The organism is Actinosynnema sp. NPDC020468 (assembly GCF_040642015.1).
In the GTDB taxonomy this organism is placed as follows: Bacteria; Actinomycetota; Actinomycetes; order Mycobacteriales; family Pseudonocardiaceae; genus Actinosynnema.
The window spans coordinates 14380-72050 of sequence record NZ_JBFAEO010000022.1; the positions used below are offsets into that span (position 1 = coordinate 14380).

Consider the following 57671-nt stretch of genomic DNA (forward strand, 5'->3'; position numbering starts at 1 on the left):
CGCGGCTCCCGCGGGGCGCGCGCCGCCTCGCCGCCTCCGCCCTCCTAGTGCGGGTTCCCTCATCCCACCCCGCGGCCCCGCCGCCCCCCCCCCCCCACGACCCCTTTCCCGCGCGCGTGCCGACGCCCGGCGCCGCGAATCGGTTCAGGCAGAAACTCTTCCTCGGTTCTGCGGACGTTCCCGCGTGCGCTTCCGCGTGGTCGCCCAACCACCCCCGCCCTAGCTTTGGGGCGTGGCCGAAAGGCGACATCGCGAGCCCACCGGACCACCGCGGCGAACGCGGACCACCGCGCCCCCAACCGAGGAGAACCCATGACGAACGACCGGCACACCCCGATCCCGGACGACGCGGAGACCGCCACCGTCACGGAGATCGATGACGCCGACCTGGACACCCTCGCGGGCGGTTCCGGCGAGTACGGCAACGGCCGCCGCCTGCCGGTGATGTAGCCGACCGGACCCCGCCGGGCGCGCCGGAACCCCCGGCGCGTTCGGCGCCGTCGACCCGAACCAGGTCGATGTCGTCACCCTGCTTCGTCCGACGGGATCGCGTCGACGTCGGCCGGAACCTCGCCGCCGAGTGCCTCCGCGATGGCTGCGAACTCGTTCAGCGCGGCCTGGAAGTCCTCCACGATCTCCTGCGCGATCACCTCGGGCGGCAGCAGGCTGTCGGCGTCGTCCAGCGCCGGGTCCTTCATCCAGGTGATGTCGAGGTTGACCTTGTCGCGAACGATGAGTTCCTCGTGGTCGAAGGACTTGAACCGCTCCGACTCGATCCGCTCGTCGCGAGGTTTGCCCGGCAGGTACGCCTCGACGAAGTCGTCCAGGTCCGCCCTGCCCAGAGGGTGCTTCTTGAGGGTGAAGTGCTTGGCGGTGCGGAAGTCGTACACCCAGAGCTTCGAGGTGTTGGGCGCGCCACCGCCGCGGGGTGGCATCTTGTCGAAGAACAGGACGTTCGCCTTGACGCCGCCCGCGTAGAAGATCCCGGTGGGCAGCCGCAGGATGGTGTGCAGGTCGAATTCCTCGAGCAGTCGGCGACGCACCTTCTCGCCCGCACCGCCTTCGAAGAGCACGTTGTCCGGGAGGACGACAGCAGCTCGGCCGGACATCTCCAGCAGGGACATGATGTGCTGGAGGAAGTTGATCTGCTTGTTGGTGGTGGTGGCGCGGAAGTCGTCCCGCTCGTAGGAGATGTCCTCCCTCTCGGCCTTGCCGTCCGTGCCGATGACGGTGATCGCGGACTTCTTGCCGAAGGGCGGGTTGGCGAGGACCAGGGACGCGTGCCGACGAGGCTGTTCGGCGAGGGCGTCGCCCACGGTGATGAGCGAGGGGCCGTCGGCGTCACCGATGCCGTGCAGCAGCATGTTCATGGCGGCGAGGCGGGCTGTGCCGGTGACCAGCTCGTTGCCCCAGATCGTGCCGGACCCGAGTGCGAGCCGCTGCTCGCGGGTGAGGTCCCGCAGGTGGTTCGCGCGGATGTAGTGGTGCGCGGCGATGAGGAAGCCGCCGGTGCCGCAGGCGGGGTCGGTGATCGAGTCGTCGGGCCGCGGTTGCATCACGTCGACCACGGCGTCGATGAGGGCGCGGGGCGTGAAGTACTGACCCGCGCCCGTCTTGGTGTCTTCGGCGCCCTTGGCGAGCAGACCCTCGTAGGCATCGCCCTTGAGGTCCGTGCCCTGGATCGTCCAGTCCTCCTTGCCGATCAGGTCGACCACGAGCTTTTCGAGGAGCGCCGGCTCGGTGATGCGGTTCTGCGACTTGGCGAAGATCGTGCCGAGGGTGGTGCCGGGGTTCTTCGCGAGCACCTCGAGGGTTTTGCGGTAGTGGACTTCGAGGTCGATGCCCTTGCGGCGGGCGAGCGATTTCCAGTCGTACGGCGGCGGTACGACGGCTCTGGCCTCCTTCTCGGTGAACGGGTCGGAGGCGATTTCGTCGGCCATCTTGAGGAAGAGCAGGTAGGAGAGCTGCTCGACGTACTCGATCGTGGACAGGCCGTTGTCCCGCAGGACGTTGCAGTAGTTCCAGAGCTTGGCCACCAGGCTGCTGGTCTGCGCGTGCACCAGGACGGGAGGGGCGGAGGTCACAGCGGTAGCTCCTGCTGAACGGTGTCGGGGGAAGCGGGGCGGGGGGCCTCCGTGTCGGCCGAGGTCCGGCGGGACGTCCGCTTGGCCTTTCTGCCCGACGCTTCGTGCTCGGCGCGAACTCGCTCGAGAAGCACGGATGCGGGCTCGTCGACGGGCATCGGGGGGACGAGCCGGCCGGTGAAGGCGCGGTCGAGGAGGGCACGCCGGAGCGTCTTGGCCTTCGCCAGTGCCTGTTGCGACAGGGCGGCCGCCGTACCGAGGATCGACAGTTGGCGTTCGATGCGTTCCACGATCACGCCTTGTATGTCACGGGGTGGCACCGGAACGGGTAGCTGTCGGATCTTCGACAGGCTGATGGAGGCGAGGTTCACGCTTTGGTTGCCGTTGACCTCGAACCAGCGGGCCGCGCCATTCGCGTACCAGGACAGCAACTTCGGGTGGATGACGTCCTGGCGGACCCGTGCGCGGAAGACGTGGTTCTGGTGGATGGCGCCGGGCACCTGGTCCTCCCAGATCCAGCCGCGACCCAGTTTGTCGCGGTCGCCACCCTCGTTCAGGAGTACGTCCCCGTACCTCAGGGCGAGGTGGAGGGCTTTGGTCCGGGGTACGCGGATGGCGGAGACTTCGGACAGGTCCAGCCAGCCGCGCTGGACGTTCGCCACGCGCAGGTAGGGAACTTCGGGAATCGTCGGGTCGGACTGCTTCTGCTTGTCCTTGGTCACCCCGCCGACCACGTCGGCGATGTCCCCCAGACGTTTCCACGACCAGGACGGCGGAATGTCGGGGAGCAGTCCGTCGTCTGCCCCGGCCGACGCGGGCGGCGGAGCGGACGGACCGCCGACCGGCACGTCGTGTCCCAACGTGATGGACGAGATGGCCTCGCCGAGGCGCCGAGCCCGGGCAACAGCCCGCGAGGTCAGTCGTTCCGCTGTGTCGAGGCGGGAGAGGTGGTCTTCGAGTGCCTCGACGATGTGGTGCTGCTCCGCGAGCGGCGGCAGGGGAAGTCCGATGTTGTGCAGTACGCCTTGGTTGATCTTGTAGATACCCGCGGTGGTACGGGCGGAGTTCTCGATCTGGTTCCTCACCAGTGGCGAATCCCAGATGTGCTTCAAGTAGCCCGGTGTGATGGCGTCGGGGTGCGCTCGCACGCGGATCATGGTGTCGGGGAACGCGGCTGCCAAAGGTGTGTGGTGCACGAGGGCTCCGCGCCCCACCAGTCGGCGGGAACCATTTCCGCGACTCAGCAGGAAATCCCCTCTGGCGGCGAGGAACGGGGCTGCCTGCTCTGCCGTCCAGGCACCGGCCTTGTGCTCGGAGAAGTCGACGCCCTCCGACTTGAGCGCGGTGAGGCGCAGGACCGGAAATCCGCCCTCCATGGTCTTCACCGACCGGCCGTTGACGAGGGGCTCGCTCAGCAGTTCCTCCAGCCGGGCCCAGACCCACCCCGCCGGTAGCTCCACCCCGCTCGGCCCGCTCAAGCCAGTTCCCGATTCACATCGCTCAACAAGGCACGGACGTCCTGCCCCGCAAAGGCGTGTGCGAACGCCCGGCCGCCGCCCCTGCCCTTGAAGGGCTCGGCGTTGAACTCGGCCGGGCTGATGCCGACGTCGCTCGACACCACGTCACCGATGGCCCGCAACCACCACAACTGCTCCTCGGAGAAGTCCGCTCCCGCCTGGCGCCGCTTCAGCAGCCAGCCCTGGAGACGGTCGTCCACTGTCGACCGGTACGGCTTCAACCCGGCGTCCACGCCGAACGCGTACCGGATGAGGGGGATGAGGTCCGGTACGCCGGCTTCCTTACCCGGGTGACGAGGTGCTTCGCCGAGGTCTTCGTAGCAGACCCACAACGACTGCGGAGTCCACGAGTACCGGCGGCGGATTTCCTGCGCGAGTTCCGCCAACGCGGCGTACGCTTCCGCCGGGGACACCGAGCGGGGACTGGTCAACGCGATGTCGATCGCGACGAGGCGGTCACGGTGCTCCTCCAGGAGTTTCTTCCAGCGGTCCACCTGTTCCCTCGCCCGCTGCTCGCGCGGGATCTCGACCACGTCGGTCACCTCGACGGGGGTGACCTCGTCGAACAGGTAGTCCTTGTCCCGCCGTATCTCGATGATGTGCCGCCGCAGCCCGGGGTGCGCGGTCAGCGGGGCGATCGCGTTCTCGATCAACTGCCGGGCCGCCGCCCGACCGCCCTCCGCCAGTGCCCGCTCCTGCGCGTCGGGGTCCACCGCCCTGACGATGGCGCCTGCGATCTCCGACAGGGTCCGCCCGCCCGCCGCCCGGGTGAGCAGGTCCCGCTCCTCGTTCGTCAACTGCTGGTTGAGGCGGGCCAGCCGCCCCGCCATGATCTCGGCCTCACCCGCGCTGATCGACTTCGTGCCGGCCTTGTCCAGCAGCCTTTCCAGCGAGACCTGCCGTTCGCCTGCCGGTACCAGTGGCTTCGCGTCGACCAGCGGGGAGTCGGTGACGCCCACCGCGTCCACCAGCACGAAACGATCTTTGCGGACCGAGCCGTCCGCGTCCGGGGTGACCTCTTGGAGGTCCGTCGCGTCGATGGTCCGGGCGCCGCGTCCCTTCATCTGTTCGAACAGGACCGCGCTGCGGACCTCGCGCAGGAAGATCACGCACTCCAGCGCCTTGACGTCGGTACCGGTGGCGATCATGTCCACGGTGACGGCGACGCGCAGCCGAGGCGAGGTCCGCAACGAGCGGATCAACTCGTCCGGGTTCTCGCCGGCCTGACGGCTCTTGTACGTGATCTTCTTCGCGAAGTCGTCCCCGCGCCCGAACACGTCCTTGACCTGGGCGAGAACGTCCTCGGCGTGATCCTCGCCGATCGCGAAGATCAAGGTTTTCGGCAGCTCGGTCCGCCCGGGGAACCAGCGCGGCCAGTTGTCCCGGTAGGCGATGAGAACTGCCCTGATCTCGTCGACCGTGACCACGGTCCGGCCGATCTGCCCGGTCGTGTAGGTGAAGTCGTCGGCCAGTTCCTGGTAGCGCTGCCGCCGGGTCTTGCGGTCCTTCACGCGAACGGTCGTTCCGGCCTCGATCGTCGCCGCGCCCTTCTCCCGGAGGTCCGTCCGCATCCGCACGACGTCGAAGTCGACGTTCACCCCGTCGGCGACGGCTTGTGGGTAGGTGTACTGGGCGACCAGGTTGCGGGCGAAGAAACCGAGCGTCTGGGGCGTCGGGGTTGCGGTCAGCCCGACCAGGTGCGCGTCGAAGTACTCCAGAACTCCCCGCCACAGGCCGTAGATCGAGCGGTGGCACTCGTCCACGACGATCAGGTCGAAGGACTCGATCGGCACGGTCGCGTTGTAGGACGTCGAGATGGGCTGGTCCGCGGCGTAATCGTCCTCGTAGGCCAGGCTGTCCGCCGCCTCGTCCGCGAGGTCGTCGTCGACGAGTGCCTCGCCGCAGAGCAGGGAGTACATCTTCTGGATGGTGCAGATCACGACCGACGAGGTTTCCTGAAGTCCCGCCGCGCCGAGCCTGTCGACGTTGTATATGTCCGAGAGCTTGCGCCCGTCGTCGGGCGTGACGAATCTGCGGAACTCGTCGTAGGCCTGCTTGCCCAGGTTGTTGCGGTCCACGAGGAACAGGACCCGACGTGTCCCGGCGTGCTTGAGCAGTCGATAGGTCTGCGCCACCGCGGTGAAGGTCTTGCCCGCTCCGGTGGCCATCTGGATCAGTGCCCGCGGTTTGTCCTGGGAAAGGGACGCCTCGAGGCCGGTGATCGCCTCGACCTGCGCCGGGCGCAGTCCGTTCGGCTCCAACACCGGGAGCCCGCGCAGTGCGGCCCGCAGGGTGGGCGTGGCGGGTGCTTCCTCGGCGCGGCGCATCCAGTCCGCGACGGTCTCGGGCCGGTGGAAGGCGAAGACCTCACGGGACCGGGGGTGGGGGTCCAACCGGTTGACGAAGTAGGTCTCGGCGCCGGTGGTGGCGTAGCGGAAGGCGAAGGGCTCGTCCTCCCGCCAGACCGCGAGACGGTGTCCCTTCAGCACACCGGACGCGTACCGGTCGTTCTGCTCGACGGCGCTGGAGAGGTGGTCACCCTCGCGCTTGGCCTCCACGACGCCGACGATCCTGCCGTCGACGTACAGGACGTAGTCGGCGCGGCCGGTGGCGAGGGCGAACTCGCGGACGGCGACACCACGGCCGGCAAGGGGGTTCACCTGATCGCGATCCTGGACGAGCCAGCCGCACGCGCGCAGCATCGCGTCGATCGCGTCGCGCGCCTGCACCTCGTTGAGGGGCGAAGGACGCTGTGCCTGGTGGACGATCGCGTCGCGGTGCCGGGCGTCGACCTGGCGCGGCTGCCTGCGTGCTTCCTCGTACCGCGCGTGCTGGGCGCTCCTGAGCTCGTCGATTTGCGCGCTCAGCTGCTCGACCTGGGCCAGCAGCGCCTCCTTGTTGGCCGCGGCACTGGCGATCAAGCGCTCGGCCTCGGCGCGAGCCCTGCGCTCGGCCTCCAGGGCGTCGGCGGAATCGGCCAGGCGGGTACGGGCCTGGGTCAGGGCCTGGCGGTGACCGTCGAGGGCTTCGCGCAACTCGGCCAACTCGGCCGGGTCCGTGACCTGCACGCCGTCACCCGGGTCGGTGGGCGGAACGAACTCGGCGATCGTCCGGCGCCCGTCGATCGCGTCGTGGAACCAGAGGCCGAGCCGGTAGCAGATCCGCACGGCGGCCAGTGCGCGCGCGGTGTCGAAAAGGTGCCGGTGTGCGGCGGTGTTCCGGTCGCGGCGAAGCCTGTCGAAGTCCTCGCGGATTCCGCTGACGAGAACGCCTGCCCGGGTCAGAGCGGTGAGTCGGTCGACCTGGCGGTCGCCTTCGACGCGCATCCCGATGCGGGCGACGAGTTCTTCGGCCAGGACTTCGCCGAACTGTCCGGCCTGGACGAGCGAGGAGTTCGGGTTCGTGAAGACGGTCGCCTCGGCCAGGGCGCCGTAGATCGACAGCAGGGGTTGGTGGCGGTACAGGAGCCCGAAGTTCGGCGAGCCCTTGCCGAAGTCACGAAGCCGGTCGTCCACGTGGTCCTTCCTGCTCCAACCGAGCACCAACTGCGTCCATGGGAGGCTATCCAGGCGTGGGTGGCACCTGGACAGGCGAACCGCAGGAGCGGTCGATCCTAGCCAGGCGATCCGCGCGGGAGCTTCGTCGCGACGCCGGCCTGCTCGGAAGCCCGGAAACGACCTCGGCCCGAGGTGTCGCCGCGGCCGAAACACACAGCCGGTTGGCCCCCGAAGTCGCACCTCGCGGGTGCCCTCGAGTACCGACCGTCCGGATGTCGATACTGCCGTCCTTGCGCGCCCCCGGCAGGACGGCAACCTGCGCTCCTGCCTCCGGCAGGGCCTAGGTTCGCGTTCGCCAGAGCCTCTACCTGCGAAAACCGTAACACGGCGAACCTGCTGCAACCTCTGCGACCTCCTGGAAGTCGGGAACACCCCGCTCGCGCGCTGAGGACTCGGGGTCGACACAGGTCCGGGGGTGCGTAGTCGGCGTGGCGGCCGGCCGGTAGGGCGGCCTTCGTGGAGATCGCGCGATCGCACCGTTGATCACCCGCAAGGTGCACGACGTCGCCGACTGTCTACTTTGGACGGATCTCGCCCCGGTCAGTGCCACGCGGTGCCGGCGAAGTCGCGCAGGAGGTTCCCGGTGGTGTCCGGATCTTCGAACATCGGTGTGTGGCCGACACCGTCGAGGATCTCGATCCGGGCGTGGGGGACCCGGCGGTAGTCCTCGGCGGACGACGGCTGCCATCGGTGGTCCTGGGAGCCGAAGATCACCAGGGTGGGCAGGTCGAGCGCGGCCAGCCGGTCGGGGATGGGCCGTTCCCGCAGGTACGTGGTGGACGCGTCGTCGGTCGCGGTGAGGCTGCGGTAGGTCATGCCCCGGACGTCGGCGACGATCCGGTCGGGTATCCGCACCTCGCGGGTGAACGCGGTGCTCAGCGCGTCGCGGATCGTGGCGTCGGTGCGCAGTCGCCAGATCAGCTGGCCGATCACCGGCGTGGCCACCAGGCTGCCGGTGACGCTGTCGCCGAGGAACGCGTCCAGCCGCGGGCCGGTGTCGATCAACGCGATCGCCGCCACGGCCTCGCGGCGCTGCTCGGCGAGCGACGTGGCGACGGCGCCGCCGGTGGAGTGCCCCACCACGATCGCGCGGCGCACCCCGAGGTCGTCGAGCACGGCCCCCACTCGGCGTGCCTGCTCGGCGATGCCGTAGCCGTCGGTCGGTTTGGCCGATCCGGCGTGCCCGAGCAGGTCCACCCGCACCACGTGCAGGTCCCGCAAGCCCGGCAGCACCGGGTCCCACCACGCCGTCGAGCCGCCCAGGCCGTGCAGGAGCACCACCGTCGGCGCGCCGGGCGGACCGTCCTGCACGACGTGGATGTCGCCGCCGGGGAGGCGCACGACCTGCTCACCGGAAGCCTCGGCCGTCTGCGTCAGCACGGACAACGTGTTCCCCGCGAGCAGGACGGCCAGCGCGGCGACGGCCGGCAGGGCGATCCGCCGCCGTCGGCTCCACCCCCGCCATCCGCGCGGGGTGTCCGCGTCGCGGGCGAGTCGGTCCTGCGGGGAGGTCGTCCGGTTCATGGCTGCTCCGTCGGTCGGTCCGTGGTGGCACCACCTTCCCGGCGGACCCCGTGACGGGTCTTGGAGAAATGTCGGCGCCTCGCGGGTCGGTTGATCGCGCCGTCCGGCCGCTCGTAGGGTCGAGGTGTGCCACCCACCGACCGGAACGACTCCACGTCGGGCTGGGAGGTCGCGCGACCGTCGGCGACCGCGCCCGGTGTCGACATGGCCGGGTTCCGCATCCGCGCCGGCCACCCCGTCGAACTCCGGGCCATCCCGCACCCGGCCGTCACCGTGGGCGTCGAGTTCGGCGACCGCCTGTTCGACATCCGCGGAGCGGCCGGCCGGATGCGCACGGGGAGTCTGGCCGCCGGGCTCGCCTTCACCGCGTTCGAGGTGCGTGCCGAGGGCGTCGAGTGCGTGCAGGTGCGCCTGTCCCCGCTCACCGCGCACCGCGTGCTCGGCCTCCCGCTCGGGGAGTTGCGCGGAGGTGTCGTCGCGCTCGACGACCTGTGGGGCCGCGACACGCCGCGCCTGCGTGAGCGGCTCCACGACGCGCGAACCTGGCCGGAGCGCTTCGCGCTGCTCGACGCGGAACTGGCCACCCGGCGCCGGGCGGGCAGGGCGGTCGACCCCGAGGTGGCGTGGGCGTGGCGCCGGATCGTCGCCAACCGGGGCGGTGTGCGCGTGAGCGACCTCGCGACCCGAACGGGGTGGAGCCGCCAGCGCCTGTGGTCGCGCTTCGGCGCGCAGATCGGCCTGACACCCAAACGCGCAGCCCTGCTGGTCCGCTTCGACCACGCCGTCCACCGCCTGGCCGACGGGCACACTCCCGCGCGGGTGGCCGCGGACGGCGGCTACGCCGACCAGTCCCACCTCCACCACGACATCCGCGCGTTCACCGGAACAACCCCCACCGCCGCCGCGAACGAGCCGTGGCTGGCCGTGGACGACATGGCCTGGCCCGCGCACGCCGGCGCGACCTGACCGTCGGCCCGCCGAACAGTGCTCACGGGGTGAGGTGGTCGTGCCAGGGGTGAGGGCCGACGGTGCGGGACAGCGCGTGGCTCAGCCAGGTTCGTTGGCCGGTGGACAGTGTCGGCAGCGCCGCGAGGAAGTCGGTGTGGTCCTTCGGAGCGGTGTTCCTCGCCTTGTAGTACAGCTGGATCTCCGGCGCGAGGTACGGAATGCCGTCCGGGGTGGTTCGCCCGATCGTCGCCACAGCCCGCCGGACGCCGGGGTCGCGCCGTGACACCCACTGCCCGCCACCGGTCTCGTCGAGCATCACCTGCACGCCCCACGGCCGACCAGGACCCGGGCGGCACCAGATGTCGTGGACGGACGCCGGAAGGACCTCTCCCGGTCGCCACGGGCGCAGCACACCGGGCGGGTCGGCGGCCCAGCACTCCCAACCCGCTAGGGCCTCGTGCAAGTGGTGTTGGTCCGGGCGCAGCACCATCACGTCGATGTCTCCGTGCCGGCGGACCCGGTGGCCGACCGCGAGCTCGATGGCGTACCCGCCGGCGATCCACCAGGAACACGGCATCGCCGCCAACAACGAGACGATCCGAGCAGGCGTCAACGGCTCCCAGCGCCCGTGCGGCGCGACGATCGACGTCGTCACCTCGCGCCCACCTCCGCATTTCCACCGGACGCCCGCGGGGCCGACCTGCGCGGGTGGGTCGAGCAAAGGGCAGGACGGTAAAACAGAACTCGCGTCATGACCGGTGTCATGACGCGAGATTCACAGGTCTTGAACCGACTGGAAGGCCAGGTCAAGGATGGTGCCCCCGGCAGAATTCGAACCTGCGCTCCCGCCTCCGAAGGGCCTAGTTCTGTATTCACATAGGCCTCTACCTGCGTAAACAGTAACACGGCGACCCTCTGTAACCTCTGCGACCGCTCGCGCCAACCACGGTTCGTGTCACGACCGGCGTCACGAAGAAGATCATCATCCGTGCGATTATGGGGTGGCTAAGCCCACCCGTGCGAGTTTCACCCGTTTGGTGGTACCAACGACCTCGGGCTATGGCACCCCTGCCCGTACAGGGAAGGCCATAGGGGTGATGTCGGCGCGCATCAGGCCGAGTGGAACACCTCCGCTCGCGCGAGTAAGACACGGTCCGGTGCAGGCGGGTGCGGAATCCCCGCTCGCGCCGGGGAAGACGTGCTTGAGCACGTCGGCAACCAGGCCCAGCAGGGAACACCCCCGCTCACGCGGGGAAGACGTGAGCGCACCGCCCGGGACTCTTTGCTGTCGGGAACACCCCCGCTCGCGGGGGGAAGACCGCACGCGACACGCACCGACCAGTTTCACAGAAGGAACACCCCCACTCGCGCGGGGAAGACGAGTTCGCACGTCTGGATGAGCGATCACGCGCACGAACACCCCCGCTCGCGCGGGGAAGACCTTCGCGTAGTCGACGTACCCGCCGTACTCCGGGGAACACCCCCGCTCGCGCGGGGAAGACCCGTGCTCCCACTGTGGCGCCACATCGCCGGTCGGAACACCCCCGCTCGCGCGGGGAAGACAGGCTCATGGCCGTGCTGCTGGCCGTGATGATGGGAACACCCCCGCTCGCGCGGGGAAGACTCACGCGCCCGCGAGGCGCACCGAACGATGGCAGGAACACCCCCGCTCGCGCGGGGAAGACCATCCGCGCCGTCACCAGCTCCAGCACCAACCGGGGGAACACCCCCGCTCGCGCGGGGAAGACACTTGCTGACCTGGTGGTTTACGAAGTTACTGGCTGGTTTTCGTTCAGTTTGTGTTAACAAGACCAGACACAGTGTGAGCCTGGATTGGCACTGTTCTCGACACGAGGCATTGCACACAGTCCTGCCCGACCGGCCTTTGGCTGGTGCGGCGCGTTCATCGGCGGTTGCCGTAGCGGCGTCGGCGGCCTGCGGTGCTCCACGAGGTGCTCGGCGTCGTTGTGGTGTCCGCGTCCGGTGACGACGTGGCCGGCCGAAGCATGAGCTGGATGCCGTCGAAGTCGACGGGGTGCCAGTCGTGGTGGTGGACCTTGAAGCCCAACCCCTGTTCGTTGTCGGCTCGGTGGACCATGATCGCCCGGCCGGTGCGGACGAGTTCGGTGACCCGCGACCACATGAGGTCGCGGACCCGGGCCGTGACGTTGCCGACGAAGACCCCGGGGGAGATCTCCAGTAGCCAGTGGGTGAGGTGGCCTCGCAGACCCACGGGCAGGCTGCTACAACGATTACGGTCACAGAAGGTCGTCCTGGTCGTCGTAGTTGGTTCCGCCGGCGACCGCACGACCGCTGTCGTCCCAAAGCAGGACGACGTTGGACGGTGTCTCGTCGTAGGTGTCGAACGCTTCCGGACCGTAGATCGTGGTTCGTGTCACGACCGGCGTCACGCAGAAGATCATCATCCATGCGGTTTCGCGCGGGAAGACGGATTCTGCCGCGCCTTATCGAGTTCCACCGACCCGGCATACGCAATTCTGCGGCCAGCTTCCGTTGAATCCCTCCGAGTCGGTGGATTTCCCGGCGACGTCGCACCCGATGTGACGACACGCCGCCTGGCATTCCGTCGTGGATGCCGGGAGTGTGCTCTCATCCCTCCGGTCGAGGTTCGCCGGTGTGCGGGAGGGGTGCGTCAGTGCCCGAGTTATGGGCGCCCTGGGGTAAAGCATCGGGGGAGCGGGTGCCGCATCCGCTGGTGTGCCACGTCTTGGACACCGCCGCGGTGGCCGAGTTGCTGCTGCCGGTGCTGCTGAGCCCGTCGACCTTGGCCGAGTTGCGGTCCGCGTTTTCCTCCCTGGGTGACGAGGACGGGTGGATCGCCCTGTTCTGCGGACTTCACGATCTCGGCAAGTTCGGAGTGGGGTTCCAGGCACTGCGCGCGGACGTGGTCGCGCGGCGATTCGACGGCGTCGCGGTCGAGGATGTACGTCATCTGGAGCGGCCTAAAGGAATTCCGCGCGTCGACACACCGCACGGAACCGTGACGGCGTTGCACCTGGGTGGCATGTTGCGGGGCTGGGGGATGCGGGCACGCGACGCGGTGCGGATCGCCACGGCACTGGGTGGGCACCACGGCTACTTCCCGGACAGCAGCCAGGTCGGCCAGGCAGGCGACGAGGTCAACGACCACGGCGGGGTGCGGTGGGCCGGGTGGCGCGACGAGTTGGTGCTCGCGACCGCACGGGTGTGGGGTTTGCCCGAGCCGGAGGCGCTGCCGTGGTCCCTGGTGAGGTTCGGTCCGGTGGCCGGCGTCGGTCTGGCCGCCGTGACGGCGGTCAGCGACTGGATCGCCTCCGACGTCAGGAACTACGTGTCACCCGAGGGCGCGTTCGACATCGTCGGGTATGCGGCGCGAGCACGGGAACAGGCGCGCAAGGCCGTCGCGACGGCCCGACTGGTGAGGTGGTCGGCCCCGTCGGACACCTCGTTCGCCGCGTTGTTCCCCGACGACACCGACCAGCGGCCCGCGCAACAGGTCGCCGAGCGGCTCGTGGCCGGGATGTCGGAACCCGCGGTGTTCGTGGTGGAGGCGCCCACGGGCGAGGGCAAGACCAAGTTGGCGTTGCAGGTCGCGTCGACGTTGGTGCGCTCCCTGGGTTTGGGTGGGATCTACGTCGGGATGCCGACCAAGGCGACCAGCCACCAGTTCCTGGAGGTGGTCGAAGGCCTCCTCGTCCGGCTGGGCGACCCCGCCACCGTGAAACTCGTGCACTCGGACGCGCGGGCGTACCTGGAGGAAAGGGCGGTCGAACCCCGGGAGGTCGGGCGGGACGACCCGCTCGACTCGGATGAGGCCGCCGGCGAGTGGTTCACCCGGAAGAAGAGCCTGTTGGCACCGCTGGGCGTCGGAACGGTCGACCAGGCGCTGCGCTCGGTGGTGCGGTCCGGACACGTGTTCGTCCGCTTGGCGGCGTTGTCCAACAAGGTCGTCGTGTTCGACGAGGTTCACGCCTACAACACGCAGATGTCCGCGTTGCTGGACCGCCTGCTGATGTGGCTCGGCCGGCTCGGCACCTCGGTGGTGGTGCTGTCGGCCACGCTGCCATCACACCGCCGTCAGGACCTGGTCGCGGCGTGGCAGGCCGGACGACTCGACCGTGCGCCGTCCGGGGTGCCGCGTGGCGGTTCCGACGCGGTGTACCCGCAGATCACGGTGGCCCAGGCGGACCCGCCGAAGGTGGTGGGCGTGGCCGCGTCCGAGCTGAACGAGAACCGGGTTGTGGTGTTGGACAAGGAAGTCACCGACGACACGATCGTCGACTGGCTCGTCGAACGGGCGCGTGGTGGCCGCGGGGTCGCGGTGGTGCACAACCTGGTGGCCCGTGCCACGGCGACCTACGACGGCGTCCGCGCCGCCGTCGAGCGGCTGCCCGAGAGCGAGCGGCCCGACGTCGAGCTGCTCCACGGCCAACTAGCCACCAGGCGCCGGAGCGAGGTGGAGGGCCGGTTGCGCCGGTGGTTCGGCGCGGGCGGGACGCGGCGGCACGCGATCGTGATCGGCACCCAGGTGTTGGAGCAGAGCCTGGATCTGGACTTCGACGCGATGGCGACCGATCTGGCGCCGGTCGACCTGATCGTCCAGCGCGCCGGACGGGTGCACCGGCACACCCGCGACGGTCGCGGCGACCTCGTGCTCGGCGTCATCGGGGTCGAGGACACCGATGACGGTCCTCGGTTTCCCCGCTACCTGCACTCCGTGTACGCGCTCCACGTCCTGGCCAGGACGTGGGCGCTGCTCAAGGACCGCCCGGCGATCACCTGCCCGCAGGACGTGCCCGGCCTCGTGGACGCGGTCTACGGACCGCACGAGGCAGTCGCCTGCCCGCCGGGTTGGGAAGCGCTGTGGGAACGCACCGCAGAGGCCTACCGCAGCGCGATCGCCACCGCTCAGGACCAGGCGAAGCAGTGGTACGTCCCGATGCCCGCGGCGGTGGAACGGCTGACCGAGTTGACCGGTGTCGCCCAGCGGATCGGCTCGGTGCGTGGCGGGCGGAGCCGTCGTGACTGAACCGCCGCAACCGCCGAGGCGCACCGTGCGGGTGGTCATCCTGAACCGGGTAGCCTCCGGAGGGTTGACCGCGGTGTCCGGCTCACTGCCCGTCGACCTCTGCGCGGATCGCCTGTCGAACGTGGCGCTGGAGGAGTTGCTGGACAGCTCCGCGGAGTTGTCGGCGCCGGACGGCGTGCCGGACGAGGTCGTGCGCGACGTGTGTGCCATGGCGGCGCCGCCGCTGCTGTCCGGTGCTTCCTGGCTGCGCCACCACCGCGCGCTGGTGTTCCAGGACGGTGTGTGCCGGGTGGGGGCGTGGGTTCTGCGCTACAGCGAGGAGCGGGGCGTGCGCGTGGACGGTTACCTGTGAGGGCCTTCGACCTGACCACCGAGCGGTGGGTTCCGGTGCTCGACGGGAGTGGCGACACAGTCGAGGTCGGTTTGGAGGAGCTGCTGACGCGCGCGCACGAACTGCGGTCCATCGTCGGCCACACACCGCCGATGACCGCCGCCCTGTACCGATTGGTATTGGCACTGGTGCACCGCGCCTTCGGCCCGCCGGACGACGAGGGTTGGGACGAGCTGTGGTCGGCCGGGGCGTTACCCCGCGGACCATTGACGAAGTACCTGAAATCGACGCGGCCTCGGTTCAACCTGTTCGACCCGCGTCGCCCCTTCTTCCAGTGCCCGGCTCTGGGCGCGCTGACGCCCTCGACCCCGGCCAAGCTCGTGCCGCACCTGGCTGCGGGCAACAAGGTCACTCTGTTCGACCACACCACCGCCGCCGATCGAGTCACGATGACGCCGGCCGAGGCGGCACGGTGGCTGGTCACGGCCCAGTGCTTCGACCCCGGCGGGATGAAGACGCCGTTCCTCAAGGACAAGTCGTCGCAGAAGGCACCCGGCAACACGATGGGGGTGGTGGTTGTCGAGGCCGGGACCCTGAAGGACACCCTGCTGCTCAACCTCCTTCCCTACCAGCCGGAGCTGGACCGCCCGACGGGCAACACCCCAGAGGACCGACCGGTGTGGGAGTGCCCGGAACCTCCCGGCGGAGAACCGGGATCCCGCCCGTCACGCGGGTGGACCGACCTGCTGACATGGCCGTCCCGGCGCATCCTGCTGACCCACCGCGAGGACGGAGATCGCCATGTGGTCGACGGCGTGGTGATCACCCCCGGCGACCGTTACACGGGGTCGCAGGTGGTGGACGAGTGCATGGCGGCGTTCCGGCAACCGGTCGGGGCCAACGGCAAACCGTTGCGGGACAAGCCACTGCTGCCGGTGCGGCTCGTGCCCCTGCGCGGTGTGTGGCGGCACAGCCTCGAGTTGCTCCTGGTCGACCGCCGGGAGGACAACCGGTCCCGCCTGAGACCGCGCACCCTGCACAAGATCCCCGACCACGTGGCAGACGGGCAGATCGGGGCCGACGAGGTCTACACCCTGCGTGTCCTCGGCCAGCAGTTGGACGACAAAGGCTCGGTGGTCGAGGCCTACCTGGAAGAGCGCGTCCCGGCGCCGGTGGCGTTGTTGCGCGCCGACGACGGCGCGTTGCGGGCGTTGGTCGGCACCTCGATCGCGCTCGCCGACAACGCCGGGGCCGCGCTGCGCCACATGGAACGGGACTACCGCAAGGACCGGCGTGCCCCCCCGTCGAGCAGGTTGGACCTCGACTACTGGCCCACGCTCACCGACGAGTTCGCCCGCCTGCTCCGGGATCTGGCGAAGGCCTGGCCGCGAGGCGGGGAGTCGACCCGTGCCACGGCGGCGTGGTCCCGCCACGTCCGCGAGGTCGCGCAGCGCGCCGCCGAGCGGTGGGCCACCGGATCGGAGGTGGAGGCGACGGACCTGATCCCGATGGCCAAGCACTTCGAGCGGTTTCTGACCAGGCTGGCCTCACTCGTCCGCACCTTCGACCACGAGGTGCGCAATTACATCCCCCGGGAGGAGGAGTGACCGAACCCGTCCCTGTCCACGGGCGTCGCAAGGCCTTTGTGGACAGTCTTCACCAGTTCGAGTCCGACGCGAGGTCGAAGAACCGCAAACGCGCGGCCGAGGCGCGCCAGGCCTTGGCCCGGATGCGTCGGATCTTCTCCGGACCGCGGCAGCAGGCGGAGGCGCTGGAGTACGTGTTCAAGCACGACCCACCGCAGTCCGAGCAGGACGTCTGGCTGCTGGTCGCGGGACTGTTCGCGCTCAACCCCCGTCAGCCGCGTGCCGGAACGCACCGCCGCAGCATGGGCGCGTCGATGGGCGAGTTGAAAGCCAGGACCGGGGCCGCCGCCGACCGCCGCTTCGTCCAGCTGCTCGCCCGCGACCGGGACGGCCTCGCGCACCACCTGCGGCAGACCGTCCGCCTACTTGCCTCCCACGACATCCGGGTCGACCACCACCGACTCCTCGGTGACCTTGTCGTGCTGCTGGGTGAGAGCAGCAGCGACGAGTCCCACCGGGTCCGGCTGAAGTGGGCCCGTGACTACCACCTGCCGGTCACCCGTTCCACCGCGCCGGGCACCGATGCCGCCGAACCCGTACCCGAACCCGAAGCCGCACTCGGAGACCAGACGTGATCCTCGAACTGCACCTCCTGCAATCCTTCCCGGTCAGCAATCTCAACCGCGACGACGTGGGCCAGCCGAAGACCGCGACCTTCGGCGGCCACAACCGCGCGCGCATTTCGAGCCAGTCGCTCAAGCGCGCCGCACGACTGCTGTTCAACGACTACGGCCTGGACCACACCGAGACGGGTGTGCGCACCAAGCGCCTGGTCGGCAGCACCACCGAGGTGCTGACCGCGCAGGGCCGTCCCGCGGAGGAGGCCAGGCGGGTGGTCGTCGCCGCACTCGGTCGTTTCGGATTCGGTGTCGACACCAAGGACCTGACCCAGTACCTGCTGTTCGTCGGGCGCGCGTCGATCGACCGCCTCGCCCGGTACTGCGTCGAGAACTGGGACGCACTCGCGGCGGCGGACAAGAAGGGCGTCAAGGCCAAGCCCGACAAGGCGACCGCGGCTGCCGCCAAGCACGTCCTGGACGGCGTGGGCGCGGTCGACGTGGCGCTGTTCGGGCGGATGATCGCGGACAACAAGGACTTCAACGTCGACGCCGCCTGCCAGGTCGCGCACGCCCTGTCCACTCACGCCGTGGTCAACGAGTTCGACTTCTACACCGCCGTTGACGACCTCAAGGCCGACGAGGACTCGGGCGCGGACATGATCGGCACCGTCGACTTCAACTCCGCGTGCTACTACCGGTACGCCAACGTCGACCTCGCCCAACTGAGCCGCAACCTCGGCGAGGACGACGACCTGGCCGCGCGAGGTGTCAAGGCGTGGCTGCACGCGTTCGTGCACGCGGTGCCGGGGGGCAAGCAGAACTCCACCGCCGCGCGCACCATGCCCGACACCCTGCTGGGGGTCGTGCGGGACGCGGGCGCCTGGAACCTGGCGAACGCCTTCCTGAAGCCGGTCACCGGTTCGGACCTGATGGTGACCTCGACCGAGTTGCTCACCCGTCACTTCGCCCAGCTGAGGCGCTTCTACGGCGACGGCGGGTTGCGCACCGTCGTCGCGGCGTCGGTCAGCGGAACCGTCCCGCACCTGTCCGACGAGGAGGTCGTCACCGACATCGAAGAGTTCACCGGTCGACTGCTGGCCGGCACTACCGCATGACCGCCTCGCTAGCCCTGTGCTTCGACGCGCCCATGCAGTCCTGGGGCACGAGGTCACGCGGGGTCATCCGCGACACCACGCGGGAACCCACCAAGTCCGGGGTCGTGGGCCTGCTCGCCTCCGCGCTCGGCATCCGGCGGGGCGACACGAAGGCCCTCGCCGGACTGGCCGACCTTCGGATGACGGTAAGGGTGGACCGCGAAGGCATCCTCGAACGCGACTACCACACCACGCAGAACGTGCCCACCACCGAGGGCAAGGGGCATCGCACGGTGGTCAGCGAGCGCTACTACCTCGCCGACGCGCTGTTCCTGGTGGTCCTCGAAGGCGACCCCGCCCTGCTGACCCGTCTGCACGGCTGCGTCGACCGCCCGCAGTGGCCGGTCTTCTTCGGCCGGCGCGCCTTCGTACCGGCCCGACCGCTGCGCACGGCCGACTCGTTGTCCGACGTGCCGGCGGGCGAAGTCGTCGCCACGCACCCGTGGCTGGAAATCGACCCCGATGCCCGCGAAGCCGAACGCCGCAGGGCCCGGCGGACCCCGCTGCGCACTGTCAGCGACTGCGCGCCGACCGATCCCCGCGCCGAACCACGTCATGACCACCCGGTCGACTTCGCAAGCCGTGCCTTCCGCACCCGCCACGTCCTCGTGGACACCACCGAGTTGACCGACGACATGATCGGTGCAGGAGGACCCCTGTGCACCTGACCAGACTCAGCCCGAACGTCAGGTCGCGCGAGTTCCGCCGCGACTTCGCCGACGTCCACGACATGCACCGCACCCTCATGTCCGCGTTCCCCGACGTCGTCGCGGGCACCCCGGCGCGCCATACCCACGGAGTGCTGTGGCGCCTGGACCCCTCGACCGCCGGCTACACCCACTACGTTCAAAGCCTCACTGCTCCCGACTGGGGCAAGCTTCCGGCGGGCTACCTCGCCCGACCTGCCGAGACCCGGTCCCTGAAACCGGTCGTCGACGCCGTCGCCCCAGGCCGCAAGCTGATGTTCCGCCTCCAAGCCAACCCGACCCGGGACAGCCGTCCACCGGAGCTCGAGGGCAGCTCCCGTCGAGTGGCCCACCAATCGGCGGACGACCAGGTGGCCTGGTTGTGCCGCAAGGGCGAACTCCACGGCTTCGTCATTCCCACGGCCGCGGACGGCCGACCCGACGTGGCCCCGTCACCCCTGCCCCGCCTCAGCGGTCAGAAGGACGGCACCAGGATCACCGTCGACGCGGTCCGCTTCGACGGCCACCTGGTCGTCACCGACCCGATCGCGTTCAGGGAGGCCCTCGTCAACGGAATCGGTCGGGCGAAGGCCTACGGTTGCGGGCTCATCACGTTGGCGGTACCGCACACGTCCTCCGGGTGAGGCCACCGTCGAACGACCGCGACCTCACCCAGAGCGACGTCAGGAGATGAGCTTCTGGAACGAGGAGAGCGCCTTGATGAAGCTGGTGGTGAACACGGCCAGGAACGTCAAGCCGCCCACCACCGCGGACAGGCCCGGCCGGCCGAGTCGATCGGCGCCCAACCACGCCCCGATTCCCGCGGGCACCCCGGTCAGGGCCGCGACCAGCACGGCGCCCAGGAGGATGCCGAACAACCTCGGGTCGATCGGTCCTCTACCCTCGCCCGGGTCACGTTCGCCACGTAACATGGGTCTCCTTCCTCGCAATCACGGATGGACGTGTTCGACGGAAGAAGAACGGCCTCTCCGCTGGCACGGAGGGGCCTGTTCGTTACAGGGCCCCGGTCGGCCGTTCTACTGTGCGACGACTTCTCTCGCCGCGACCCCCGCAGGCGCGGGGAATGTGCCAATAGCTGACATCGGTAGGACTGCCGGCTCGGGCCACCCCTCGCTGCCGTCGATCCGCTCGATCGAGGGCGATGAGGGAGTAAGACTGTCGGCTGTTGCCCGGTCGAGCCTAGCGCATCACCGCGAGCCTCTTGCGCGACGCTTCCACCAGGACTGAATCTGCTGACAACAGCCGAATGGCGTTGCGATATTCGGCTCAGCGCGGCGTGTGGCAACAATTTCTGGGTGCCGCGAACGACGTCGAAGGCCTCTCGTGCCACCGTTTCACCGTCGCGGTCGATCTCGCCAACCGGTCATGGCTGATCGACACACGCACACGACGCCGTGGTCGAGACCGTGGAAGCCGCCGACCGTACCGGCCGGCTGCGCAGCATCCTGGACGCGGTCCGTTCCCACCGGGTCGAGGACGACTTCTCCGGCCACTGGTCGTACGCCCGTGAGACGTCGAACGCAAGCTGCACGGCAAACGACGCAAGGCCACAGTGCCGTCCAGAACGGCAGTTACCGCAACAGACTGTAGTCGACCTCTAATGGACTTTTCGGGTGCTCGATACCCTCGGCTACAAAGAACCCAGGCCAATCAGCGACGACCCTGCATGACCGAGGAGGAGCACCGCCGTAGGAACGTTGGTGTTTCGCGGTGAGCCGTGTGTTGATCATCTGGATTGCGCTGCGGAATTCGAGCCTTCCGAGGGTGGTGGAGGCGCGTTGGTCGGCTTCATCGACCCAGGCCGCGTACATCTTGAGCGTGGTGGTTCCGCCGCCGAAGTGGCCGGGTCTTCCCGCGACGGTGCGGATGTCCACCCCGCCCGCGATGAGGTTGGAGGCGGAGTTTGTGGAAGGTGGTGGTGATGCCGAGTTTGGTGACCATGCGGCGGGTAGCGGTGGCTGATCGCCGGCGAGGACGTGGGCGCGCGGGGTACCGGAAGGCAGCGTGTCGATGCTGCCCGTTCCCGTCGCGGTGCGCTGGTCGGCCTGGCCATGGACGGGACGGTAAACGAAAAACTCGCGTCACGACTTGTGTCATGACGCGAGGTTCACGGGTCTTGAACCAGCCGGAAGGCCAGGTCAAGGATGGTGCCCCCGGCAGGATTCGAACCTGCGCTCCCGCCTCCGGAGGGCGGTGCTCTATCCCCTGAGCTACGGGGGCCGTAGCTACGGGGCAAAGCTTAGCGCACTCGGGGGAGTCGGTTTCACCGGGGGTCGGCCCGGGGATCGGGGCTGGTGGGGTGGGGTCCGACGAGGTTGATGGATCCGTGGGGTTACGAAGTGTTGTGACCGGTGAGGGGGTTCACCCGGATCGGGGTGGGTGGCTGGACCGTTCGTGGTAAGTGCGGGCGTTGTTGGTGGTGGGTGCTGGACACGTGGGCTGGGAGGCAGGACGCTCGACGCCTGGGGTTCGTGCTTGGGGCGTTGACCTGGGTAAAAGTCAACGATCGGGCGCGTCACGATTGAGTTGCACTCATGCGCATGTGACTATATGTTCGCGGGCATGGGTCACGGACACGGCCACGGTGTGTCGGGGGGCGCCAAGCACCTCGGCCGGCTCTGGGTCGCCTTCGGCATCGGCGCGGCGTTCATGGTCGTGGAGTTCGTCGTCGGGCTCGGCACGGGCTCGCTCGCCCTCATCTCCGACGCCGCGCACATGTTGACCGACGTGCTGGGGGTCGGGATGGCCCTCGCGGCCATCGTGCTCGCCCGGCGCACGTCCACCACGCGCGGGCGGACGTTCGGGTTGTACCGGGCCGAGGTGCTCGCCGCGCTCGCCAACGCCGTGCTGTTGTTCGGGGTCGCGGGGTACGTCGTGGTCGAGGCCGCGGGGCGGTTCGGGAACCCGCCCGAGGTGCCGGGGTTGCCGGTGGTGCTGGCGGCCGGGGCCGGGCTCGTGGCGAACATCGCGTCGTTCTTCATGCTGCGCGGCGGTGCCAAGGAGAGCATCAACGTCCGGGGCGCCTACCTGGAGGTGCTCGCCGACCTCATCGGCTCGGTGGGCGTGCTGCTCAGCGGCGCCGTGACGTTGCTGTTCGGCTGGCGGTACGCCGACCCGGTGATGGGTGTCGCCATCGGCCTGTTCGTGCTGCCCCGCACCTGGAAGCTCGCCGCGAGCGCGCTGCGCATCCTGTTCCAGCACGCGCCCGAACGCCTCGACGTCACCGAGGTCCAGCAGGAGCTCAGCGGGCTGCCGGGCGTCGAGGAGGCGCACGACCTGCACGTCTGGACGCTCACCTCCGGCATGGAGGTCGCCTCCGCGCACCTCACCACGTGCGGCGGCGCGGATCCGGGCGAGGTGCTGCGGGCCGCGCAGGCCCTGCTGGCCCAGCGGTACCACATCGAGCACGCCACGTTGCAGGTCGAGGCGGGCGACTCCGCCCAGCGGTGCCGCGAGATCTCCTGGTGACCGCCGGTCAGACCAGCAGTTCCACCTCGGCCAGCTCGACCTCGGCGGGGAACTCCAGCAGGTAGTGCCGGAACGGGCCGGGCGCGGTGATCCGGAACGGCCTGGTCTGCTGCCGCCACGGGAACACCTCGCCGGTCCGCGAGTCCACAGTGGACCAGGAGACGCCGTCGTCCGAACCCTTCAGCACCCACGACACCGGGTCGGCCGAACCGCGGGCCGACGTCAGCGTGTAGAACGTCGCGCACTCCGGCACGTCACCCGACACCCGCACCCACGACACCCGCCCGGACGTGCGCGACGTGTCGTCCACCAGCGGTCGCGGGTCGCGCGACGCCGTCACGGTCCACGTCGCGGTCAGGTCCCGCCACGGTCCGAAGCCGGGCGCGACCGGCGGTGGCACGGTGTCCGCGCCCCAGCGCGACGGGGTGTCGCCCATCACGAACTCCAGCGTGCCGCCCGACGCGATCTCGGCGTGCGGCAGGTACGCGAGTTCCCACGGCTTCCCGTTGACCCGCAACGAGCGCACGTACACGTTCCGCGCGCTGTTGCCGACCGCGGTCACCACCAGGACGCCCCCGTTGTCCAGTCGCACGGTGGCCTTGGTGAACAACGGCGACCCGATCGCGTAGGTCCCGCTGCCCAGCTGCACCGGGTGGAAGCCGAGTGCGCCGAACAGCCACCACGCCGACTGCTCGCCGTTGTCCTCGTCACCGGGGTAGCCCTGCCCGATCGCGCTGCCCAGGTACAGCCGGGACAGCACCTCGCGCACCTTCTCCTGGGTCTTCCACGGCTGACCGGCGTAGTCGTACAGGTACGGGATGTGGTGCGCCACCTGGTTGCTCTGCGCCAACTGCCCCATCCGCACGTCGCGCGCCTCGGTCATCTCGTGGATCACCCCGCCGTAGGACCCGGTGAACCGCGCGGTCTCCGGCGTGGCGTAGAACGCGTCGAGCTTGCACGCCAGGCCTTCCCGGCCGCCGTGCAGCCGCGCCAACCCGCCGGGGTCGTGCGGCGCGGAGAACGCCATGGTCCAGCCGTTGCTCTCGGTGTAGTCGTACCCCCACACGCGCGGGTCGTACGAGGCGGCGGGCACCCGCCACGTCCCGTCCGGCCTGCGGCCGCGGAAGAACCCCGTCCCGGCGTCGAACAACCGCGTGTAGTCCAGTGACCGCCGGGTGAAGTACTCCTGGTGGGCGAGGTATTCCGGGTCGCCGGTGCGCGCGTGCAGCACGCCGGCCAGCGCCGCGACGCCGAAGTCGTTCAGGTAACCCTCGACCGCCCACGACATGCCCTCGGGCGTCGCGGTCGAGGTGTAGCCGGTGAACACCGAGGTTTCCAGGCCCTTGCGACCCACGCCGGGGTTCGGCGGCGCGACGGTGGCGTTGCGCAGCGCGGCCCGGAACGCCGACACGAGGTCGAACTCCACGCCCGCCACCGCCGCGTCCGCGAACGCCACGTCGGAACTGGTGCCGGTCATCAGGTCGGCGTAGCCGGGCGAGGACCAGCGCGGGATCCAGCCGCCGTCCCGGTAGTGCTGCACGAACCCGTCGACCAGCTCACCCGCCCGCACCGGGGTCAGCAGCGCGTACGCGGGCCAGCACGTGCGGTAGGTGTCCCAGAAACCGTTGTTGACGAAGATCTTCCCGTCCACCACCCGCGCGCCGGTCCGGGTCGGCGTCGACGGTCCGGCCGGGCTCACCGGCGAGGCGTACCGGTACCGGGGCTCGGCGGCGGTGCCGGTGTTCTCGTGGCCCGCGTTCGGGTACAGGTACAGCCGGTACAGGTTCGAGTACAGCGTCACGAGCTGGTCCTCGGTCGCGCCCTCGACCTCGACCCGGCCCAACAGCTCGTCCCACGCCCGCCGCGCCCGGTCCCGCACCGCGTCGAACGTGTCCGAAGTGGACACTTCCAGCTCCAGGTTGTGCCGCGCCTGGTCCACGCCCAGCAACGAGGTGGCGATCCGCAGCGTCACGGTCTTCACCACCGACGTGTCGAACCGCAGGTACCCGGTCACCGCGTCGCGCCCGTACCCGGTCAGCCGACCACCGACCGCCGGCCGGTCCACCACGCCGTAGACGAACAACCTGGTGGCGCCGACGGACAACCCGCTGCGCACGTCGGAGAACCCCGTCACCACACCGGTTTCCGGGTTCACCGACAACCCGCCCGCGTCGGACGCGTTGTCGAACACCAGGTTCCCCGCGTCGCCGGTGAAGGTGAACCGGAACACCGCGGCGTGGTCGGTCGGCGCGACCTCGGCGCGCAGGCCGTTCTCGAAGCACACGCCGTAGTAGTGCGCCCGCGCGATCTCGTTGTCGTGCCGGAACGGCAGGGCGCGCGCCGCGCGGTCGGCGGTGGGCGTGCCGACCGACGGCATCACCTGGAACGTCTGCCGGTCGCCCATCCACGGGCTCGGCTGGTGGCTCGCGGTGAACGCCTGCAACCGCGGCAGGTTGTCCTCGTCGTTGGCGCGCGCGTACTCGTAGAACCACGTCGTGGAGCCGGCGTCGGTCATCGGCGCCCAGAAGTTGAACCCGTTCGGCAGCGCGGTCGCCGGGAAGGTGTTGCCGCGCGAGAAGGTCCCGGTGGAGTTGGTGCCGCGGGTGGTCAGCACGTGGTCCGACGGGCGCGGCCGGTCGACCACCGCCGGCGCGGACCGCACCACGACGTCGTCCACCCAACCGCCGAAGCTCGCCGGGCCGCGCGGGTTGTCGTACGCCACCAGGATCCGCCGGATCCGCCGACCCGCGGCCGCGCCGATCGACGCCACCACCCGGTTCCACTGGTTGGTGTACAAGGATTTCGCGGCGCCCTGCCCGCGCGGCGACAGCTCGAAACCGCCGTGGTCGGGCACGCCGAGGTCGCTGAGGTAGGTGCCGTCGTCGAACGCGAGGTCGACCGCCACGTACGTCGACGCGTAGTCCTGGTCGAAGTAGGACGGGAAGACGAGGTAGGACAGCTCGGTCGTGCGCGTGACGGGGAGGTCGACCTCGAACACCTTGTTGTAGGCGTAACCCCGGCCGCTCGCGCCGTGCTTCCCGCCGTACCGCAACGCCTTGCGCCCAGTGAACCCCACGCCGGACTTCGCGGCGTACCCGCCGGTCGCGCCCTTGCCGGTGGTCGTGCGCATGGTCCGCGGCGGTGTCGTGGTCGAGCCGTCGGAGAAGCGGACCTCGGCCAGCTGGAGGATCGGGCCGCCCGCGTTGCGGGTGATCTCCAGCCGGTACCGGGTGAACGCGGCGGTGCCCGCGGTGGCGTAGACCTTCCGCTGCAACCGCGCGGTGAACCCCTCGCCGACCCGGGAGTCGACGGCGGTCCACGCGACGCCATCGGTCGAGCCGAGCAGGGCCCAGTCGCGCGGGTCGCGCTCGGGCGCGTCGTTCGCCGACGTCAGCGCGTACCCCCGCACCACGACCGGCCCGGCGAACGCGAACTCGACCCGCCCGGTCCGGGCGAAGGTCAACCACTTGGTGGTGGGGCTGCCGTCCACCAGGTTGTCGCCGACCTCGCCGCCGCCCGGGTTCTCCGCGTCCACCACGACGTCGACCACCAGGTCGGTGACGTCGCCGGGCAGCGCGGCGGGGTCGGACCCGTCGACGCCGGCGGTCCGCGGCACGCCGTCCGGGCCGGTGTCGGCGGTGCTGGTCCAGCGGGGCTGGGGCTGTCCGTCCTCGAAGGACGAGGCGAAGAGGATCTCGCTCACGGCCGGCTCCCCCCGTGCGGTGGTCGCGGGAGACCAGCCTGCCACGCACCCGCGTGCCGGCGCAGCCGTCGTCAGGGCGACAACGAGGCGCGGGCACCCCGGAACCGCCGACGGTCGGGGCAGGGTCGCCTGCTCGACCGGGGCCACCACCGGGGTGCCGACGGCCGGGTCGGCGGGGCGCGGCCGCCTTCCGGACACCGCCGGTGCGCGTCGGGTCGCGCGATCCGGACCCGGCCTCCTCGTGCGCGCGCCGAGCCGCTGTCAGGCTGCCGCGTCGACCGGACACCGCCGCCGCACACCGAACCGAGCCGCCGCCCGCCGTCTGCGCGCTCCGCCCTGACGCCGACATGCGTGGATCGGCTGTTGACAACGTTGTCGAGCCCGCAGATCGGCAACCCCGAGTGTTGTCCACAACGCTGTCCAGTCACCCCTTCGGGAGATCTAGACTCACTCGCCGTGACAGTCCGGAAGGCGCCCCGAGCGGGCACCCCCGCGGGCATGCGGGTGCTGAACCAGCGCGCCGTGCTGGAGCGACTGCGCGACGGCGGGCCGGCGACGCGGCCGCAGATCGCCAGGGCCACCGGGTTGTCCAAGCCGACCGTCGGCCAGGCGCTGCTCGACCTGGAACGGCGTGACCTCGTGCGGCCCATCGGGCGGACCACGGCGGGGCCGGGGCGGTCGGCCGTGGTGTACGAGCCGAACCCGGCCGCCGGGTACGTGCTCGGCGTGGACATCGGCCGGCTGCGGATCCGGGCGGCGGTCGCGGACCTGGCCGGTTCGGTGGTCGCGCGGGTGGACGAGCGCAACCGGTGCAGGTCGGCGTCCGCGCTGGTCAAGACCGTGAAGGAACTCGCCGAGCGCACCGTGGCCGACGCCGGGCTCGGCTGGTCGGACCTGGTGGTGAAGGTCGTCGGCACGCCCGGTGTGCCCAACCCCGCCGACCGCACGCTGACCCGCGCGCCCAACCTGCCCGGCTGGGAGCGGCCCGGGTTGCTGGACGACCTGGAGGCCGTGCTGGGGCCGGGGCTCGTCGTGGAGAACGACGCCAACCTGGCCGCCGTCGGCGAGCGCGCCTACGGGGCCGCGAAGGGTGTCGACGTGTTCGTGTGCGTCACCGTCGGCACGGGCGTCGGGATGGGCATCGTGGTCGACGGGCGGCTGTTCCGCGGCGCGTCGGGCGCGGCGGGGGAGATCGGGTACCTGCCGTTCGGTGAATCGCGGGAGGGTGACACCCGAACGAGGGGCAGCGTGGAGGCCGCGGTGGCCGCGGACTCGGTGGTCGCGCTGGCCAGGGCGCACGGGCTGACCGCGAAAACGGCCAAGGACGTGTTCGCGTCGGCGCGCTCGGGCGACGGTCGGGCGCTGCGCGCGGTGGCCGACGAGGCCGAGCGGCTGGCCTACGTGGTGGCCTCGGTGGCGGCCGTGGTGGACCCCGAAGTGGTGGTGCTGGGCGGAGGTGTGGGCACGAACACCGACCTGCTGCTCCCTCCGCTGGAGGCCGCGCTACGCCGTACGACGCCGTTGACACCACGCGTGGTGGCGGGTGGACTGGGTGACGGCGCGGTGCTCAGCGGCGCCGTGGCGATGGGTCTGCGCTCGGCGCGAGACCTCGTTTTCGAACGCCGTGAACCAGTCACTCTCTGAGAGTAATCACACTCCTTCACCTGGTGATTCACTCAATTGGGGGAAGTGTGAAAGTCAGCGTTAAGACGTAGCGTTACCGCACCTCCTCCTGGAGGGTGTTGTGTCCTTCCGTTGTTGCAAGGGGAGTCTGGAAGGGAGTACGGGGGACGTGGTCCCTTCCAGACCGTCGCACGGGGCAGGTGCCGCGCCCGCATTCACCTGCCCCGTGTGCCAACGGAGAGCACTCCCGGCCGCACGAGGGCCACGACGCGCGTAGAAGCGCACCGCGTGAGGGGAAACCTGCGGCGGGGTTACGGCAGCGGACCGGCCCCGCGGGCGGTCAACAGCTGCTTCATGTACTCGGACTCGCTGGTCTGCGACTTCAGCATGTTGTCCGCGAGCGTCCGCACCACGGCGAGCGAGGCGTGCGTGGCGCCGTACTGGGCCATCGGCGCGCCGCCCTGGTGGTGGCGCAGCATGAGCTGGAGGAAGTAGACGTCGAACTCGGTCCCGGACAGCGACCGCAGCTTCGACAGCTCCGCCGACGTGGCCATGCCGGGCATCAGGTCGACGCCGCCGGTCGCCTCGGCCGAGCCGTGCGCGTGCGAGGAGGACTCCTCCATCCACGCCATGTGCGTGCCGTCCGGCGACTGCTCCGGCATGCCCCACAGGGACAGCCAGCCCTTCATCCGACCCACCTGCTCCTGCTGGGTCGACTCGATGTCGAACGCCAGCTGGCGGATCGCGGTGTCCGCGCTCTTGTCCCGCGCCAGGTTCGCCATCGTCACGCCCTGGAGGTGGTGGGCGGCCATGTCCTGGGAGAAGCCCACGTCCACCGAGTCCTTCGCGGGCGCGCCGCCGTCCGAACCCGGGAGCCTGATCAACAACCCCACGGCGGCGCCGAGCAGCAGCACGGCCACGACCGCGACCGTCACCACGACGGCGCGGGTGGCGGTCACCCCGCGCTGCTGCCCGACGTCGCTCATCAGCTGCTCGGCTGGGTGGACGGCGCGGCCGAACCGGTGGTGGCAGGCGCGGACGGGTTGACCGACGCCGTGTTGCCGGTTTCCTGGTTGTCCACGACGCCACCGTCCATCGGCACCGCGTCGGTGCCCGGCTTCTCGGCGACGAACGCCGGCGGGTTGTCCACGTCGAACGTGGACGAGTCGCACGAGGCGCCGACCTCGGGGTAGGTGTACTGGTTGCGGCGCAAGGACTTCACGAACTGGTCGATGCGCTCGTCGTCGGCCGAGTCGACCTTGAGCTGGTGGCCCCAGGACTGGAGCGAGATCGGCTTGTCGAGACCCGGGTAGGGCGACAGCATGGTGAACTGCTGGCCGTCGGCACGGGACTTCAGCTTGTCGAGCGCCTCACCGGACACCTGGTCCGGGTTGTACGCGATCCACACGGCGCCGTGCTCGAGCGAGTGGACCATGTTCTCGGTGCGCACGGCCTTGGTGTAGACGACGCCCATGCAGCTGGCCCACGTGCTGTCGTGCGGGCCGCCGTAGGGCGGGGTCAGGTCGTAGGCCACCCGCTGCGTCGGCTGCACGTGCTTGCCGGCCGGGTACTCCTTCTTCACCACGCCCTGGATCTTGTCCGAGGGGTCCTTGTTGGTGTCCGAGGGGACCCACTGGGCCAGGGCCGCTTCCTTGGCGTTCTTCTCGGAGATCTTCGAGTACGCGTACCCGAAGACGGAGCCCGCCAGCGCCAGGACGGCGACCACCGCGATGATGGTCCCCCACGGCTTCGACTTCTTGGTCACCACAGAGGAGCGCGCCGCCGCCACGCTGGAGCGCGCGGCCTTCGTCTTCTTGCCGCTGGTCATGTCCGCCTCAGGTCTCGTGTTACGCCCATGCCGCCGGTCAGTGTAGGGACCCCGTGTCTGGTCGCCGTCAACTGCCGGTCACCCGCCGTTGACATCAACAGCGGGCCTCCCACCTGCCGGGACGCGCAACCCGGTCGAGACCAGCGACAACAGTTCCCTAGACTTGTCGGGTGACTCCCGCTGCACTCGCTCAACTGGTCCGGGAGACCGCCGTGGACGTGCTGTCCACCCGCGGTCTCGACCCCGCCGCGCTTCCCGGGGCGGTCACGATCGAGCGACCCCGCAACCCCGAGCACGGCGACTACGCCACCAACCTCGCGCTCCAGACCGCCAAGAAGCTCGGTGTCGTGCCCCGCGACCTGGCCGGTTGGCTGGCGCAGGCGCTGACCGCGACGGACGCCATCGCGTCCGCGGACGTGGCCGGTCCCGGCTTCCTCAACATCCGCCTCGCCGCCGACGCGCAGGGCGACATCGTGCGCCAGGTGCTCACCGAGGGTGACCGCTACGGCCGCGGCGACCAGCTCGCGGGCACCCGCGTCAACCTCGAGTTCGTCTCGGCGAACCCGACGGGCCCGATCCACCTCGGCGGCACCCGCTGGGCCGCGGTCGGCGACGCGCTCGGCCGGATCCTGGCCGCCAACGGCGGCGACGTGACGCGCGAGTACTACTTCAACGACGCGGGCGCGCAGATCGACCGGTTCGTCCGGTCCCTGATCGCCGCCGCGAAGGGCGAGCCCGCGCCCGAGGACGGCTACGCGGGCGGCTACATCTCCGACATCGCGGCCGAGGTGCTGCGCCAGGAGCCGAGCGCGCTGACCGCCCCGGACAGCCACGAGGTGTTCCGCCGGGTCGGCGTGAACCTCATGTTCGAGGAGATCAAGCGCGACCTGCACGACTTCGGCACCGACTTCGACGTGTACTTCCACGAGAACTCGCTGCACGAGTCGGGCGCGGTCGGCGCGGTCGTCGAGCGGCTCAAGGCCTCCGGCTCGCTGTACGCGAAGGACGGCGCCTGGTGGCTGCGGTCCACCGAGTTCGGCGACGACAAGGACCGGGTGGTCGTCAAGAGCGACGGCGACACCGCCTACATCGCCGGCGACATCGCGTACTTCCTGGACAAGCGGTCGCGCGGTTTCGACCTGTGCATCTACATGCTCGGCGCGGACCACCACGGCTACATCGGCAGGCTCAAGGCCGCCGCGGCGGCGGTCGGCGACGACCCGGCCGCGGTCGAGGTGCTGATCGGCCAGATGGTCAACCTGGTCAGCGACGGCAAGCCGGTCCGGATGAGCAAGCGCGCCGGCACCGTGATCACCATGCAGGACCTGGTGGAGGCGGTCGGCGTGGACGCCGCGCGGTACGCCATGATCCGGTCCTCGGTGGACTCCTCGCTCGACGTCGACCTCGACCTGCTGCGCAAGCGCAGCAACGACAACCCGGTGTTCTACGTGCAGTACGCGCACTCCAGGCTGGCGTCGCTGCTGCGCAACGCGGCCGAGCTGGGCGTCGAGCCCGGAGACGCGCTCGACCTGCTCACGCACGACCGCGAGGGCGACCTCATCCGCACCCTCGGCGAGTTCCCCCGGGTGGTCGCGGCGGCGGGCGAGCTGCGCGAGCCGCACCGGGTGGCCCGGTTCCTGGAGGAGCTGGCCGGCACCTACCACCGGTTCTACGAGGCGTGCCGCGTGCTGCCGCGTGGCGACGAGGAGGTCGGCGAGCTGCACCGGGCCCGGTTGCGGCTGTGCGCGGCCACCAGGCAGGTCTTCGTCAACGGCCTGGCGCTGCTGGGCGTGACCGCTCCGGAGCGGATGTGATGCGCGCGCACCCCGCCGGTCCCCGGCACGCCGACGTCCTGGTCCCGTCGAACACGGCGGGCAACCGACCGTCCACTCCGGACGACCTCGACCGGCTGCACCCGCAGGTGTGGCCGCGCAACGCCGAGCGCGGCGAGGACGGCGTGGTCCGCCTCGCTGGCGTCGACGTGCGCGCGCTCGCCGAGCAGCAGGGCACCCCGCTGTTCGTGGTGGACGAGGCCGACTTCCGGTCCCGCTGCCGCGACCACGCCGACGCGTTCGGCGACCCGACGCACGTGCACTACGCGTCCAAGGCGTTCCTGTCCGTCGCGATCGCGCGGTGGGTCGCCGAGGAGGGCCTGAGCATTGACGTGTGCAGCGGCGGCGAGCTGGCCATCGCGCTGCGCGCGGACTTCCCGGCCGGGCGGATCGCCTTGCACGGCAACAACAAGTCGCTCGCCGAGCTGACCGCCGCGGTCGAGGCGGGCGTCGGCGCGGTGGTGCTGGACTCGTTCCACGAGATCGCCAGGCTGGACCAGGTCGCGCGCGAGCGCGGTCGCGTGCAGCCGGTGATGATCCGGGTGACGGTGGGCGTCGAGGCGCACACGCACGAGTTCATCGCGACCGCGCACGAGGACCAGAAGTTCGGCTTCTCGCTGTCCTCCGGCGACGCCGCCGAGGCCGCGCGCCGGGTGCTCAAGTCCGACGGCCTGGAGCTGATCGGGCTGCACAGCCACATCGGCTCGCAGATCTTCGACGCGAGCGGGTTCGAGGTGGCCGCGCGCCGGGTGATCGGCCTGCTCGCGGAACTGCGCGACGAGCACGGCGCCGGGATCCTGGACCACGTGTCCACGGTGGACCTCGGCGGCGGGCTCGGCATCGCCTACACCGCGGACGACGACCCGCCGCCGCCCGCCGAGCTGGCCCGTCAGCTGCGCGACATCGTGGCCAAGGAGTGCGAGCACGCCGGCCTGCCGACGCCGAAGATCGCGGTCGAGCCGGGCCGCGCCATCGTCGGACCCGGCACGGTGACGCTCTACGAGGTCGGCACCATCAAGGACGTCGCGCTCGACGCGGGCGCCATCCGCCGGTACGTCAGCGTGGACGGCGGCATGAGCGACAACATCCGCACCGCGCTGTACGACGCGGTGTACGACTGCAGGCTGGTGTCCCGCGCGGCGTCGCCGGACGCGAAGGCGGTGCTGTGCCGGGTGGTCGGCAAGCACTGCGAGTCCGGCGACGTGGTGGTGCGCGACTGCTGGCTGCCCGACGACCTCGCTCCCGGCGACCTGCTCGCGGTCGCCGCGACCGGCGCGTACTGCTACTCGATGGCCAGCGGCTACAACCGGCTACCCCGGCCCGCGCTCGCCGCCGTCGTGGACGGCACGTCCCGGTTGCTGCTGCGCCGGGAGACCGAGGAAGACCTGTTCCGCCTGGAGGTATGACGTGCCCGGGAAAGCCCTCGGCGAAGACTCGCCCGACCGCAAACCCATCAGGGTGGCGCTGCTCGGCTGCGGCACGGTGGGCACCGAGGTGGTCCGGCTGCTCACCGGGCAGGCCGACGACCTCACCGCGCGCATCGGCGCGCCGGTCGAGCTGGTCGGCATCGCCGTGCGCAAGCCCAACAAGCACCGGGACGTCCCGGCGGAGCTGCTGACCACCGACTCGGCCGCGCTGGTGGCGGGCGACGTGGACGTGGTCGTGGAGCTGATCGGCGGCATCGAGCCCGCCCGGACGCTGCTGCTCGACGCGCTGCGCGCGGGCAAGTCGGTCGTCTCGGCGAACAAGGCGCTGCTCGCCGAGCACTCGGCCGAGCTGTTCGAGGCGGCCGACGCCTCGGGCGCCGACCTGTACTTCGAGGCGGCGGTGGCGGGCGCGATCCCGCTGCTGCGGCCGCTGCGCGAATCGCTCGCCGGCGACCGCATCACCCGGGTGATGGGCATCGTCAACGGGACCACGAACTTCATCCTGTCGGGGATGGACTCCACCGGGGCGAGCTACTCGGAAACCCTCGAGGAGGCCACCCGGCTCGGGTACGCCGAGGCGGACCCGACGGCCGACGTCGACGGCTTCGACGCGGCGTCCAAGGCCGCGATCCTGGCCTCGCTCGCGTTCCACTCGCGGGTGACCGCCTCGGACGTCTACCGCGAGGGCATCGCCTCGGTCAGCGCGGCGGACATCGCCGCCGCCAAGGGCCTGGGCCGGACGGTCAAGCTGCTGGCGATCTGCGAGCGCGTGACGCGGGACGGCCACGAGTCGGTGGCGGTGCGCGTGCACCCGGCGATGATCCCCCGGACGCACCCGCTGGCCGGCGTGAACGGCGCGTTCAACGCGGTGTTCGTGGAGGCCGACGCGGCCGGCGAGATGATGTTCTACGGCCAGGGCGCCGGTGGCGCGCCGACCGCGAGCGCGGTGCTGGGCGACCTCGTCGCCGCGGCCCGCAACCGGGTGGTCGGCGGGCGCGGACCCCGCGAGTCGGCGTACGCGGGCCTGTCCGCGCGGCCGATGGGGCAGACTCCGACGCGGTACCACATCAGCCTCGACGTGGCCGACCGGCCAGGTGTGTTGTCGCAGGTGGCGGCGGTGTTCGCGGAACACGACGTGAGCATCGCGGCCGTGCGACAGGAGGGGCGGGTGGACGACGCCAGCCTGGTGATCGTCACCCACGCCGCGACGGACGCGGCACTGCGGTCGACCGTGGACAAAATCGGCGGACTGCCCGTGGTACGGGAAGTGGTCAGTGTGATGCGGGTGGAAGGCGAAGAGTCATGACGATCCAAGCGGGCGTGCGACCGGGCTGGCCCGGCGTGATCCACGCCTACGCGGACCGGATCCCGCTCCCCGAGGGGGCGAAGGTCGTCACGCTGCACGAGGGCGGCACGCCCCTGGTGGCCTCGGACTACCTGTCCGACGTCACCGGGTGCCGGGTGTACGTGAAGGTCGAGGGCGCGAACCCGACGGGTTCGTTCAAGGACCGCGGCATGACCGTGGCCATGACCTACGCGCTGGCCAGCGGCATCAAGGCGGTGATCTGCGCGTCGACGGGCAACACCTCGGCGGCGGCCGCCGCGTACGCGGCCAAGGCCGGGCTCACCGCCGCGGTGCTGGTGCCGCAGGGCAAGATCGCGCTGGGCAAGCTGGCCCAGGCGGTCGCCTACGGCGCGCGGATCCTCCAGATCGACGGCAACTTCGACGACTGTCTGGAACTGGCGTCCAAGACCGCTGCCGAGTACCCGATCACGCTGGTCAACTCGGTCAACCCGGTGCGGCTGATCGGCCAGAAGACCGCCGCGTGGGAGATCTGCGACGTGCTCGGCCGGGCGCCGGACGTGCACTGCCTGCCGGTCGGCAACGCGGGCAACATCACCGCGTACTGGCGCGGCTACTCGGAGTACGCGGCGGACGGCGTGGTGGCCTCGACGCCCCGGATGTTCGGCTTCCAGGCCGCGGGCTCCGCGCCGCTGGTGCTGGGCGAGCCGGTGCCGAACCCGGAGACCATCGCGACGGCCATCCGGGTCGGCAGCCCCGCCTCGTGGACCGGCGCGGTGACCGCCAAGGACGAGTCGGGCGGCCTGTTCGAGGCCGTCACCGACGAGAAGATCCTCGAGGCCTACCGGCTGCTCGCGTCCCACGACGGGATCTTCGTGGAGCCCGCCTCCGCGACCAGCGTCGCGGGCCTGCTGGCGACCGCGGCGGACGGCCGGCTGCCCCGAGGCTCGGTCGTCGTCTGCACGGTGACCGGCCACGGCCTCAAGGACCCGGGCACCGCCCTGCTGGGCATGGCCGAGGTCGAGCCCGTGCCGGTCGACTCCGGAGCGGTGGCGTCCGCGCTGGAACTCGGGTGAGCGGCGTCCGCGTCCGGGTCCCGGCCTCGACGGCCAACCTGGGGTCCGGCTTCGACGCGCTCGGCCTCGCGCTGGGCCTGCACGACGAGCTGGAGTTCCACGTGGTGGACGACGGCCTGCTCGTGGAGGTCTCGGGCGAGGGCGCGGACGTGCCGACCGACGAGTCGCACCTGGTGGTGCGGGCCTTCGTGGCGGCGTCCGAGGCGCTGGACCTGAAGGTGCCCGGCCTCGTGCTGCGGTGCCGCAACGCGATCCCGCACTCGCGCGGTCTCGGCTCGTCGGCCGCGGCCGTGGTGGCCGGGGTGGCGGCGGCGTACGCGCTGGCCGGTCGCGAGTTGGACACGAGCGCGTTGCAACTCGCCGCCGAGTTCGAGGGCCACGCCGACAACGCCGCCGCCAGCATGTTCGGCGGCGCGGTCGTGGCCTGGACCTCGGCGGGCCGGTACCGGGCCGTGCGCCTGGACACACACCCGTCGCTCGCGCCGGTGGTGTTCGTGCCCACGCAGGAGTCCTCGACCAAGACCACCCGCGGTCTGCTGCCCGCCGTGGTGCCGCACGAGGACGCGGCGTTCGCCGCGGGCCGGTCGGCGCTGGCCGTGCACGCGCTCACCAGGGACCCGTCGCTGCTGCCGGAGGCCCTGGACGACCGGCTGCACGAGCCGTACCGGCAACCGGCCTGGCCTGCGACGACGGAGCTGGTGCGGGCGTTGCGGGCGGCCGGGACGGCGGCCGCGGTGTCCGGTGCCGGACCGACCGTGCTCGCCCTTCCGGAGGGCGGCGTGCTGCCCGACGGGGTGGGGTATTCCGGCTTCACCGCACTCCGCGTGCCGGTGGATCAGGACGGGGTGTGCGTTGCGCCACTCGGTTGAGTGAGGCGACGCGCCGAGCCCCGGTTGTTGCACCTGGCCGGGGCTCCGTCTACCCTCGGGGCCATCAGTCACCGCGCGCACGGGCGCCGGTGTGGTGCCCGGACGTTCGTTCCGGATCGCATTCCTCCAGTGACCTGGCCCTGTGCCGTACGGACGGGGTCGCAGCTGGAAGGCACCCGCTCGCCGTGTGACCGAAAGTCCCGTACTCGTGGACTCCGCTTTCGCGCGCGCAATCGCGCCGACGAGGTCTGCCTGCACCGGGGCGAAACTGCCGGACCGCATTCCGTCGGACGGCAGGTCCGCTGGGCCGCGTAGGAGGCGCGGTCCGGTCAGGAAGGACATGTGTGAGCAACACTGATGTGCTGAGCAGCGAAGCTCCAGCTGCTCCCAACGCCGCTGCCAGTTCCGGAGCCGAGGAGAACGTTCTGTCCACCCCTTCGAACGGCAGCGCCCCGCCGCGCAAGCGAGCCGGCCTCTCCGGAATGGTGCTGGCCGAACTCCGCGAACTGGCCGGCCAGCTGGGTATCACCGGGACCGCCGGTCTCCGCAAGGGCGACCTGATCGCGGCCATCAAGGAGCGGCAGGGCGGCACCTCCGGTCGGGGCAGTGCCGCGACGCCGCCCAAGGCCGAGAAGAAGGCCGCCCCGGTGGTCGAGAAGCCCACCGAGGCGCCCGCCGCCGAGAAGCCCGCCGTGGTCGCGGAGAAGGCGGTGGAGAAGCCCACCCAGCAGCAGTTGGACGTCGCCGAGCGTCCCTCGTCCCCGGAGGAGGAGGGCGGTCGACGCGGCAACCGGCGTCGTCGTTCGGCGAACCGGCCCGCCGGCAGCCCGGAGGCGCCCGCGTCGTCCGAGGCTCCCGCCGCGCCCGTCGAGCAGCCGCAGCAGCCCCAGCAGCAGCGACCCGAGCGCCAGGACCGGGCCGAGCGGCAGGACCGACCCGACCGCCAGGACCGGTCCGAGCGCCAGGAACGGCCGGACCGGGCCGAGCGCCAGGACCGCCAGGACCGCGGTGAGCAGCGCGAACAGCGCCAGGACCGGGGCGACCGGTCCGAGCGCGGCGACCGCGGCGACCGTCCGGACCGGGGCGACCGCCAGGAGCGCAACCGGGACCGGGGCAACCGCGAGGACCGGGGCGGTCGCGGCGATCGCGACCGCGACCAGAATCGCAACCGGCAGAACGTCGTGCAGGAAGACGACGACGAGGAGGGCGGCCGTCGCGGCCGTCGCTTCCGGGACCGCCGCCGTCGTGGCGGTCGTGGCGAGGACACCGGTCGCGCCACCGACACCGAGGTGCGCGACGACGACGTGCTGCTGCCCGTCGCCGGCATCCTCGACGTGCTGGAGAACTACGCGTTCGTCCGCACGTCGGGCTACCTGGCCGGGCCGAACGACGTCTACGTGTCGCTCTCGCTGGTCCGCAAGTACGGCCTGCGCCGCGGCGACGCGATCATCGGCGCGGTCCGCCAGCCCCGGGACGGCGAGCAGCAGCGGCAGAAGTTCAACCCGCTGGTGCGCGTCGACAAGATCAACGGGCTGGACCCGGAGGAGTCGCGCAACCGGCCCGACTTCACCAAGCTGACCCCGCTGTACCCGAACGAGCGCCTGCGCCTCGAGACGGAACCGCACATCCTGACGACGCGCGTCATCGACCTGGTGATGCCGATCGGCAAGGGGCAGCGCGCGCTGGTCGTGTCGCCGCCGAAGGCGGGCAAGACCTCGGTGCTCCAGTCGATCGCGAACGCGATCACGACGAACAACCCCGAGTGCCACCTGATGGTGGTGCTGGTGGACGAGCGTCCCGAGGAAGTGACCGACATGCAGCGGTCGGTGAAGGGCGAGGTCATCGCCTCCACCTTCGACCGCCCGCCGTCGGACCACACGACGATCTCGGAGCTGGCCATCGAGCGGGCCAAGCGCCTGGTCGAGATGGGTCACGACGTGGTCGTGCTGCTGGACTCGATCACCCGCCTGGGTCGCGCGTACAACCTGGCGGCGCCGGCGTCCGGCCGCATCCTGTCCGGTGGTGTCGACTCGACGGCGCTCTACCCGCCGAAGCGGTTCCTCGGCGCGGCGCGCAACATCGAGGGCGGCGGCTCGCTGACCGTCATCGCGACGGCCCTGGTCGAGACCGGGTCCGCGGGTGACAGCGTGATCTTCGAGGAGTTCAAGGGCACCGGCAACGCCGAGCTCAAGCTGGACCGCAAGATCGCGGACAAGCGGACCTTCCCGGCGGTGGACGTCGACTCGTCGGGCACCCGCAAGGAGGACCTGCTGCTGTCCCCGGACGAGCTGGCCGTGATGCACAAGCTGCGTCGCGTCCTGCACGCCCTGGACAGCCAGCAGGCGATCGACCTGCTGCTGGACCGGCTCCGCAAGAGCCGGACCAACATCGAGTTCCTGATGCAGGTGGCGAAGACCACCCCGGGTCAGGACGGCGTCTGATCCACGCGGTCGTCGAGGGCCCCGTCCGGCAGCACGCCGGGCGGGGCCTTCCTCGTCGGGGTCAGGAGGACCAGCCGCTCGTGTGGTCGGAGCGGGTCCGGCGGCGTTCCACGACGTAGGCGCGGACCAGGGAGAGCAGCACGGGCACGCCCAGCAGGAGCGCGACGACCAGCGGGACGCGGACACCGTCGAGCAGCACGCCCGCGGTCAGCACGGCGGCCAGGTAGGCCCACCGCAGCCAGCGGGCGACGGGCCAGGCGACGTGGTCGGCGCAGGCGGCGGCGACCGCGACACCCGCGGCCACGTGGATCGCGGAGAGGCCGACGGGGCTGAAGTCGCCGAGCGCGGCGGTCAGGATCGAGACGAGGCCGAGCACGGACAGCGCGAAGGCGAAGGGCACGACCAACCAGGTGGTCGGACGCATCGGGCTCCCGGTTGTACAGAACACGCGCACAGTCTGGGGTCCGAACGGCCCATCCGAGAACCGCGCGTAGTCGAACGGCGCCCCTGAGCGCTCAGTGGCCGCTGGGGGACGACCAGCGGCGCGCGGGCGCAACGACGGGAACAACCGCGGCCGGCACCGTGTTGCAGCGATCGACGGCGTATCTGGCAGACTGTCAGGTCGAGTCCGGCTCCGGTTCACCCACGGCTACAAGGGACCCGGCGGCCACCATCCGAAAGGGACAAGACGTTGAAGACCGGCATCCACCCCCAGTACGTGCCGACCCAGGTGACCTGCGGCTGTGGCAACTCCTTCGCCACCCACAGCACCAAGGGCACCGGCTCCATCCAGGTCGAGGTCTGCTCCAGCTGCCACCCGTTCTACACCGGCAAGCAGCGCATCCTCGACACCGGCGGTCGCGTGGCGCGGTTCGAGGCCCGCTACGGCAAGCGCGCCAAGTAGCCGACTTCAACGGCGTCCAACCCCGGGCCGCACCGGGGGTGGGCGCCGTTTCGTCTTTCCCACCGAAGAAGGACCGAGGACATGACCACCCTGGACGCACTGCTCGCCGAGCACGCCGAGCTGGAGGCCAAGCTGGCCGACCCGTCGGTGCACGCCGACCAGGCGGGCGCGCGCAAGCTCGGCAAGCGCTACGCCGAGCTGACGCCGATCGTGCGCACCGCCCGCGAGCTCGACCAGGTCCGCGAGGACCTGGAGGCCGCGCGCGAACTGGCCGACGAGGACGCGGCGTTCGCGCAGGAGGCGGACGAGCTGCGCGGCCGGATCCCGGGGTTGGAGGAGCGGCTGACCGAGCTGCTGCTGCCGCGCGACCCGCACGACGGCGCCGACGTGGTGCTGGAGATCAAGTCCGGCGAGGGCGGCGAGGAGTCCGCGCTGTTCGCGGGCGACCTGCTGCGGATGTACCTGCGCTACGCCGAGCGCCAGGGCTGGAAGGCCGAGGTGCTCGACGGCACCGACTCCGACCTGGGCGGGTTCAAGGACGTCACGGTCGCGATCAAGTCGAAGGCGGTCACCCCGGACGGCGTGTGGTCGCGGCTGAAGTTCGAGGGCGGCGTGCACCGGGTGCAGCGGGTGCCGGTGACCGAGTCGCAGGGTCGGATCCACACCTCCGCCGCGGGCGTGCTGGTGTTCCCGGAGACCGAGGACGTCGAGATCGAGATCGACGAGAACGACCTGCGGGTGGACGTGTTCCGCTCGTCGGGCAAGGGCGGTCAGAGCGTCAACACGACCGACTCGGCGGTCCGCATCACGCACCTGCCCACGGGCATCGTGGTGTCCTGCCAGAACGAGCGGTCGCAGTTGCAGAACAAGGCGCGCGCGATGCAGGTCCTCCAGGCCCGCCTCACCGCGCTGGCCGAGGAGAAGGCGCAGCAGGAGGCGTCCGACGCCCGGCGCACCCAGATCCGCACCGTCGACCGGTCCGAGCGGGTGCGCACGTACAACTTCCCCGAATCCCGCATCTCCGACCACCGGGTTGGGTACAAAGCACATAACCTGGACCAAGTGCTCGACGGCGATCTGGACGCGGTGCTCGACGCCCTGGCGTCGGCGGACCGGGCGGAGCGGCTCGCCGGGGGCTGACGAGCTGGAGGCTCGATGGCGGAGATCCTGGTCGATCCCCGGACGGCGCCCTTCGACACCGCGCTCTCGATCCTCGTGACGGGGTTGCCCGCGCACGAGTCGGTCGTCCTCCGCGCCTCCACCGGTGATCACGCCGCCGAGGCCGAGTTCGTCGCGGACGAGCGCGGCGTGGTGGACCTGTCGGTGCACGCGCCGATCGCGGGTTCGTACTCCGGCGTCGACCCGATGGGCCTGTTCTGGTCCATGACGCCCACGGGGGAGCGGCCGGGGCCGACGGTCGTGTCCGCCGACGGGGTCGGCGAGGTCGTGCTGGACCGGCAGACCGTGCCCGCCGGAGTGCGGCGCACGGAAGTCCGCGAGGGCGGGCTGGTCGGCGTGCTGTTCGAGCCGGACGACGAGGCCACCCATCCGGGCGTGGTCGTGCTGGGCGGCAGCGAGGGCGGGCTGCACGAGCTGGACGCGGCCCTGCTGGCGGGTCACGGGTTCGCCGCGCTGGCGCTCGCGTACTTCGGGCACGAGGGCGTGCCGGACGACCTGGTCGAGATCCCGCTGGAGTACGTCGGCGACGCGGTCCGGTGGCTGGGCGCGCGGGCCGGCGCGGTCGGGGTGATCGGCGGCTCGCGCGGCGGCGAGCTGGCGCTGCTGGCCGGCGCGACGTTCCCCGAGATCCGCGCGGTGGTGAGCGTGGTCGGGTCCGGGGTGGTGACGCAGTGCGTCGGTCCGGGACACCTGTTGCTCAAGAAGCTGGACCACGAGGCCGCGTCGTGGACGCTGGGCGGGCGGCCGGTGCCGTACCTGCCGTACTCGATCCCGGACGAGCTGCGCGCCAAGGTGGTCGACGGCGACCCGGTGCCGCTGCGGTTGGCCTACGACCTCGGCGACGGCGTGCCGGAGGCGGCGGAGATCCCGGTCGAGCGGATCGCGGGCGGTGTGTTGCTGCTCTCATCCGGGCGCGACGGGGTGTGGCCGAGCACCGAGCTGAGCGAGGTCGCGGAGGATCGGCTGACCGCGCACGACCACCCGCACCGGCACGAGCACGTGGTGTACCCCGAGGCAGGCCACCTGATCGCGGGTCCGGTGTACCGGCCGACGACCGGGGTGACGGGTCCCGGGCCGGGTGTGACGTTCTCCTACGGCGGTTCCCCGGAGGCCACGGCGGCCGCGCGGGAGGACGCCTGGAGGCGTGCCGTCGAGTTCTTCTCGGACCAGCTCGACACCTAGTGTGTCGGGCATGAGCGCACACTTCGACGTCGTGGTCCTCGGTGCTGGGCCAGGCGGTTACGTCGCCGCGATCAGGGCGGCCCAGCTGGGACTGAAGACGGCCGTCATCGAGGAGCGTTACTGGGGCGGTGTGTGCCTGAACGTCGGCTGCATCCCGTCGAAGGCGCTGCTGCGCAACGCGGAGCTGGCGCACCTGTTCACCCACGAGCAGAAGACCTACGGCATCAGCGTCGAGGGCTCGGTGACGTTCGACTACGGCGCGGCGTTCGACCGCAGCCGCAAGGTCGCGGACGGGCGCGTCAAGGGCGTGCACTTCCTGATGAAGAAGAACGGGATCACCGAGTACAACGGTCGGGGGACCTTCCTCGACGCCAACACCATCAAGGTGGGCGACGAGACCGTCACGTTCGAGCACGCGATCATCGCGGCCGGCGCGACCACCCGCCTCCTTCCGGGTACCTCGCTGTCCGAACGGGTGGTGACCTACGAGGAGCAGATCCTGTCCTCGGAGCTGCCCGGCTCGATCGTGATCGCGGGCGCGGGCGCCATCGGCGTCGAGTTCGCCTACGTGCTGCACAACTACGGCGTCAAGGTGACGATCGTGGAGTTCCTGGACCGCGTGGTGCCGCTGGAGGACGTGGAGGTCTCCACCGAGCTCGCCAAGCGGTACAAGCGGTTGGGCATCGACGTGCGCACCGGCACGCGCGTGGAGTCGATCGACGACAGCGGCGACAAGGTCCGCGTGACGGTGTCCAAGGGCGGCGTCGAGGAGGTGCTGGAGGCGGACAAGGTCCTCCAGGCCATCGGCTTCCAGCCGCGCACGCAGGGCTACGGGCTGGAGAACACCGGCGTCGAGCTGACCGAGCGCGGCGCGATCGCGGTGGACGCGCGCGGCCGGACGAACGTGCCGAGCATCTACGCGATCGGCGACGTGACGGCGAAGTTGATGCTGGCGCACGCGGCCGAGTCCATGGGCGTCATCGCGGCCGAGACGATCGCCGGCGCGGAGACCCAGGAGCTGGACTTCGTGATGATCCCGCGCGCGACGTTCTGCCAGCCGCAGATCGCGAGCTTCGGCTACACCGAGGCGCAGGCGCGGGAGAAGGGCTTCGACGTCAAGGTCGCGAAGTTCCCGTTCACCGCCAACGGCAAGGCGCACGGTCTCGGCGACTCGGCCGGGTTCGTGAAGCTGATCTCGGACGCGAAGTACGGCGAGCTGCTCGGCGGTCACCTGATCGGGCCGGACGTGGCGGAGCTGTTGCCCGAGCTGACGTTGGCGCAGCAGTGGGACCTGACCGTGCACGAGGTGGCGCGGAACGTGCACACGCACCCGACGCTGAGCGAGGCCGTGAAGGAAGCGGTGCACGGCCTGGCCGGGCACATGATCAACTTCTGACGCTCTACGCTGTGGTTTCGTGACCCGACACCCGCTGCGCCTGGCCATTCTGGAAGCCGAACGGATGCTGGCCGCAGCGGGTGTCGACAGCCCGCGCGTGGACGCGGAGCTGCTGGCCGCCCACGTGCTGGGCGTGCCCCGCTCCCGGCTCGCGCTGATCCCGCTGGTCGACCCGTCGGTCGTGGACGCGCTGCACAAACTCGTGGTGCAACGGTGCCACCGCGTGCCGCTGCAACACCTGACCGGCAGCGCGCACCTGTACGGCGTGGACCTGCTCGTCGGCCCCGGCGTGTTCACCCCCCGCCCGGAAACCGAGCTGCTGCTGGACTGGTCGCTGTCCGTCGTGGACACCGCGCCGCTCGTGGTCGACCTGTGCACGGGCTCGGGCGCCATCGCGCTGGCGTTCGCCCACCATCGTCCACGTGCGACGGTGCACGCCGTGGAACGCGACCACACAGCCCTTTCCTGGGCCCGCCGCAACGCGAACGCCCGTGCCGCGGCCGGCGACACCCCGATCCACCTGCACGCCGCCGACGTGACGGAGCCGGGCGTGCTGTCCGATTTGGACGGTCAGGTGGACCTGGTGCTGTGCAACCCGCCCTACGTCCCGGAGGGCACCCCCGTGCCGCCGGAGGTCGCCGACCACGACCCCCACGACGCGGTCTTCAGCGGCCAGGACGGCCTGACCGTCATCCGCCACGTCGTCACCCTCGCCGCCCGCCTGCTGCGCCCGGGCGGCCACGTGGCGATCGAGCACGACGACACCCAGGGCGACGCGGTCCCGGCCCTCCTCACCACCCGCAAGGTCCTCACCGACGCCAAGGACCACCCGGACCTGACCGGCCGCCCCCGCTTCACCACGGCCCGCCGCGCCTGACCCGGCCGACCGACACCACCCGCCGCGCCCGACCCGGTCGCCGCTTCGCCACGGCGCGCCGCTCCTGGCCCCGACAGGCCCGCGGACACCACCCGCCGCACCGCCGATCCCGCGCCACCCGCCGCCTCCGACCCGATGACGGACCACGAAGGGTTCGTCCACGGCCCTCGGTCTTTCCGCGCGCACTCGCCTGCCTGGTCTGCCTGCCTGCGCCTGCTCGCGCGCCTGCCCGGCCGCCCGCCTGCGCGGCCGCCGTCGTGCCCCGCCTGCCCGGCCGCCCGCCTGCGCGGCCGCCGTCGTGCCCCGCCTGCCCGCGCCCACTCGCCTGCCCGCCCGTCTGCCCGCGCCCGCCGACCCTCCCGCCCACGCCCGCCCATCTGCGAGGCCCACCGTCGTCCCGGCCTTCCGCCCCTCCCTTCCTCCTGCCGGGCGTGCGTTCCGCTCCGCCGTCGGTGAAACGGCGAGCGTGGTCGGGTCACCTGTCGGTGTGATGGGGGAATGCTCCTCGCCCACCTCAGCGACACCCACCTGCGCGCCGACGCGCTGCGCGACGGGCCGGTTGCGGCGTTGCACCTCGCGCTCGGTCGGGTGCTCGCGGTCGACCCGCGGCCGGACTGCGTGGTGATCACCGGTGACCTGTGCGAGTACGGCCACGACGCCTACGGGCTGTTGCGCGACCTCCTCGCCCGCTTCCCGATCCCGGTGCACCTCGTGCTCGGCAACCACGACGACCCCGACGCGTTCGGCCGGGCGTTCCCCGGCGCCCCGACCCGCTACGCGGTCGACTACCCGGACGCGGCGGTCGTGGTGCTCGACTCGCGGCGGCCGGACGGTCCCGGCGGCCTGCTCGGCCCCGACCAGCTCGAGTGGCTCGACCGGACGCTGGGCGCGAAGCCCGCGTACGTCTGCCTGCACCACCCGCCGGTGGCCGTCGGCCTGCCGCTGCTGGACGCGATCAACCTCGCCGACGCCGCCGACCTGGCCGCCGTCCTCGACCGCCACCCCGTGGTCCGGGTGCTCGCGGGGCACGTGCACCGGCCGGTCACCGCGCCGTTCGGCCGCACGCTCGTCACCACCGCGCCGAGCACCTACCGCCAGACGTCGCTGACCCTGCGCGCGGACCGCGTGACCGGCTACACCCGGGAGCCGACGGCGTTCCTGCTGCACCGCGACGACGTCACGCACGTGGTCCAGGTCAGCCACGCCACCCCGCTCGAAGGGGCGTTCTGAGACGTGAGCGCACAACCCGTGCGACCTGAGCGCACGACTCGCGCCGCCGAACCGGGCCCGAGGGGAGGACTCGCGGCGGTTGCGGAGCGTGGCTGTGCCAGGATTCACGGGTGAGCACGGTCTACGACTGCGGTGAACTGGCGGATCGGGCGGCCGGCCTGGCGGCGGCGTCCGGGGCGGTGCGGGCCGGGCGGATCGTCGTGCTGCCCACCGACACGGTCTACGGGATCGGTTGCGACGCGTTCGACGCGCGCGCCGTCCGCGGCCTGCTGGAGGCCAAGGGGCGCGGGCCGGACATGCCGGTGCCGGTGCTCGTCGGCTCCTGGACCACGGTGGACGGGCTGGTCATGTCCGTGCCGCGGCAGGCGCGCGCGCTCATCGAGGCGTTCTGGCCGGGCGGGCTGTCGATCGTGCTCCAGCACGCGCCCTCGCTCGCCTGGGACCTCGGCCACACCCGCGGCACGGTGATGCTGCGCATGCCGCTGCACCCGGTCGCGCTCGAACTGCTGCGCGACGTCGGCCCGATGGCCGTCTCCAGCGCGAACAAGTCCGGCTTCCCGCCCGCCGTCACGGCCGCCGACGCCGTCTCCCAGTTGGGCGAAGAGGTGTCGATCTACCTCGACGGCGGTCGGTGCGCGGACAACACCGCGTCCACCATCGTGGACCTGACCGGCCCCGATCCGCTGGTGCTGCGCGAGGGCGCGGTGCCGGTCCAGGACGTCCGCGACGTGCTCGGCGGTCAAGTCGAGGTCGCGCGCTAGTGGATCTTCACGCTCGGAGTAGCGTGGTGGCATTACCGATCCACCCGAGGAGCTAGCTTTCCCGTGGGCCAGTTGCCTGCCTCGTCCACCGTCCTCCCGGTCCGGGAGTACCTCCTCGTCGCGCTGACCGCCGCCGTGGTCACCTTCCTGCTGGTCGGACTCGTCCGCGCCCTGGCCTTCCGGATAGGCGCGGTCGCCTACCCCCGGCAGCGCGACGTGCATGTGAAACCCATGCCCCGAATGGGCGGTCTCGCCATGTACGGCGGTGTGCTGGGCGGGATGCTGCTCGCCCACCAGCTGCCGGTGCTGCGCTCCGCGTTCGACTTCTCCGACGACCCGTACGCCGTCATCGTCGGCGGAGGCGTGATCGTCCTCGTCGGGGTGCTCGATGACCGGTTCGAGCTCGACTCCCTGACGAAACTCGCCGGACAGGTCACCTCAGCCGGGATCCTGGTCCTGTTCGGGCTCCAGTGGCTGGTCTTCTGGGTGCCGTGGGGCGACCAGGGTTCGGGCACCGGCTCGCTGCTCTCGCTCGACCAGAACCAGGGCGCGCTGCTGAGCGTGCTGCTCGCCGTGACCATGATCAACGCGATGAACTTCGTGGACGGCCTCGACGGGCTGGCGGCCGGCATCGGGCTCATCGCCGCGGCTGCGACCTGCGCTTTCTCCATCGGACTGCTGGCCAACAACGGTGGCGACGTCGGTGCGTACCCCCCGGCCCTGATCGCCGCCACGCTGGCCGGCGCGTGCCTGGGCTTCCTGCCGCACAACTTCAACCCGGCCCGCATCTTCATGGGCGACTCGGGCTCGATGCTGATCGGTCTGATGCTCGCCGCGGCCACCACCTCGGCCTCGGGCAAGCTCAACTACGAGTCGCTCCAGGCGACCGACGTGCTCGGCCTTTTGTCACCCCTCGTGGTGGTCGCGGCGGTGCTCTTCGTCCCCCTGTTGGACCTGGTCATGGCGGTCATCCGGCGTACCCGCCGCGGCGAGTCGCCGTTCTCCGCGGACAAGATGCACCTGCACCACCGGCTCCTGGAGATCGGCCACTCGCAGCGCCGCGCGGTGTTGTTGATCTACTTGTGGGCCGGCGTCCTGGCGTTCGGCGCGGTGGCGCTGACGCTGTTCGACGTCTCGGTCGTGCTGTGGTGCCTTGCCATCGGACTGGTGCTCGCGTTCCTCGTTTCGGCCGTCCCCCGTTTGCGCGAGGTAAGGCGGTCCTGACCCCGCCTGAAGGTCCCTCACCAAGTGCCTTTTACACTCGGCACCAGGTAGTGGGATGAGGTGACATGAGCCAGGTCAGCCAGGAGTGGACTCACGAGACCGTCGTGCGGCGGCTCGCGGGTGAGATGTTCCGCGCCGCGATGTGGGCCTCGGTGGCCACGGTCGCCGTGTGCGCCGTCGTCTGGACCGTCGTGGCCGGTGTGAACGGCCTGGTCGGGGCGTTGATCGGCGGCGCGCTCGCGTGCCTGTGCTCGGTCGGCACGCTCTTCCTGATGCGACAAACCGCCGCGCTGCCGCTCCAGGTGATCATGGTCGCCGCGTTCAGCGGCTTCCTGGGCAAGCTGGTCCTGCTGGTGGCGGCCATGTTCCTGCTGCGGCGCTTCCCGTTGCTGCACGTGAACGCGTTCGCGCTCACCATGGCGGCGACGATCGTGGTGGCCACCTTCCTGGAGGTGCGCGCTTCCAAGCGCAGTCGCAGTCAGATCGTCATCCCGACGTCCCCCGAGAACACCTGATCCAGCGGCTGGTACGGTCCGCGCGGGACGGGACACCCAGGTAAGAGGGGGTGCCTCGGCAAGCGGCTGCGGTCCGTAAGGTACGTTTAGTCCCGATCGTGACGATTCCCCCGGCGGAGTGAACGCCGGCCGGGAGAACCGGAAGGAACACAGTGACCACGATGGTGCTGGCTGCGGGTGATGAGTTCGTCGCGCCCGGCGTACAGGACTTCTTTCTCCCGCCGATCTTCGGCAGTGTCACCAAGCCCATGGTCCTGCTGGTCTTGTCGATCATCATCATCGCGGGCTTCTTCCTGGCCGCGTCCAGCAGGCTGAAGCTCATCCCGGGCAAGTTCCAGTTCGCGGCCGAGTCGCTTTACGACATCGGGCGCAACTCGATCGCCCGGGAGCAGATCGGCGGCAAGGACTTCAAGCCGTTCGTTCCGCTCATCCTCTCGATCTTCTGCTTCGTCCTGGTGAACAACCTGTTCGGGCTCATCCCGATCGTGCAGTTCCCGACGATGTCGCACATCGGCTTCCCGTTGGCCGTCTCGTTGCTCGTCGTTTACCCGGTGTACCACTACGTCGGGTTCAAGCGGCACGGCTTCGTCGGCTACCTGAAGCACCAGACCATGCCGCCCGGCGCGCCCTGGTTCGTGCTTCCGCTGCTGATCCCGATCGAGTTCTTCCAGAAGTTCGTGCTGAACCCGCTCACGCTGGCGATCCGAGTGTTCGCCGCGATGTTCGCGGGCCACCTGCTGCTGCTGGTGTTCACCCTCGCCGGTGAGTTCCTGCTGCTGAACGGCGGTGTGACCGTCGTCGTCGCGCCGATCGCCTTCATCTTCGCCATCGCGCTGACGTTCCTTGAAGCGCTGATCATGGTGCTACAGGCCTACATTTTCGCTCTGCTGTCCGCCAGCTACATCGGTATGGCGCTGGCGGAAGAGCACTGAGAAACAACAAGCCTCCGATCCGCGAGTGTTCGCGGACCGAGTTGGAAAGGGAACAGCACAAGTGAGCGCAATCGTTCTTGCCCAGGAAGCCGTCAACCTGAACAAGGGCCTGGCGGCCATCGGCTACGGCCTCGCTGCGATCGGCCCCGGCATCGGTGTGGGTCTGATCTTCTCCTCCGTCATCAGCGGCACCGCCCGCCAGCCCGAGGCCCGCGGCGTGCTGCTGAGCCTCGCCTGGACGACGTTCGCCATCGTCGAGGTCCTCGCGCTGCTCGGCTTCGTCGTGTACTTCCTCGCGACCGGCGCCTGAGCTACTTCATCGCAGACAAGAAGGGCTTGTGATGAACACCCTCATCGTGGCTGCGGAGACGCCGAACCCGGTCTTCCCGCACCCCGCAGAGATCATCCTCGGCCTGATCTCGTTCCTGATCCTGTTCTTCGTCCTCAAGAAGTTCGTCTCACCGCGCTTCGAGGCGATGTACGAGGAGCGGACCGCCAAGATCGAGGGCGGCATCGAGAAGGCCGAACAGGCGCAGGCCGAGGCGCAGAAGACGCTGGAGCAGTACAAGGCGCAGCTCGCCGAGGCCCGGGCGGAGGCGGCCCGGATCCGCGACGACGCCCGTATCGAGGGCGAGCAGATCATCAGCGAGCTGCGGACCAAGGCGCAGGAGGAGTCCGCGCGGATCGTCGCGCAGGGCCAGACCCAGCTGGAGACCCAGCGGGCGCAGATCGTCGCGGAGCTGCGCGGCGAGCTGGGCAAGCTGGCCATCGACCTGGCCGACCGCGTGGTCGGCGAGTCGCTGGAGGACGAGGTGCGCCGCCGGGGCACCGTCGACCGGTTCCTCGCGGAGCTGGACGGCACGTCGGCTCCGGCCGTCAAGTGAGGGAACGCCGATGACGCTGCACGCCGCTAGCCGGGACGCACTGGCCGCCGCCGAACTGCGGTTGCTGGAGGTCCTCGACAACCCGGCCACCACGCCGGGCACCCTCGGCGAGGAGCTGTTCGCGGTCGTGGACCTGCTGTCGGGTCAACCTCCGCTGCGCCGCGCGCTCGCGGAGAACTCGTCCGACCCGTCGGTCCGCGAGCAGCTGCTGCACGGACTGCTGGGCGACAAGGTCTCCGACGCGACGCTCCAGGTGCTGGCCACGGTCGTCACGTCCCGCTGGTCCAGCCCCCGCGAGCTGGTCGACGGCGTCGAGTCCCTGGCCCGCACCACGCTGCTGGTGCGGGCCGAGCGCGAGGGCAGGCTGGACGCGGTGGAGGACGAGCTGTTCCGGCTCGGCCGCATCGTCGCGGGCAGTCACGAACTCGAACTCGCGCTGTCCGACCCGACGGCCGCCCCCGCGGGCAAGGTCGCCCTGGTCGACAGCCTGGTGGCGGGCAAGGTGGACGAGGTCACCAAAACCCTCGTCGACCAGCTCGTCCGCGATCCCCGCGGACAGGGTGTCGTCAACGGTCTCGGTGACCTGGCCGCGCTCGCGGCCAAGCGCCGGGAGCGCTCGGTCGCCCACGTCCGCTCCGCCGTCGAACTCGACGCGGAACAGCAGGACCGTCTCGAAGCCACGCTGACCCGGATCTACTCCAGGCCGATCGCGCTGCACGTGGAAGTGGATCCCACGCTGCGCGGTGGACTGCTGATCAAGATCGGCGACGAAGTGATCGACGGAAGCGTGGCCGGTCGGCTGGCGGCACTGCGCCGCGACCTCGCCGGCTGACCGAACCGGAACCGCGGCTTCGAAAAGCCCCTTTCCCAGAACGAAGTGAGAGCAGGAACGACATGGCGGAGCTGACGATCTCGTCGGACGAGATCCGCAGTGCGATCGAGAAGTACGTCTCGAGCTACTCCCCGGAAGTCAGCCGGGAAGAGGTCGGTGTCGTCGCCGAGACCTACGACGGCATCGCCATCGTCGAAGGCCTGCCGGGGACGATGACCAACGAGATCCTGGAGTTCCCGGGCGGGGTCCTCGGCGTCGCCCTGAGCCTCGAGGTCCGCACCATCGGCGCGGTCATCCTCGGCGACTTCGACAAGATCGAGGAGGGCCAGGAGGTCAAGCGGACCGGCCAGGTGCTCTCGGTACCGGTCGGCGACGGCTTCCTCGGCCGCGTGGTCAACCCCCTCGGTCAGCCCATCGACGGCCTCGGCGACGTCGTCGCCGACGACAACCGCGCCCTGGAGTTGCAGGCCGCGTCCGTGCTCCAGCGGCAGCCGGTCGGCGAGCCGATGCAGACGGGCATCAAGGCCATCGACTCGATGACCCCGATCGGTCGCGGTCAGCGCCAGCTGATCATCGGCGACCGCAAGACCGGCAAGACCGCGGTCTGCATCGACACGATCATCAACCAGAAGAAGGCCTGGGACTCGGGCGACCCGCAGCAGCAGGTCCGCTGCGTGTACGTCGCCGTCGGTCAGAAGGGCTCCACCATCGCGGGCGTCAAGGCCGCGCTGGAGGAGGCCGGTGCCCTGGAGTACACGACCATCGTCGCGGCGCCCGCGTCCGACTCGGCCGGCTTCAAGTGGCTCGCGCCCTACACCGGGTCCGCGATCGGTCAGCACTGGATGTACCAGGGCAAGCACGTCCTGATCATCTTCGACGACCTGACCAAGCAGGCCGAGGCGTACCGCGCGATCTCGCTGCTGCTGCGCCGTCCGCCGGGCCGCGAGGCCTACCCGGGCGACGTCTTCTACTTGCACTCGCGCCTCCTCGAGCGTTGCGCGAAGCTGTCCGACGACATGGGCGGCGGCTCGATGACGGGTCTCCCGATCATCGAGACCAAGGCCAACGACGTGTCGGCGTACATCCCGACCAACGTCATCTCGATCACCGACGGCCAGTGCTTCCTGGAGTCGGACCTGTTCAACGCCGGTGTGCGCCCGGCCGTCAACGTGGGCATCTCGGTGTCCCGCGTCGGTGGCGCCGCGCAGATCAAGGCGATGAAGACGGTCTCCGGCTCGCTGCGCCTCGACCTGTCGCAGTTCCGCGAGCTGGAGGCGTTCGCCGCCTTCGCCTCGGACCTCGACGCGGCCTCCCGCGCCCAGCTGGAGCGCGGCGCCCGCCTGGTCGAGCTGCTCAAGCAGGGCCAGTACTCCCCGGTGCCCGTCGAGGAGCAGGTCGTCTCGATCTACCTCGGCACCAAGGGCCACCTCGACTCGGTGCCGGTGGGCGACGTCCGCCGCTTCGAGGCGGAGTTCCTTGACCACCTGCGGCGCAGCCACGACGCGGTGCTCTCGGGCATCCGCGAGGGCAAGACGTTGTCGAAGGACGCCGAGACGGGCATCGTTGACGCTGTCAACGCGTTCAAGCAGCAGTTCACCGCCTCGGGTGGTGCCTCGGTCGTCAACGAGGCGCCCGCGGAGGCGTTGGACGCCGACCAGGTCGGACAGGAGTCGGTGAAGGTCAACCGACCCGCTCCGGCCAAGAAGTGACGTAGGCATGGCGGCACAGATTCGCGAGCTGCGCACTCGGATCCGCTCGGTCAACTCGACCAAGAAGATCACGAAGGCGTACGAGCTGATCGCCACCTCGCGCCTGGCGAAGGCCCAGGCGCGGGTCGCGGCGTCGCGCCCTTACGCGGACGAGATCACGAACGTGCTCTCCGAGTTGGCGACCGCCTCGGCGAACCTCGACCACCCGCTGCTGACCGAGCGCAAGGCGCCCAAGCGGGCCGGCGTCATCGTCGTGACCAGCGACAAGGGCATGTGCGGTGGCTACAACGCCAACGTGCTGCGGGCCGCCGAGGAGCTGATCGCGCTCCTGCGGTCCGAGGGCAAGGAGCCGGTGCTCTACGTCATCGGCCGCAAGGGCGTGAGCTACTACAAGTTCCGCCGCCGGGCGATTTCCGGCGAGTGGACGGGGTTCTCCCAGCTCCCGCACTACGTGAACGCGGTCGAGGCCGGTGACGTCGTGGTGCCCGCCTTCGTGGAGGGCACCGAGGACGGCGGCGAGGGCGTCGACGAGCTGCACGTGGTCTACACCGAGTTCAACTCGATGCTGAGCCAGACCCCGGTCGCCAAGCGGATCGCGCCGATGGTGGTCGAGTACGAGCCGGAGCGCCCCAAGCTCCGGTCGGTGTACTCGTTCGAGCCGAACGCCGAGACGTTGCTGGGCGCGCTGCTCCCGAAGTACGTCAAGACCAGGCTGTTCTCGGCCCTGCTCGACGCCGCGGCGTCGGAGTCGGCCGCGAGGCGTACCGCCATGAAGGCGGCGACGGACAACGCCTCGGAGCTGGTCCGCACCCTCAGCAGGCAGGCGAACGCGGCCCGTCAGGCCCAGATCACCCAGGAGATCAGCGAGATCGTCGGTGGCGCCTCCGCGCTTACCGGTGGCGCAGGAAGTGATGAGTGACATGAGTGCTACTGCCACCACCACCCGCACCGGCCGTGTGGTCCGGGTGATCGGCGCCGTGGTCGACGTGGAGTTCCCGCGCGACTCGGTTCCGGTGCTGTTCAACGCCCTGAACGTCGAGATCACCTACGAGGCTGTCGCGAAGACGCTGACCCTGGAGGTCGCCCAGCACCTGGGTGACAACCTGGTCCGCACCATCTCGATGCAGCCCACCGACGGCCTGGTCCGCGGCGCGGCGGTCACCGACACCGGTCGCGCGATCAGCGTGCCCGTCGGCGACGTCGTCAAGGGCCACGTCTTCAACGCGCTCGGCGACTGCCTCGACCAGCCCGGCCTCGGCCGGGACGGCGAGCAGTGGGGCATCCACCGCAAGGCGCCGTCGTTCGACCAGCTCGAGGGCAAGACCGAGATCCTGGAAACGGGCATCAAGGTCATCGACCTGCTGACCCCGTACGTCAAGGGCGGCAAGATCGGCCTGTTCGGCGGCGCGGGCGTGGGCAAGACGGTGCTCATCCAGGAGATGATCACCCGTATCGCCCGCGAGTTCTCCGGCACGTCGGTGTTCGCCGGCGTCGGCGAGCGCACCCGTGAGGGCACCGACCTCCTCCTCGAGATGGAGGAGATGGGCGTGCTCGGCGACACGGCGCTCGTCTTCGGTCAGATGGACGAGCCGCCCGGTACGCGTATGCGCGTCGCGCTCTCGGCGCTGACCATGGCGGAGTACTTCCGCGACGTCCAGAACCAGGACGTGCTGCTGTTCATCGACAACATCTTCCGCTTCACCCAGGCCGGTTCCGAGGTGTCGACCCTGCTGGGCCGCATGCCGTCGGCCGTGGGTTACCAGCCGACGCTGGCGGACGAGATGGGCGAGTTGCAGGAGCGGATCACCTCGACCCGAGGCAAGTCGATCACCTCTCTCCAGGCGATCTACGTGCCCGCGGACGACTACACCGACCCGGCGCCCGCCACCACCTTCGCCCACCTGGACGCGACGACGGAGCTCTCCCGTCCGATCTCCCAGAAGGGCATCTACCCGGCCGTCGACCCGCTGTCGTCGAGCTCCCGCATCCTGGAGCCGTCGATCGTGGGCGAGGAGCACTACCGGGTGGCGCAGGAGGTCAAGCGGATCCTCCAGAAGTACAAGGAACTCCAGGACATCATCGCCATCCTGGGCATGGACGAGCTGTCCGAGGAGGACAAGGTCCTCGTCGGCCGCGCCCGTCGCCTGGAGCGCTTCCTCGGCCAGAACTTCATCGTGGCCGAGAAGTTCACCGGCCAGCCCGGTTCGTTCGTGCCGATCAAGGACACGATCGAGGCGTTCGACCGCGTCTGCAAGGGCGAGTTCGACCACCTCCCGGAGCAGGCGTTCTTCTCCTGCGGCGGGTTGGACGACGTCGAGGCCAACGCGAAGAAGCTCGCCGAGAAGTGAGTTTCCCGCGCTAGGACGGGCCGTCCCCTTCGAGGGGGCGGCCCGTTCCGCTTTTCAGTGCCGCCACCCCAACGCCCGCGAGATGGCCAGCCCGCACGTCCGCACCGCGGGCACCACCGAGTCCGTGGTGGTGTCGACGGGCACGACGACGGACACCGACGCCACCACCTCCCCGTCCGCGTCGCGCACCGGCGCCGCGACCGAGTAGGTGATCATCTCGATCTGCCGGTCGCTGATCGCGTACCCCGACCGCCGCACCCGGTCGAGCGCCTCGCGGAGTTCCCGCCCGGTGGTGATGGTCCGCGGCGTGAACGTCCTCAGTGGACCGTCTAGCACCTCGGCCACCACCTCGGCCGGCGCGTGCGCCAGGAGCACCAGTCCGACCCCGGTGGCGTGCAACGGCATCCGGCTGCCGGTCCGGGTGACGACGTTGACCGCGTCGGGCGCGGACAGGCGTTCCACGTAGAGGGTGTCCAGGCCGTCCCTGATGGCCAGCTGGACGTTGTGCCGGGTGACCTCGTACAGGTCCTCCAGGAACGGCACGGCGCGCTCCCTGAGGTCGAGGCTGCCGGGCGAGAGCGCGCCGAGCTCCCACAGCCGCAATCCGATCCAGAACCGCCCGTCCGCGCCGCGTTCGAGCGCGCGGTGCGCCACCAGCTCCCGCACCAGCCGGTGCGTGGTGGTCAACGGCAGGCCGCTGGCCCTGGCCAGCTCGGACAGCGTCGCCGCCGGTCGTTCCGCGGTGAACACGGCGAACAGCGCGAACGCCCGCCCGAGCAGCGACCGAGGTGTCGACATCGACCCAGTCTGCCGCATTTGCCGTGGTGAGGGCGTTTTCGGGGGTTCGGCGACCGGTTGCCCGACGTCCTGGGGCCGGCTGGTGGCGCAACGCCCGGAAGGCACCGTTTAGACTGCACCTGACTCCAGTCTGACAAGGGAGATTCGCGTGGCCGAGATGACCGTCCAGTTGGTCGCAGTGGAACGCCGCCTGTGGTCCGGCAGCGCCACCTCGGTGGTCGCGCAGACGACCGAGGGCGAGATCGGCATCCTGCCGGGGCACGAGCCGGTCCTGGGCCAGCTCGTCGAGGGTGGCGTGGTGCGGATCAAGACCACGGAGAACGAACTCGTGACGGCCGCCGTCCACGGCGGCTTCCTGTCCGTGACGGGCGAGGGCGTGAGCATCCTCGCGGAGGATGCCGAACTGGCCGACGAGATCGACGTCGAGCAGGCCCGTGCGGACGCGGGCAACGCCGACGAGGTGGACCGCCTCCGAGCGGCAGCCCGCCTCCGGGCCGCCGGGCACTCGGCCTGATCCGGCCGTAGCGGACGAGCGGACACGCCGTGGGGATCGCCGAACTCGTAGGGTTGGTCCTCTTCGTCGCGGTCGTCGTCCTCGCCTACCTGACGTGGCGCCGCCTGCGCCTGCTGCGCGCGGGCGGCGTGCACGTGGCACTGCGCACGAAGATCGATGACACGGGCCGGGGCTGGCACCTGGGCGTGGGCCACTACAAGGGCGACGAATTCGTCTGGTTCCGAGTCCTGAGCCTCCGCGGAGGCCCGGACAAACGAATCAACCGCGACGGCTTCGAAATAGACGACCGCCGCTCCCCGACGACCCCCGAGGCCTACGCCATGCCCCACGGCGCAGTAGTCCTGCGCTGCAAGGGCTCAGAAGGCGAACCGGTAGAGATCGCCATGGGCCCAGACGCCCTGACCGGCTTCCTGAGCTGGCTGGAATCGGCCCCCCCAGGCCGCTCCATCCCCTGGGCCTCCTAGCGCCCACACACACGCACGCACGGTCACGCTGACCAAGCCGGTGGCCTCGTGTTCTCCCCGTATGGCCTGGGCGAAGCCCAACCGCATGTGTCAAGGGGGCACATTAGGCGCTACCGCCGGCCAATCTCACCAACGGCCCCCTTGACGCATGTGGTTGCCTCAGGCAGGCCATACGGGGAGAACACGACGCCCTAACCCCCGGAGGCGCTGCCCGTCCGGCGAGGACGCTTTTACGCCCTAAACGCAGGCCAACACCCTCACCCCACCAGACTCACCCGTTGGCCCAGACTCACCCCGTTGGCCCAGACTCACCCGTTGGCCCCGGGCTTCCACAACACATCCCCATCAGGGTTGGCGACCCGAGCCAAAATGAAGAGCAGATCCGACAACCGGTTCAAGTACTTCGCCGGCAACACGGACGTATCACCGGGCGACTCCTCCACCAACGCCCAAGTAGACCGCTCAGCCCGCCGAGACACCGTCCGCGCCTGATGCAACAACGCAGCCCCAGCCGTCCCCCCGTTCAGGATGAACGAATCCAACTTCGGCAACCGCTCGTTGAACGAGTCACACCACCCCTCCAACCGATCGACGTACGCCTGGGTAACCCGAAGCGCCGGATACTCCGGGTTCTCCACGACAGGCGTACAAAGATCCGCCCCCACGTCGAACAGGTCGTTCTGCACCAGCCGAACCACGTCGAACACGTCCGAGGCCAACGAACCCAGCGCCAACGCCACCCCCAGCACCGCGTTCGTCTCGTCCACGTCCGCGTACGCCGCGATCCGGGCCGAGGTCTTGGGCACCCGGGAGAAGTCGCCGAGCCCGGTGGTGCCGTCGTCGCCCACACGCGTGTAGATCTTCGTCAGGTGAACCGCCATACCAGCACTGTAGGGGTCAACCCGCCCCTGACTCGATCCACCGCCGACCGTAGGATCCCCCCAAAGCCAACAGAGGAGATTCCTTGGTGAGCGAGCACTTCCGGGTACTTGGCGGTGCGCGGCTGGTCGGTGAGGTCGACGTCGTCGGCGCGAAGAACAGCGTCCTCAAGCTGATGGCGGCCGCCCTGCTGGCCGAGGGCACCACGACCATCACGAACTGCCCGGAAATCCTCGACGTCCCGCTGATGGCGGACGTGCTGCGCAGCCTGGGCTGCGAGGTGGAGCTCAAGGGCGACGTCGCCACCATCACGACCCCGAAGACCCTCAACCACCGCGCCGACTCCGAGGCCATGGGCAAGCTGCGCGCGAGCGTGTGCGTCCTGGGCCCGCTGGTCGGCCGCTGCAAGCGCGCCG

The 57671-nt window shown here is 70.4% G+C and carries 51 protein-coding genes, 1 tRNA gene and 1 CRISPR repeat array (1 of these 53 running past the window's edge); of the genes, 37 read left to right on the forward strand and 15 right to left on the reverse strand.

The genetic code is table 11. The annotated features are described in order from the left end of the window. Positions 1-312: 312 nt before the first annotated feature. Positions 313-450 (forward strand): hypothetical protein, encoded by a 138-nt coding sequence (locus tag AB0G50_RS17385; protein ID WP_360108962.1) that lies wholly within the window; start codon positions 313-315, stop codon positions 448-450. Positions 451-524: 74 nt separating this feature from the next. Here AB0G50_RS17385 and AB0G50_RS17390 read toward each other — a convergent pair whose 3' ends face one another. The 4 genes from AB0G50_RS17390 to AB0G50_RS17405 form a co-directional block, all read right to left on the reverse strand. Then, a complete protein-coding gene (locus tag AB0G50_RS17390; protein ID WP_360108965.1) occupies positions 525-2084 on the reverse strand; it encodes a class I SAM-dependent DNA methyltransferase in 1560 nt (519 codons plus the stop codon). Beyond that, positions 2081-3562 (reverse strand): restriction endonuclease subunit S, encoded by a 1482-nt coding sequence (locus tag AB0G50_RS17395; RefSeq protein ID WP_360108968.1) that lies wholly within the window; start codon positions 3560-3562, stop codon positions 2081-2083. The genes AB0G50_RS17390 and AB0G50_RS17395 overlap by 4 nt, the downstream gene beginning before the upstream one ends. Continuing rightward, positions 3559-7116, reverse strand: coding sequence for a DEAD/DEAH box helicase family protein (locus AB0G50_RS17400; RefSeq protein ID WP_360108971.1), 3558 nt, complete (start codon positions 7114-7116; stop codon positions 3559-3561). Before AB0G50_RS17400 ends, AB0G50_RS17395 begins: the two co-directional genes overlap by 4 nt. 582 nt (positions 7117-7698) lie before the next feature. Then, the gene (locus AB0G50_RS17405; RefSeq protein WP_360108974.1) at positions 7699-8682 is read right to left on the reverse strand and encodes an alpha/beta hydrolase; all 984 of its coding nucleotides are present in this window, start codon (positions 8680-8682) and stop codon (positions 7699-7701) included. Between the two features lie 126 nt (positions 8683-8808). Between AB0G50_RS17405 and AB0G50_RS17410 the strand changes: the two genes are divergently transcribed. Continuing rightward, positions 8809-9648, forward strand: coding sequence for an AraC family transcriptional regulator (locus tag AB0G50_RS17410; RefSeq protein ID WP_360108977.1), 840 nt, complete (start codon positions 8809-8811; stop codon positions 9646-9648). 22 nt (positions 9649-9670) lie between these two features. Here AB0G50_RS17410 and AB0G50_RS17415 read toward each other — a convergent pair whose 3' ends face one another. The 3 genes from AB0G50_RS17415 to AB0G50_RS17425 all read right to left on the reverse strand — a co-directional run bounded on the left by AB0G50_RS17415 (position 9671) and on the right by AB0G50_RS17425 (position 12041). Beyond that, on the reverse strand, positions 9671-10285 hold the full coding sequence (locus AB0G50_RS17415; RefSeq protein ID WP_360108980.1) for an amino acid transporter: 615 nt from the start codon (positions 10283-10285) through the stop codon (positions 9671-9673). 466 nt (positions 10286-10751) lie between these two features. Next, a CRISPR array of direct repeats spans positions 10752-11378; the repeat unit is 27 nt; unit sequence GAACACCCCCGCTCGCGCGGGGAAGAC. A gap of 155 nt (positions 11379-11533) precedes the next feature. After that, positions 11534-11863 carry a type I-E CRISPR-associated endoribonuclease Cas2e gene (gene cas2e, locus AB0G50_RS17420; RefSeq protein WP_360108983.1) on the reverse strand — a complete coding sequence of 110 codons (330 nt, stop codon included), beginning with the start codon at positions 11861-11863 and terminating at the stop codon, positions 11534-11536. Positions 11864-11888: 25 nt separating this feature from the next. Next, the gene (locus tag AB0G50_RS17425; protein ID WP_360108986.1) at positions 11889-12041 is read right to left on the reverse strand and encodes a hypothetical protein; all 153 of its coding nucleotides are present in this window, start codon (positions 12039-12041) and stop codon (positions 11889-11891) included. Between the two features lie 182 nt (positions 12042-12223). On the opposite strand from AB0G50_RS17425, the gene cas3 reads away from it, so the two are divergent. From cas3 to cas6e, 7 genes are read left to right on the forward strand one after another with little or no spacing between them, the layout of a single operon-like run. Then, positions 12224-14659 carry a CRISPR-associated helicase Cas3' gene (gene cas3 / locus AB0G50_RS17430; RefSeq protein ID WP_360108989.1) on the forward strand — a complete coding sequence of 812 codons (2436 nt, stop codon included), beginning with the start codon at positions 12224-12226 and terminating at the stop codon, positions 14657-14659. Next, a complete protein-coding gene (locus AB0G50_RS17435) occupies positions 14652-15011 on the forward strand; it encodes a hypothetical protein (protein WP_360108992.1) in 360 nt (119 codons plus the stop codon). The genes cas3 and AB0G50_RS17435 overlap by 8 nt, the downstream gene beginning before the upstream one ends. Further along, positions 14957-16597 (forward strand): type I-E CRISPR-associated protein Cse1/CasA, encoded by a 1641-nt coding sequence (gene casA, locus AB0G50_RS17440; protein WP_360108995.1) that lies wholly within the window; start codon positions 14957-14959, stop codon positions 16595-16597. Before AB0G50_RS17435 ends, casA begins: the two co-directional genes overlap by 55 nt. Next, positions 16594-17211 (forward strand): type I-E CRISPR-associated protein Cse2/CasB, encoded by a 618-nt coding sequence (casB, locus tag AB0G50_RS17445; RefSeq protein WP_360108998.1) that lies wholly within the window; start codon positions 16594-16596, stop codon positions 17209-17211. Before casA ends, casB begins: the two co-directional genes overlap by 4 nt. After that, positions 17208-18311, forward strand: coding sequence for a type I-E CRISPR-associated protein Cas7/Cse4/CasC (cas7e, locus tag AB0G50_RS17450; RefSeq protein ID WP_360109001.1), 1104 nt, complete (start codon positions 17208-17210; stop codon positions 18309-18311). The genes casB and cas7e overlap by 4 nt, the downstream gene beginning before the upstream one ends. Then, on the forward strand, positions 18308-19018 hold the full coding sequence (cas5e, locus tag AB0G50_RS17455; protein WP_360109004.1) for a type I-E CRISPR-associated protein Cas5/CasD: 711 nt from the start codon (positions 18308-18310) through the stop codon (positions 19016-19018). Before cas7e ends, cas5e begins: the two co-directional genes overlap by 4 nt. Then, positions 19009-19680, forward strand: coding sequence for a type I-E CRISPR-associated protein Cas6/Cse3/CasE (gene cas6e, locus AB0G50_RS17460; RefSeq protein WP_360109007.1), 672 nt, complete (start codon positions 19009-19011; stop codon positions 19678-19680). Before cas5e ends, cas6e begins: the two co-directional genes overlap by 10 nt. A 39-nt stretch (positions 19681-19719) precedes the next feature. Here cas6e and AB0G50_RS17465 read toward each other — a convergent pair whose 3' ends face one another. Continuing rightward, complete coding sequence (locus tag AB0G50_RS17465; protein ID WP_360109010.1) at positions 19720-19914, reverse strand: hypothetical protein; 195 nt, start codon at positions 19912-19914, stop codon at positions 19720-19722. Positions 19915-20776: 862 nt separating this feature from the next. Here AB0G50_RS17465 and AB0G50_RS17470 point away from each other — a divergent pair. Next, entirely contained in the window at positions 20777-21019 is a 243-nt protein-coding gene (locus tag AB0G50_RS17470) for a hypothetical protein (protein ID WP_360109012.1), read from the forward strand. A 183-nt stretch (positions 21020-21202) separates the two neighbouring features. Here the strand turns inward: AB0G50_RS17470 and AB0G50_RS17475 are convergent. Then, positions 21203-21277: transfer RNA gene (locus AB0G50_RS17475), tRNA-Arg, on the reverse strand. Between the two features lie 342 nt (positions 21278-21619). On the opposite strand from AB0G50_RS17475, the gene AB0G50_RS17480 reads away from it, so the two are divergent. Next, a complete protein-coding gene (locus AB0G50_RS17480; protein WP_360109015.1) occupies positions 21620-22525 on the forward strand; it encodes a cation diffusion facilitator family transporter in 906 nt (301 codons plus the stop codon). Positions 22526-22532: 7 nt separating this feature from the next. Here AB0G50_RS17480 and AB0G50_RS17485 read toward each other — a convergent pair whose 3' ends face one another. Continuing rightward, positions 22533-26228, reverse strand: a complete 3696-nt coding sequence (locus AB0G50_RS17485) for a GH92 family glycosyl hydrolase (protein WP_360109018.1) — start codon at positions 26226-26228, stop codon at positions 22533-22535. A 456-nt stretch (positions 26229-26684) separates the two neighbouring features. Between AB0G50_RS17485 and AB0G50_RS17490 the strand changes: the two genes are divergently transcribed. Beyond that, a complete protein-coding gene (locus tag AB0G50_RS17490; protein WP_360109021.1) occupies positions 26685-27872 on the forward strand; it encodes an ROK family protein in 1188 nt (395 codons plus the stop codon). A 290-nt stretch (positions 27873-28162) separates the two neighbouring features. On the opposite strand, the gene AB0G50_RS17495 is transcribed toward AB0G50_RS17490, so the two are convergent. Beyond that, positions 28163-28837, reverse strand: a complete 675-nt coding sequence (locus AB0G50_RS17495) for a DUF305 domain-containing protein (RefSeq protein ID WP_360109024.1) — start codon at positions 28835-28837, stop codon at positions 28163-28165. Next, positions 28837-29679, reverse strand: coding sequence for a DUF3105 domain-containing protein (locus AB0G50_RS17500; protein ID WP_360109027.1), 843 nt, complete (start codon positions 29677-29679; stop codon positions 28837-28839). Before AB0G50_RS17500 ends, AB0G50_RS17495 begins: the two co-directional genes overlap by 1 nt. 170 nt (positions 29680-29849) lie before the next feature. Between AB0G50_RS17500 and argS the strand changes: the two genes are divergently transcribed. The 6 genes from argS to rho all read left to right on the forward strand — a co-directional run bounded on the left by argS (position 29850) and on the right by rho (position 38627). Then, on the forward strand, positions 29850-31493 hold the full coding sequence (gene argS, locus AB0G50_RS17505) for an arginine--tRNA ligase (RefSeq protein ID WP_360109030.1): 1644 nt from the start codon (positions 29850-29852) through the stop codon (positions 31491-31493). Beyond that, positions 31493-32917, forward strand: coding sequence for a diaminopimelate decarboxylase (gene lysA / locus AB0G50_RS17510; RefSeq protein ID WP_360109033.1), 1425 nt, complete (start codon positions 31493-31495; stop codon positions 32915-32917). Before argS ends, lysA begins: the two co-directional genes overlap by 1 nt. Position 32918: 1 nt before the next feature. Beyond that, the gene (locus tag AB0G50_RS17515) at positions 32919-34244 is read left to right on the forward strand and encodes a homoserine dehydrogenase (RefSeq protein ID WP_360109036.1); all 1326 of its coding nucleotides are present in this window, start codon (positions 32919-32921) and stop codon (positions 34242-34244) included. Beyond that, positions 34241-35317: a threonine synthase gene (gene thrC, locus AB0G50_RS17520; RefSeq protein WP_360109039.1), complete on the forward strand. Its 1077-nt coding sequence runs from the start codon at positions 34241-34243 to the stop codon at positions 35315-35317. The genes AB0G50_RS17515 and thrC overlap by 4 nt, the downstream gene beginning before the upstream one ends. Further along, a complete protein-coding gene (gene thrB, locus AB0G50_RS17525) occupies positions 35314-36186 on the forward strand; it encodes a homoserine kinase (RefSeq protein WP_360109042.1) in 873 nt (290 codons plus the stop codon). Before thrC ends, thrB begins: the two co-directional genes overlap by 4 nt. Positions 36187-36530: 344 nt before the next feature. After that, positions 36531-38627, forward strand: coding sequence for a transcription termination factor Rho (gene rho / locus AB0G50_RS17530; RefSeq protein WP_360109045.1), 2097 nt, complete (start codon positions 36531-36533; stop codon positions 38625-38627). Between the two features lie 61 nt (positions 38628-38688). Here rho and AB0G50_RS17535 read toward each other — a convergent pair whose 3' ends face one another. Then, entirely contained in the window at positions 38689-39051 is a 363-nt protein-coding gene (locus AB0G50_RS17535) for a hypothetical protein (RefSeq protein WP_360109048.1), read from the reverse strand. Between the two features lie 267 nt (positions 39052-39318). Between AB0G50_RS17535 and rpmE the strand changes: the two genes are divergently transcribed. From rpmE to atpD, 16 genes are all read left to right on the forward strand, one after another. Then, entirely contained in the window at positions 39319-39531 is a 213-nt protein-coding gene (gene rpmE, locus AB0G50_RS17540) for a 50S ribosomal protein L31 (RefSeq protein WP_360109051.1), read from the forward strand. Positions 39532-39612: 81 nt separating this feature from the next. Then, positions 39613-40671, forward strand: coding sequence for a peptide chain release factor 1 (gene prfA / locus AB0G50_RS17545; RefSeq protein WP_360109054.1), 1059 nt, complete (start codon positions 39613-39615; stop codon positions 40669-40671). A gap of 15 nt (positions 40672-40686) precedes the next feature. Then, complete coding sequence (locus tag AB0G50_RS17550; RefSeq protein ID WP_360109057.1) at positions 40687-41892, forward strand: acyl-CoA thioesterase/bile acid-CoA:amino acid N-acyltransferase family protein; 1206 nt, start codon at positions 40687-40689, stop codon at positions 41890-41892. A gap of 10 nt (positions 41893-41902) precedes the next feature. Then, entirely contained in the window at positions 41903-43288 is a 1386-nt protein-coding gene (gene lpdA, locus AB0G50_RS17555; protein WP_360109060.1) for a dihydrolipoyl dehydrogenase, read from the forward strand. A 19-nt stretch (positions 43289-43307) separates the two neighbouring features. Continuing rightward, the gene (gene prmC, locus AB0G50_RS17560; RefSeq protein ID WP_360109063.1) at positions 43308-44165 is read left to right on the forward strand and encodes a peptide chain release factor N(5)-glutamine methyltransferase; all 858 of its coding nucleotides are present in this window, start codon (positions 43308-43310) and stop codon (positions 44163-44165) included. A gap of 498 nt (positions 44166-44663) precedes the next feature. Further along, positions 44664-45395, forward strand: coding sequence for a metallophosphoesterase (locus AB0G50_RS17565; RefSeq protein ID WP_360109066.1), 732 nt, complete (start codon positions 44664-44666; stop codon positions 45393-45395). Positions 45396-45505: 110 nt separating this feature from the next. Continuing rightward, positions 45506-46156, forward strand: a complete 651-nt coding sequence (locus AB0G50_RS17570; RefSeq protein ID WP_360109069.1) for an L-threonylcarbamoyladenylate synthase — start codon at positions 45506-45508, stop codon at positions 46154-46156. 63 nt (positions 46157-46219) lie between these two features. Next, the gene (locus AB0G50_RS17575) at positions 46220-47380 is read left to right on the forward strand and encodes an MraY family glycosyltransferase (protein ID WP_360109072.1); all 1161 of its coding nucleotides are present in this window, start codon (positions 46220-46222) and stop codon (positions 47378-47380) included. A 65-nt stretch (positions 47381-47445) separates the two neighbouring features. After that, positions 47446-47895 (forward strand): hypothetical protein, encoded by a 450-nt coding sequence (locus tag AB0G50_RS17580; RefSeq protein ID WP_360109075.1) that lies wholly within the window; start codon positions 47446-47448, stop codon positions 47893-47895. A gap of 152 nt (positions 47896-48047) precedes the next feature. Next, positions 48048-48827: a F0F1 ATP synthase subunit A gene (atpB, locus tag AB0G50_RS17585; RefSeq protein ID WP_360109078.1), complete on the forward strand. Its 780-nt coding sequence runs from the start codon at positions 48048-48050 to the stop codon at positions 48825-48827. A gap of 61 nt (positions 48828-48888) precedes the next feature. After that, positions 48889-49137: an ATP F0F1 synthase subunit C gene (locus AB0G50_RS17590; protein WP_360109081.1), complete on the forward strand. Its 249-nt coding sequence runs from the start codon at positions 48889-48891 to the stop codon at positions 49135-49137. A gap of 31 nt (positions 49138-49168) precedes the next feature. Further along, on the forward strand, positions 49169-49711 hold the full coding sequence (locus tag AB0G50_RS17595; protein WP_360109084.1) for a F0F1 ATP synthase subunit B: 543 nt from the start codon (positions 49169-49171) through the stop codon (positions 49709-49711). 10 nt (positions 49712-49721) lie between these two features. Continuing rightward, positions 49722-50543 carry a F0F1 ATP synthase subunit delta gene (locus AB0G50_RS17600; protein ID WP_360109087.1) on the forward strand — a complete coding sequence of 274 codons (822 nt, stop codon included), beginning with the start codon at positions 49722-49724 and terminating at the stop codon, positions 50541-50543. Between the two features lie 62 nt (positions 50544-50605). Next, positions 50606-52252: a F0F1 ATP synthase subunit alpha gene (gene atpA, locus AB0G50_RS17605; protein WP_360109090.1), complete on the forward strand. Its 1647-nt coding sequence runs from the start codon at positions 50606-50608 to the stop codon at positions 52250-52252. A 7-nt stretch (positions 52253-52259) separates the two neighbouring features. Next, complete coding sequence (locus AB0G50_RS17610; protein WP_360109093.1) at positions 52260-53171, forward strand: F0F1 ATP synthase subunit gamma; 912 nt, start codon at positions 52260-52262, stop codon at positions 53169-53171. Continuing rightward, on the forward strand, positions 53164-54600 hold the full coding sequence (gene atpD / locus AB0G50_RS17615; RefSeq protein ID WP_360109096.1) for a F0F1 ATP synthase subunit beta: 1437 nt from the start codon (positions 53164-53166) through the stop codon (positions 54598-54600). Before AB0G50_RS17610 ends, atpD begins: the two co-directional genes overlap by 8 nt. A gap of 54 nt (positions 54601-54654) precedes the next feature. Here the strand turns inward: atpD and AB0G50_RS17620 are convergent, their stop codons facing one another. Next, complete coding sequence (locus tag AB0G50_RS17620) at positions 54655-55398, reverse strand: IclR family transcriptional regulator (protein ID WP_360109099.1); 744 nt, start codon at positions 55396-55398, stop codon at positions 54655-54657. Between the two features lie 148 nt (positions 55399-55546). Here AB0G50_RS17620 and AB0G50_RS17625 point away from each other — a divergent pair, with 148 nt between their 5' ends. Together AB0G50_RS17625 and AB0G50_RS17630 are read left to right on the forward strand one after the other, a co-directional pair. Next, on the forward strand, positions 55547-55912 hold the full coding sequence (locus AB0G50_RS17625; protein WP_360109102.1) for a F0F1 ATP synthase subunit epsilon: 366 nt from the start codon (positions 55547-55549) through the stop codon (positions 55910-55912). A gap of 29 nt (positions 55913-55941) precedes the next feature. After that, on the forward strand, positions 55942-56376 hold the full coding sequence (locus tag AB0G50_RS17630; protein ID WP_360109105.1) for a DUF2550 domain-containing protein: 435 nt from the start codon (positions 55942-55944) through the stop codon (positions 56374-56376). Positions 56377-56684: 308 nt separating this feature from the next. On the opposite strand, the gene AB0G50_RS17635 is transcribed toward AB0G50_RS17630, so the two are convergent. Further along, positions 56685-57257 carry a cob(I)yrinic acid a,c-diamide adenosyltransferase gene (locus tag AB0G50_RS17635; protein ID WP_360109108.1) on the reverse strand — a complete coding sequence of 191 codons (573 nt, stop codon included), beginning with the start codon at positions 57255-57257 and terminating at the stop codon, positions 56685-56687. Positions 57258-57343: 86 nt separating this feature from the next. Between AB0G50_RS17635 and murA the strand changes: the two genes are divergently transcribed. Then, on the forward strand, positions 57344-57671 hold the 5' end (the start) of the coding sequence (murA, locus tag AB0G50_RS17640) for a UDP-N-acetylglucosamine 1-carboxyvinyltransferase (RefSeq protein ID WP_360109111.1). It continues 932 nt past the right edge of the window; the window shows 328 of its 1260 coding nt (coding positions 1-328); its start codon is at positions 57344-57346; its stop codon lies off the right edge, out of view.

Coding starts and splice junctions, on each gene's coding strand:
- AB0G50_RS17385 (WP_360108962.1), top strand. CDS start 313: ATGACGAACGACCGGCACACCCCGATCCCGGACGACGCGGAGACCGCC.
- AB0G50_RS17405 (WP_360108974.1), bottom strand. CDS start 8,682: ATGAACCGGACGACCTCCCCGCAGGACCGACTCGCCCGCGACGCGGAC.
- cas3 (WP_360108989.1), top strand. CDS start 12,224: ATGCCGGGAGTGTGCTCTCATCCCTCCGGTCGAGGTTCGCCGGTGTGC.
- cas5e (WP_360109004.1), top strand. CDS start 18,308: ATGACCGCCTCGCTAGCCCTGTGCTTCGACGCGCCCATGCAGTCCTGG.
- AB0G50_RS17480 (WP_360109015.1), top strand. CDS start 21,620: ATGGGTCACGGACACGGCCACGGTGTGTCGGGGGGCGCCAAGCACCTC.
- AB0G50_RS17495 (WP_360109024.1), bottom strand. CDS start 28,837: ATGAGCGACGTCGGGCAGCAGCGCGGGGTGACCGCCACCCGCGCCGTC.
- AB0G50_RS17500 (WP_360109027.1), bottom strand. CDS start 29,679: ATGACCAGCGGCAAGAAGACGAAGGCCGCGCGCTCCAGCGTGGCGGCG.
- lysA (WP_360109033.1), top strand. CDS start 31,493: ATGCGCGCGCACCCCGCCGGTCCCCGGCACGCCGACGTCCTGGTCCCG.
- thrC (WP_360109039.1), top strand. CDS start 34,241: ATGACGATCCAAGCGGGCGTGCGACCGGGCTGGCCCGGCGTGATCCAC.
- AB0G50_RS17535 (WP_360109048.1), bottom strand. CDS start 39,051: ATGCGTCCGACCACCTGGTTGGTCGTGCCCTTCGCCTTCGCGCTGTCC.
- prfA (WP_360109054.1), top strand. CDS start 39,613: ATGACCACCCTGGACGCACTGCTCGCCGAGCACGCCGAGCTGGAGGCC.
- AB0G50_RS17550 (WP_360109057.1), top strand. CDS start 40,687: ATGGCGGAGATCCTGGTCGATCCCCGGACGGCGCCCTTCGACACCGCG.
- lpdA (WP_360109060.1), top strand. CDS start 41,903: ATGAGCGCACACTTCGACGTCGTGGTCCTCGGTGCTGGGCCAGGCGGT.
- AB0G50_RS17565 (WP_360109066.1), top strand. CDS start 44,664: ATGCTCCTCGCCCACCTCAGCGACACCCACCTGCGCGCCGACGCGCTG.
- AB0G50_RS17580 (WP_360109075.1), top strand. CDS start 47,446: ATGAGCCAGGTCAGCCAGGAGTGGACTCACGAGACCGTCGTGCGGCGG.
- AB0G50_RS17595 (WP_360109084.1), top strand. CDS start 49,169: ATGAACACCCTCATCGTGGCTGCGGAGACGCCGAACCCGGTCTTCCCG.
- AB0G50_RS17600 (WP_360109087.1), top strand. CDS start 49,722: ATGACGCTGCACGCCGCTAGCCGGGACGCACTGGCCGCCGCCGAACTG.
- atpA (WP_360109090.1), top strand. CDS start 50,606: ATGGCGGAGCTGACGATCTCGTCGGACGAGATCCGCAGTGCGATCGAG.
- AB0G50_RS17610 (WP_360109093.1), top strand. CDS start 52,260: ATGGCGGCACAGATTCGCGAGCTGCGCACTCGGATCCGCTCGGTCAAC.
- atpD (WP_360109096.1), top strand. CDS start 53,164: ATGAGTGACATGAGTGCTACTGCCACCACCACCCGCACCGGCCGTGTG.
- AB0G50_RS17620 (WP_360109099.1), bottom strand. CDS start 55,398: ATGTCGACACCTCGGTCGCTGCTCGGGCGGGCGTTCGCGCTGTTCGCC.
- AB0G50_RS17635 (WP_360109108.1), bottom strand. CDS start 57,257: ATGGCGGTTCACCTGACGAAGATCTACACGCGTGTGGGCGACGACGGC.